The sequence below is a fragment of the Ruegeria sp. E8 genome (assembly GCF_056533985.1).
Genome location: NZ_JBQFOY010000001.1, coordinates 223,269 through 276,917 on the forward strand (window position 1 = coordinate 223,269; position 53,649 = coordinate 276,917).

Consider the following 53,649-nt stretch of genomic DNA (forward strand, 5'->3'; position numbering starts at 1 on the left):
TGCCCGAGGTCATTTGGATGAGGTGAGAGTAATGAGAGTCGTATTTTGTGTGATTGGCGCCTTGATCGCCCTTGGGTTTCCGCAGATCGCGGCGGCGACCCCGTCTGCGAAAGTGGTGTGCCAGAAGATGATTGATGACGGTCGCGGTGGGTCGATGAACCTTACGGATTGCCTGTGCGCGTATCAGGTCGCCGACGTTGTCCTGGATGACGATATCAAGGCTTTGTTGTTCGAAGCGTGGTTTACGGGCGTCGGTAAGGAAAGCGAACTGGCGCATTTGCCCAACCGCCGACGGATCGAAAAGCAATTTCGGAAGATGGAAAGAACAATGAAGAAAAACTGTGGATTAGCGCCGTAAGCGAAAGTGCTCGGATAGGCTATTGGCAAGAATTCGCCGACATAAATATGCTTATGTGTGAACTTGTTCCTAACCCTGCCGGTGAGTCGTGTCCTAATCTGCCTGTATTGCGGAAAGGAGACGACGATGACTGTATCAAAATTCCTTCTGACACTCTCCATGCTCTCGATTGGACTGATGGCGGCCTGTGCCGGGCCGGGGACGTACCCGATTACCGGGGAAGAGGTCTCGGCGAATGACCCCGTACACGACATGAATCCGGCTAATATCTTCCGGGGCGAGTCGCGTTAAAGCGTCCTGCTCATCAGCATATATCTGTCGCGCTGTCTGAACCCGGTACGCAGGTAAAGCTTCTGAGCCGCTTCATTGTGCCGATCGACTTCCAGATGAAGGGCAGTCAGCCCCGCTTCGGACAATGCTTTGGGGAGATCCAGCAAAACTTCGGTCGCGATGCCGCGACCGCGCACGGCAGGGCGGATGTAGATTTCATCGACAAAACCGTCCAGTCCCCCGAATTCGACCGACCAGCCGAAGGTCAGGATGATATAGCCCAGCGGCGCGCGGCCCGGGCCGATCAGATAGACGCAACCGTGGGGGATGCCTTCTAGCAGTGGCAACAGGGCTTCGCGTCTTTGGTCTGCATCCTGCGCGATTCCGGCCTCGGCATGAAAGGCAGAGACCAGTCCCATCAGGCGGTCCAGGTCATCGGGGCGGGCAAGGCGAAGGGCGGCGCTCATAGCCGGGCCAGCCGTTCGGTGAGCAGGGCAAAGAAGCCATCGGCATCCAGATCGCCCATGAAGATCGCGTTGGGCGCGCGGTCGGTGACGCCCCACCAGTCGGCCACGGTCATACCCATGGTCAGTTCCGACTGGGTTTCAATCTCGACATTCACATGACGGCCCGAGAACAGATCGGGCCGGATCAGATAGGCGGTTACACAGGGATCGTGCAGTGGTGCGCCTTCGCTGCCGTATTTGTTCTTGTCGAACCGTTCAAAGAAATCCGTCATCTCGGCCACCGCAATGCCGACCTTGTTGCCAATGGCGCGGAAGGCGTCGTTGCGGGGTTTCGTGACCAGCGCCTTGTGCGTCACGTCCAGAGACATCACAACGATGGGTCGGCCTGATCTGAACACGATATCAGCGGCTTGCGGGTCGACATGGATGTTGAATTCTGCCGTTGGGGTGATGTTGCCTACCTCGAAATAGGCACCGCCCATCAGCACGATTTCCTGCACACGCTCGACAATATCGGGGGCTTTCTGAAAGGCCGTCGCGATGTTGGTCAGCGGGCCCAGAGGGCAGAGCGTCACGGTACCTGGCTCATGCGCGCGCAGGGTGTCGATGATGAAGTCGACGGCGTGGCCTTTGGCCAGCGGCATGGTGGGATCGGGCAGGTCGGGACCGTCGAGGCCAGTTTTGCCATGCACATGTTCCGCAGTGACCAGAGGGCGGTTCAACGGGCGGTCGCACCCGGCATAGACCGGTACCTCGGTATGGCCCGCCAGTTCGCAGACGATACGGGCATTCTTGGCTGTCAGTTCCAGCGGCACGTTCCCGGCGACGGCGGTGATGCCCAGCAGGTCGATCTCTTCGGGGCTGGCCAGCGCCAGCAGGATGGCGACGGCGTCGTCCTGTCCGGGGTCGGTGTCGATGATGATCTTGCGGGGGGGCATGGTCGTCTCCGGGGGTGGTGAAGGTCGGACACTGGCAAGTGTAACCGCGCTTGTCTACCCGTTTTACGTGTCGGCCACTGCGCTGACCGGCGGGAGTTTGCCGTTGGCGCGGTGTTCTTCGGTCTTCACCTCGTCCCACAGCGCGTCCATCTCGGCCAGATCGCTTTGCTGCGGGGTCTTGCCGCGCGTGGCCAGCCGCGCCTCGACCTGTTCGAACCGGCGGGTGAACTTGGCGTTGGTGCGGCGCAGGGCGGCCTCGGGTTCGATACCCAGATGACGGCCCAGATTGACCATGACGAACAAGAGGTCTCCGAATTCATCCTCAAGCGCGTCGGCGTCCATGCTGTCGCGCGCCTCTTCCAGTTCGGCGGCCTCTTCGGTGATCTTGGCCAGCACGTGGCTGGCATCGGGCCAGTCGAACCCAACGCGGGCGGCGCGTTTTTGCAGCTTGTGCGCGCGTAGCAGGGCGGGCAGGTTTGCGGCCACGCCGTCCAGCGCGCCTTTCTGTTCATTGCCCGCGCGTTCGGCGGCTTTGATCGCCTCCCAATCCAAGGTTTGCTGTTCCGCGGACTTGTCGCGGGATTCGTCACCGAACACATGCGGATGACGCACGACCATCTTGTCCGACATGGTGCGTACCACGTCCTGAAAGGTGAAATGCCCGGCTTCTTCAGCCATTTGTGCATGGAAGACGGATTGGAACAGCAGATCGCCCAACTCTCCTTTCAGCTCATCATAGGCTTCACGTTCGATGGCGTCGGCGACCTCATAGGCTTCCTCGATCGTGTAGGGCGCGATGGTGGCGAAATCCTGTTCGATATCCCACGGGCAGCCGGTTTGCGGGTCGCGCAGGCGGCGCATGATTTCCAGCAAACGCTCGATCCCAGCGTCACTGTCGTGAATCAGCGAAGTATCAGCCATTGCGAACCCTTTCGTTCCGGTGTCAGATGCATCCATCCCGCAGTCGTGATCAGGAGTCCACCCCAGATGCCCGTCGTCAACCGAATTGCCGATTTCGCCGCCGATATGGCCCAGTGGCGCCAGCACCTGCACACGATCCCGGAACTGGAGTTCGAATGCTATGAAACCGCCGCCTTCGTGGCCGAGCGTCTGCGCGAGTTCGGAGTGGATGAGCTGCATGAAGGGATCGCCAAGACCGGCATGGTCGCAATCATCAATGGGCAGGGTGAAGGGCCGACCATTGGCCTGCGTGCGGATATGGACGCGTTGCCGATCCCTGAGGAAACGGGTGTCGAGTATGCCTCGAAGAACCCCGGCAAGATGCACGCCTGCGGTCATGACGGGCACACCACGATGCTGTTGGGGGCGGCGCGATACTTGGCCGAAACACGGAATTTCGCGGGCCGAGTGGCGCTGATCTTTCAGCCGGCCGAAGAAGAGGGTGGCGGGGCCAATGTCATGGTGCAGGAAGGCATCCTGGACCAGTTCGGCATTGCCGAGGTCTATGCCCTGCACAATGATCCGGGCAAGCCCGAGGGCGCGTTCTATACGACTCCGGGTCCGATCATGGCCGCAGTCGACACGTTCGAGATTCACGTTCAGGGCATGGGCGGGCACGCGGCGTTGCCGCATCAGACCCGCGATCCGGTGATGGCGGCCTGTGGCATAGCGCAGGCCATTCAGACGATTGTCAGCCGGAACCACTATGCCGTCGATGATCTTGTCGTGTCCGTGACGCAGATCCATGCCGGGACGGTCAACAACGTGGTCCCGGATACTGCCTATCTGAACGGAACCGTGCGCACATTTGATCCGGCCGTCCAGAAAATGGTGATGGAGCGTATGGAACAGATCGTTGCGGGTCAGGCGGCCTCGTACGGGGTCGAGGCTAAGCTGGATTATCAGGTGGGTTATCCCGCCACGATTAACGACGTGCGGAAATGCGCCTTTGCCGCCGAAGTGGCCAGAGAGGTGTCCGGAGAGGACCGTGTGATCGATACGCTGGGGCGCGACATGGGGGCTGAGGATTTTTCCTACATGCTTCAGGCCCGTCCGGGGGCGTATCTGTTCGTGGGGCAGGGCGACACCGCTGGCCTGCATCATCCCAAGTATAACTTTAACGACGAGATCGCGCCGGTGGGGGCATCCTTTTTCGCGAGGATCGTGGAGAGGGCGCTGCCTTTGGCTTGACGTTTGCGTGCGTCGCCACCCAGCGGGAATTTTGGGGAGGAAAGAGACCCGATATGGCATTGGAAGATGCAAAGAACCAGGTGGATGAAGCATTCACCAACCCGGACCTGAAAGGGCTGTCATACGAAAACACGTTCGGTGGCGCGACATCCTTTCTGCGCCGCCTGTACACCAAGGATCTGAAAGGGGTGGATATTGCCGTGACCGGCGTGCCCTTCGATCAGGCCGTGACCAACCGGCCCGGCACGCGTCTTGGTCCACGCGCGATCCGCGAGGCCAGCGCGCTGCAATCGCCCGACGCACCCTATGGCTGGCCATATGATCCGCTGAGCGAACTGGCGATCGTGGATTATGGCGACATGGCCTATGACTATGCCAACATCCCGGCCTTTCCCGACACGCTGACGGATCATATCCGCAACATTCTGGCGGCGGATGTGGCCTCGGTCACGCTGGGCGGGGACCACTATATCAGCTTTCCGATCCTGAAAGCCTATGCCGAGAAATTCGGGCCCATGTCGCTGCTGCAATTCGATGCGCATACCGATACCTGGGCCGATGACGACATGTCCCGCGTTGATCACGGGACCATGTTCTACAAGGCGGTGAAGTCGGGGATCGTGGACCCGAATCGGTCCGTTCAGGTGGGTATCCGCACCACCAACGAGGATACGCTGGGCGTGAACATCATCGATGCGCGCGAGGTGTATGAATCCGGCCCCGCCGCTGTGGCACAGAAGGTCAAGGGCATTCTGGGCGACAGTCCCGTCTATCTGAGCTTTGACATCGACGGTCTGGACCCGGCCTTTGCCCCCGGCACGGGCACGCCGGTCTGGGGCGGGTTGAGCTCGATCCAGGCGCAGATCATCCTGCGCGACATTGCCGGGATCAACATCAAGGGCGGCGACGTGGTCGAGGTCTCTCCGCCCTTCGACACGTCTGGCGCGACGGCGATTGCGGGGGCCCATGTGGCGACGCAGATTATCTGCCTGCTGGGGTGGGACAAGCTGGCAGAGGCGAAGACGTAAATCCACGCAGGCCTCGTGTTAACCAATGGTTAGCCATAATACCGGTATGTGCTGGATCAATAGACTTACAGGGATGGGAACAAACGCGCATGACTGAATTCAATCAACCGGTCAGCGGTAATGATCTGGCGCGATTTTCGGGGCCGAACACGTTCATGCGCCTGCCGCAGGCGGCCTCGCTGGCGGGGCTGGATGTGGCGGTGCTGGGGGTGCCGATGGATATCGGCACCTCGTGGCGGTCGGGCACGCGGTTCGGGCCGAAACAGATTCGCAGTGAAAGCGCGATGATCCGGCCTTACAACATGGCCACGTCAGCGGCCCCGTTTGACAGCCTGCAAATCGCCGATATCGGGGATCTGGCGATCAATACTTTCTCGCTGGCCGACAGTTTGAAGATCATCAGGGAAAGCTATGGTGGGATTCTGGCGCAGAACGTGATCCCCGTGGCGATGGGGGGCGATCATTCGATCACCCTGCCGATCCTGCGGGCCATTGCGGCAAAGCACGGGCCAGTGGCTTTGGTTCATGTGGATGCCCATGCGGATGTGAATGACGAGATGTTCGGCGAGCGTGAGACCCACGGCACCGTTTTTCGCCGCGCCTATGAAGAGGGGCTTATCGTCCCCGACAAGACCTTCCAGATCGGCATTCGCGGTTCGGGTTATGCGGCCGCGGATTTTGCCGAGGCGCGGGATTGGGGGTTCAAGCAGTTTCCGGCGTGGGATTTGTGGCAGCAGAACCTGACCCAGATCGGTTCGCAGATCCGCAAAACGGTCGGGGATCATCCGGTTTACATCACCTATGATATCGACAGCCTGGATCCGGCATTTGCCCCCGGTACCGGTACGCCCGAAATCGCCGGGCTGACCACGCCACAGGCGCTGCAACTGATCCACGCGTTGGGCGGTGTGAATGTGGTGGGGTGCGATCTGGTCGAGGTCTCTCCGCCCTATGATCCGTCGGGGAATACGGCGCTGACGGCGGCGAACCTGATTTACGAGATGCTGTGCATCCTGCCGGGCGTGACGTCGCGGTAAACCGGGCGGCATCGGCTTGCCTCGGCGCCTGATCCGCATAGGGTTTGCCTAACGGGACGGAACGGGATGAAAAAGATGGTTCTTTGGGCGGTGATTGCGGCTGTGCTCGGGTTGGGCGCATTTATCCGGCTGGCCCCGTCAGATCCCGAGCGATGGCATATTGCGCCGGTTGTTGCCGAAAATAAGGACTTGCCGAACGGTGTGGTTCGGAGCGTTGAAACCGGCCCGGATGGGTTGCAGCGCCTTGACCAGATCGCGCGCGCCACACCGCGCACTTCGGTTCTGGCGGGGTCGGTAGATGATGGCATGATCACCTATGTCACCCGAACGAAATGGCTCGGTTTTCCCGACTACACCACCGTTCAGCAGGACGGAGACACCCTGCGCATCCATGGCCGTCTGAGGTTTGGTCGCAGGGATTTCGGGGTGAACAAGGCACGGGTTGATGGGTGGTTGGAGCAGTTTTGACTGTTCAATTGTCGCTCAGGACGCATCACTCGTTTCGAATTGATCAGCTGGTTCACTCTGCAACCCAGACGACAAGCATCCTTCCTGTACTTCGCGCCACATGGGCACGTTCAGGGACATCTGACATTGCGCGGTGAACATGCGGCCGTCGACTTGCAGGCAGATCATCTCACCCAGTTCTATCCGGGAGCCAGATCTGTCGGTGCAATAGCAATCGCGGGTCTTGCCGTCCGGGCCGATATAATCGGCGAAAACCGGAGTGGATGTCAGCAGCAGAGCAAGCAAAACCCGTTTCATGGCGGCAAGCTTAGCATGACGTTGCCCTTGACCAAAGCCCTTGGATGAGAGACACCGCCGGGATGATCCCCGAAGAACGTCTTGAACAGATAACCCAGCGTTTCCAATACCTCGAAGCAGCCATGGCCGATGGCGCGTCGGGTGGTGATATCGCGACGCTGGCCAAGGAATATTCCGACCTCAAACCGGTGGTCGACCAGATCATGGCCTGGCGCCAGTTGGTTTCCGATCTGGCCGAGGCCGAAGCGATGCTGGCTGATCCGGATATGAAGGAACTGGCCGAAGAGGAAATTCCCGACCTTCAGTCGCGCATCCCCGAGGCGGAACATGCGTTGCAACTGGCTCTGTTGCCGAAAGACGCGGCAGATGCGCGCCCGGCGATGCTGGAAATCCGCCCCGGTACCGGTGGGGATGAGGCGGCGTTGTTCGCGGGCGATCTGCTGCGCATGTATCAGCGCTATGCCGAGGCGCGGGGCTGGCAGTTTGAGATCATCGAAGAACAGGCCTCGGATCTGGGTGGGATCAAAGAGGTGGTGGCCCACATCAAAGGCGACAACGTCTTTGCCCGGATGAAGTACGAATCCGGCGTGCACCGGGTGCAGCGCGTGCCCGAGACTGAAAGCGGCGGGCGGATCCATACATCGGCCGCAACCGTGGCGGTTCTGCCCGAGGCCGAGGATGTGGACATCCAGATCGACGCGAATGATATCCGCATCGATACCATGCGCAGTTCGGGCGCGGGGGGACAGCATGTGAACACCACCGACTCGGCGGTGCGGATCACGCACCTTCCGACGGGGTTGGTTGTCACCAGTTCTGAGAAGTCCCAGCACCGCAACCGCGAGATCGCCATGCAGGTGCTGAAGACGCGGCTTTATGATCTGGAGCGGCAGCGGATTGACAGCGAACGCTCGGCAGATCGCGCCAGCCAGGTGGGCTCGGGCGACCGCTCGGAGCGCATTCGCACCTATAACTTCCCGCAAGGTCGGATGACGGATCACCGGATCAACCTGACCCTCTACAAGCTGGATCAGGTGATGCAGGGCGATCTGGACGAGGTCATCGACGCGCTGACCGCAGACGATCAGGCGCGGCTGCTGGCTGAGATGGCGCAATGACCGGCCTACAAACAGCAGCGCAGGCCATGGTGGCCGCAACGGCGCGTTTACGAGCGGCCGGCGTCGAAGACCCGGCGCGGGATGCGCGTTTGTTGCTGGCCCATGCGGCCCGGATCGAGGCCAGCCGAGTCACGCTGATAGCTCCCGAGGAATTGCAGCCCGAGATTGCCGAGCGCTATGACCAGTTGATCTCCTTGCGCGCCATTCGGGTGCCGGTGTCGCATTTGCTGGGCGAGCGCGAGTTCTATGGGCGCAGGTTTCGCGTCAGCCGGGATGTTCTGGATCCGCGCCCGGAAACCGAAACCTTGATCGAAGCGGCGTTGAGCGAACCGTTCGATTATGTTCTGGATTTGGGCGTGGGCTCAGGTTGTATTCTGGTCACGCTGCTTGCGGAACGCAGCAGCGCCTCGGGCACGGGCGGCGATCTGAGCGAGGCTGCCTGTCTTCAGGCCAGCGCCAACGCGGTGTACCACCAGGTGCAAGGGCGGGCCGAGATCGTGCAGTCGAATTGGTTTGAAAACATTGAGGGTCAATTTGACCTCATTGTTTCTAATCCGCCTTACATTTCGATCTCTGAGATGGAGGATCTTTCGCCCGAAGTGCGGGAACATGAGCCGCGCATGGCGCTGACGGATGAAGGGGACGGTTTGGGCGCGTATCGGCGGATTGCGGCCTCGGCCCCGGATTTTCTGTTGCCCGGTGGGCGGATACTGGTGGAAATCGGCCCGACGCAGGCAAATTTGGTGTCTGCCTTGTTTGACGCAGCGGGTCTGGTGGAAATCCGCGTGATCCCCGATCTGGACGGGCGCGACCGGGTTGTCGGCGCAAAAATGCCGGGTTGAAACGGTGATTTGAGGCCAAAAAACGCTGCCTTGAACAAAAAAGCTTGTGAAAACTCCAGATTCCTCTTGTCTGTGCGGTCAGGACATGTTTACTCAGGATTAGTCGGCGAGGTTGACGCTGTTGCAGCGCACCCCTGACGCCAAGCCCAAAAAAGTCGACATCCCGTCACGGCAAACGCCTCAGAGCAGTGCAAAACACGGGTTGAGCGACAGCGCATTGATAAGGCTGACGTAAAGTAAGATGAGATCTTCCAAATCCCGCTCGCGGGCCAAGAACAACCGCAATCGCCCCTCCGGCGGCAACGTCGTAAACCGGGTTTTTGACAGCTCGGGTCCCGAGGGCAAAGTGCGTGGCACGCCACAGCAGATCATTGACAAATATAACCAGTTGGCTCGTGACGCGCAGTTGTCGAATGACCGCGTGGCCGCCGAGAACTTTCAGCAGCATGCGGAACACTACCTGCGTATGCTGAGCGAAGCGCAGCGCGAGATTGAAGCGCGCCGCGAAGAGCAGGAACGCCAGAACCGCGAACGGCAGGCCGAGCGAGATCGTGAACGCGCCGAGCGTCAGGAACGTGAAGCAGCCCGTCAGGCTGATCCGGCCGAGGCCCCGCAGCCCGACGTGATGGACCTGTCGCATCAGTCTTCGGATCCGGACAGCGGTCTGGTCGAGACGCCGGAGAGCAAAGAGGCACCGGTTGTCGAGACGCCGGAAGAGGCCCCGCGCAAGGAAAAGCCTGCGCGCAAGCCACGCGCCCGCAAGCCAAAGCCTGCGCCTGCTGCGGCGGAAGAGGCACCTGCCGACAAAGGTGACGCTCCGGAAGCCGCTGAGTAAGATCAGTATCAGAAATGAAAAAAGCCCCGTGGTTCAGACCCGGGGCTTTTTTCATGCAATCAGGCTTTTTTGACTTCGCGTGCCAGAGCACAGAACGCTTCCAGCGGGACTTGTTCGGCGCGTTCTGTCGGTTGGATACCTGCGGCCAAAAGCCGGTCTTCGATATCCGGAGCCACCCCTTTGAGCGAGGCACGCAGCATCTTGCGACGCTGGTTGAAGGCGGCGGCTACGACACGGGACAAGGTTGCCGCGTCGGCAGGGTACCGGGGCTCGGGCAGGGCGGTCAGGTGGACCACGGCGCTGGAGACCTTGGGCGGCGGGGTGAAGGCACCGGGCGGCAGGGACATGGCGATGCGCGCTTCGGCACGCCATTGGGCAAGAATTGCGAGGCGGCCATAGGCTTTGCTGCCGGGTTGAGCCACGATGCGCTCGGCCACCTCGCGCTGGAACATCAGGGTCAGGCTCTGCCAGAAGGGCGGCCATTCCGGTGGTGTCAGCCAGCGCACAAGAAGCTCGGTGCCCACGTTGTAGGGCAGGTTGGCCGCGATGCGGATGGGGGGCGTCAGGTGGTCGAGCGGGTTGATTTCAAGCGCGTCACCGTTGATGACCTCGAGCCTGCCGGGATAGGCAGCGGCAATGTCGTTCAGGGCCGCGATGCAACGGGTGTCTTTTTCTACCGCCACAACTTTGCGCGCACCTTCGGACAGGAGCCCTCGGGTCAGTCCGCCCGGCCCGGGACCGATTTCCAGCACGTCGCATTCTGTCAGGTCCCCGGCCTGACGGGCGATCTTGGCGGTCAGGTTGAGGTCCAGCAGGAAGTTCTGCCCCAGCGACTTACGCGCCGAGAGCTGATGGGTCGCGATGACCTCACGTAGAGGGGGGAGGGTGTCGATAGCGCTCATGATCCGATTACCGTGGCGCAGGCCGCAGGGGCAGCGCCAGAGATTTTTTGCCTCCGGCGGGGATATTTTCAGCCAGGTGAAGGATCAAGAGCTTTGTGCCATGCGTTGGGCGAGTTTCAGGGCTTCGATCAGGCTGGTGGGGTTGGCGATGCCTTTCCCGGCAATGTCGAGAGCCGTGCCGTGGTCGGGTGAGGTGCGGATGAAGGGCAGGCCGAGGGTGACATTCACGCCGCGGTCGAAATCCAGCGTCTTGATCGGGATCAGAGCCTGGTCGTGATACATGGCGATGGCGGCGTCATAACGGGCGCGTGCGGCGGCATGAAACAGGGTATCCGCCGGGTGGGGGCCTGTGAGGACGACACCTTCGGGATTCAGATCGGCCAGCATTGGGGCGATCCAGTCAAGCTCTTCACTGCCCATCTTGCCGCCTTCTCCGGCGTGGGGGTTGAGGCCCGCAATGGCGATACGGGGGGTGGCGATGCCGAACTGATCGCGCAGGCCGCGCGCGGTGATTTCTATCGTTTCACGCAGAAGATCCGGGGTCAGCGCGGCGGGCACTTGTGACAGGGGGATATGGATTGTGGCAGGGACAACCCGCAACTGGTCGCTGGCCAGCATCATCACCACTCTGTCCTTTCCGGACAAGGCGGCCAGAAATTCCGTATGGCCGGGATAGCTGAACCCGGCCCCGTCGATCAGGGCCTTTTTGTGGATGGGTGCGGTGCAAAGCGCCGCAGCCTCTCCGGATTTCACGAGGTCAACGCCGGTTTCGATGGCATCGATCACCGAAGGTGCGTTGGCCGGGTCCGGTTGACCGGCCACGTTCGGAGCGGGGAAATCGAGTTGCAGGACGGGCAGGGCCTGGTCGCAGACTTCGAGGGTTTGCGCGGGGTTTTCGATTTTCGCAATAGGTGTGTCGGAGGGCAGGTGGCTGGCGTCGCCGACAAAGAAAAACGGACAGACACCGCGCAATTCTGCCCACGCCTTGGCTGCGATTTCCGGTCCGATTCCGGCCGGTTCACCGCAGCTGAGCGCGATTGGGCGGATCATTCCTGAACAATGACAGCGTCAGCCCGCAGCTGTTCTACCAGACTTTCGGCAAAGGCCTGCAAACGTTGTTGCGCCAGCGCATTTGCAACATCCGCCCGCGAGGTGTTTTCACCCAGATCGCGGGTGCGGTTGCACAGCATCAGGAACATCAGCGTCTGACCGTTGTTGCGGGTGAGAGTTGTTGATATCTCGTTCCGATCCAGCTTGGCCAGTTCCACGGCCACATCGCGGGGTACTTCGGATGGGGCTGCTTCGATACGGTCCAGAACTTCGGGGGGTTGATCCTTGGCGATTCCATAGAGGTCGTCGCAGGTGTCGATCTCTTCCCTCAGTTCGGCTGCGCGCGACAGCGTTTCGGCGCTGCGGCCACCTGGCATGTAATAGATGGCATAATCCAGTTTGGAGATATTGGGTGCGCCGCTCGCAACCTCTCGCAGCCCGCGCAGCTGGAACAGGGCAACGGCGTTTGGCAGCGAGATTGGATCGGTAATCTCACCGTTCTGGAGCCCCAGAATAACAGGTTGCAGCGCTGGAGGCAGGTCGGAGATATTCAGCCAGTCCAGCCGACCGCCTTCGCCGCGGGTTGCGGCGGCAGAATACTGGGCTGCGGCGGCGGAAAACGCGTCAACCCCTTGCAATTGCGAGATTTCCTGGGCCAGCAGCTCGGTCTGAGCGACAGTTTGCGGGTTTACCGGGATGATGATCTCGGACATCAAAGCCTGCAGGCCGCCGCCACCGGTTTGCCCAAGGGCGCGATCAATTTCATCTTCGGTCGGACGGGCCTGCGACAGGTAGCGAGAGCTGATATAGTCCCGCCAGGACAGTTGGTCTGCGACAAAATCACGGACAGTTTCCGGGTCCACGCCCTGTTGGCCCAGGAGTTGCAGGAACTGTTCTGTGGACAGTTGCCCGCGCGCAGCAAATTCGTCGATACCCACTTGGACGGCTTCGGGTGTGGCCTGCACGCCCGCATCGCGCATCACCTGCCTGCGCAGTTTTTCATTGATCAGGGCATCCCTGACGTCGGCTTCAGTGCCACCGGGAAGGCCCAGAGCGTTGAGGAATTGCAGGCGCTGTTCCAGCTCGTACCAGGTGACAATGTCCTGATTGACGCGGATCGCGGGTGAGAACAGGCTTTGTGCGCTGACCTGTGGTGTCGCAACTGCGAGGAGTGCGGCGGCGAGTGCCGGCGCTACCGGTTTGAGCCAACCGGAACGGAGAAACCTGGAGAAACCTGTTATCAACTGCATGTTCTCTTATATGTCTTGCCACCGCCTTCAACGGCATACCCTGTTAGGGACACGGTAAACCCGAATTCTGTCGAAGGCTCAATAGTGGATGTTGAAGTAAAGCGTCTGCTTACGGACATGTTAACCTGAACGCATTCATTCTGATAGGTCACACCAAGACCCAATTGGATCGGTTCGGACTGGCCCAGATCATAGCGGGCGTCGGCATTTGTCAGCCAGTTCTGGTCGATCTGGTAACGGCCTATCAGCAGGATCTCGGAGATTTCGTTCACAATGTTTTCGGCCGGGTCCGGTTCCTGCCAGATGTAACTGCCGCCCAAGCTGGCATTTTCGGAGTTCCAGGCTCCGCGCACTTCGGCCTTTACGAAACTGAAATCGCTATCGATCAGACCGCGCCCGCTGAGCGACCAGCCATTGGCTGTGGCAATCTGGCCGGCCAGCAACAAATCCGACGTTGTGCCCTGCAATCCGGATGTAAGCGTGAAGTTCGGATCGGCATCGGCCCGAAAAACCTGCCCCACAGTCGCAAGGGCCCGCCAGCCGCCCGCACCATATCGGGCCCAGTTCACGCCAATGACACCAGTAGCACCGTCTTCGCGTCGGTCGGGGGCGGGAAAACGGGACAGGGCCAGCAGGTTGCCCTGATCGAATTCCTGAAAGGTGCTTTCGTCGTTTGGAACGTTGGTGTCCGAGACATGGGTCCAGCCGAACTGTGCGATCGGTTCCAGAAACTGAACCGCGCCGGAGTCTTCGCGGCGGGTCATCGGGTAACGAAGCGTCAGGGCCGCGCGCGGGGTCGAGCGGGTGACGTTGCTGGGAAAGTTGCTGTCATGTCGAATGTTGAACGTATCGACAGACGCGCCCAATGTTGCATCCGCGCGCAGGCCGGATGCAAAGGTCCAACTGCGCAGCCATTCGGCATCGAATGTCGCCCGCGCAATGTCGCGGCCAACAATGTTGGCGTCCGAGGTGCGTTCATGCGCATGGCCGATAAAGGCCAGCCGAACTTCGCCTCCGACCATGCTTGGGAAAAACCGTTTTCTGTAGTTCAAATCGAAGACGCGCGATGGGATTTCATCCTGATTTTCGCTGTCGCGCAGCGTTTTATAGTGGATGATGCCCGTTTTGAACGCGGTGTCGCGCTTGATCCGTTCCAGTGCGATTTCGCTGCGCAAACGGTCCGGCGCCGGCAGGCCGTAGTCAACCAGATAGGCGTCGTCCGAGGCGGTTTGCAGATTGAATGTCAGCCGGAAGTCGTTCTTCAGGTTGAACCAGCCGTTGGCGAATAGATAGCCTCGATCCTGATTGGGCTGCACATCATCCCGGGTATAGGCACCTTCGACCTGAATACGCCCATTCACGAAAGCTTGGCGGTAGCGGTATCCCAACGTCGTGGTCTTGGCTGACACATAAGGTGTCAGCGTCAGGTCCTTGTGGTCACCCAGCTTGAAGAAATACGGGAGCTGAACTCCTGTGCCCAACTGTGACGTGCTGCGGATCGAGGGCACCAGAAATCCGGTTGCGCGTTCCAATGTGGGATCGGGCAGGCGCAGATAGGGGAAGTAAAACACCGGATAGTCCAGTACCCGCAACTGCGCCCCTTCGAAATACAGTTGCCGTTCCAATTGGTCATGCGTGACTTTGCGCGCCCGGATCTGCCAGAGCGGCGGCTTGCCATTGGCACAGACATGGCAGGACGTGGCCGAGACTTTGCTGAATTGCGTATAGCGGCCCGCGGCCCGTTTTGCCTGAACCGAGGCGATCTGGACCTGTTGGTCGAATACCATCCGAGCGCCGATCAGCAGGCCGTTCTGAATTCCGCTGTCCAATTGCCCCGAATCGGCCAAAAGGGTTGATTGCCCGCCCTGATCGACCCGAATGGGGCCTTCCAATGTCAGTTCACCGGTTTCGCGGTCATAGATGATGCGTTGGGCCGACAGTTTGGTATCGCCCTGAAACGCCTCGACATTGCCTTCGGCCACCAGCTTGCGCTCGGGTGTGATGAAGACCTTGTCGGCCACCAGCAGGGCCGGTTCTTCCTGCGTTTGCGCGCCTTGCTGTGGGGCAGCCGGGGTGGTCTGCGCTGCAAGAGCAATCGGAACGGAAAGAGCAATTGTACTGGTCAGCAGCAGAGGAAGTATGCGCCGCATCAGCCGTCCTCCGCATGAAGCAGAAGGCCAAGAGACAGTAGAATGGCGGCAAAGGGCGGTGCCCAGGCAGCGATATAGATGGGCAATTGTCCGTTTTCCCCAAGGATTTGCGCAAAGTTGCGGACGAAGTAGATGGCAAAACCCAGCAGAACCGCCGTCAGCACAGCAATTCCTGTGCCGCCGAAACGGACGTGGCGCATGGTGAAGGCAGCCCCGATCAGCACCATCGAAACCAGAAAGAGCGGCCGGGCCAGCTGCACCTGCAGCCAGACCTCATATTGCTTGGTCGAAAACCCGGCTTCGCGCAAATCCCTGATCAATTGAGGCAGGTCATAGACCGAGACCGAGTCCTGTTGACCCAACGTATCCATGATCCGCTGCCGGGTCAGCGAGGTCGGCAATTCCAGACGCTCGTGCTCGGCCGAATTGGTTTCAGGGTTCTGCCCGTCCTGCAAGTTCCAGATTTTGGCCTGATAGAGGACCCAGTTTCCGTCCTCCAGTTCGGCCCGGTCGGCGACGATTTGTTGGGTCGGTTTGCCGTTCCGCGCAAAGGTGGTGATCGTCACGTCGTCAAGGCCCAGGGTCTCTCCGTTCGAGGTGCCGCGGGCGTGGATGACAGCCTGACCGTTTTCCGCGGACTGGCGCAGCCACAGGCCCTCGCTGCTGATCGACAGGGCCGAGCTGCCGTTGTTCTTGTAAGAATCAGACAGGCGCTGAAACTCTTCGGACGTGGCCGCTGCGATGGGATTCAACAAAGTTACCGCCAGCGCGCCGATGATCAGCGCCAGGAATGCCGGGGCAACCAATGCGCGGATGCCGGAACGGCCCGTGGCGCGGGTCACCACAAGCTCTGACGTGCGGGCGAGACCGACGAACAGGGCGATGGTGGAGAGGATGACCAGCAAGGGCAGCATTTCGCTGATGGCTGCCGGTGTGTTCAACAGCGTCAGGTGCAGCAATTGACCGAAAGACAGATCAACTTCGTCAAAACGGCGGATCTGTTCGATCAGATCAATGAGAATCATCAGGGTCAGAAAGATGCCGCCAATAACCAGAAAGCTTTGCATGAAGCGGCGGGCAAAATAGCGGTCGAGGATCACGGATGGGCCCCCGTCATGCCTGTGACAACAGGGTTCAGGCCGAGATCGCGCGTGCATGGACTCATGCGCGACGGCGTATGCCTGCCCTCTCGTGTCACTTCTATCTCCCCCGAGCCTGCCGATTATTTTTTCGAGACCTTACTGCAATTGAATGGCGGGGAAAACTGCTATCTGGTCAAGCCGTCCGGTGCGGGCTAGGTCTTGGGGAACAGAATTTGAGGAGTTTACAATGAGCAGTCTGGTACCGATCCGCTTTCAGGAGTTTGACTTGGATGCGATGGCGCAGGCCGAAGGGCGCGTGGCCATAATTATTCCAGCCGACGGCAAGATGAGCCCCGCTGTCCGTCGGGCCAACCGCCTGACCAAAGGTGCCGTGGCGCGGCTTGTCGAAAGTGAGAAATTCGGGAAAGCCAAGACCGGCGATGTGATCTCGCTGGCGTGGCCGGCCGGGATGTCGGCCGAAGCGCTGGATGTTCTGGTTCTGCCGCGCCGTCCCGAGGCTGATGAAGCGCGCAAGGGGGGTGCGGCACTGGCCAAGCTGGCAGGTGGCAAGGACGTGCTTGTGATGGTCGGCAATCAGGTACGGACCGAAGAAATGGCGCTTGGAATTGCGCTGCGCAGCTATGATTTCGACGCGCATAAAACCAAGGAAAGCGAAACGTCTGGCACGGTCACGATCAGCCATGCGAAACCCAACGAGGCCGAAGCGGAGTTCGCACCGCTCTATGCGATTGCCGACGGCGTTCGGATGACCCGCGATCTGACCAACGAGCCTGCGAATGTCCTGACCACGACGGAATTCGCCGATCGTCTGGTTGAGATGCAGGAGTTGGGCCTTGAGGTCGAAGTTCTGGAGGAAGACAAACTGGCCGAGCTGGGCATGCGCACCTTGCTGAGCGTCGGGCAAGGCTCGGACAGCCCGTCCAAGGTGGTCGTGATGCACTGGAGGGGTGGCGACAAGGATGACGCGCCGCTGGCTCTGGTCGGCAAGGGCGTGGTGTTTGACACCGGGGGGATCTCGCTGAAACCGGCGGGCGGCATGGAAGAGATGACCATGGATATGGGCGGTGCAGGCGTTGTCGCAGGCACCATGCGGGCGCTGGCCAAACGCAAGGCCAAGGCCAATGTGGTTGGTCTGGTCGGTTTGGTCGAGAATATGCCGTCGGGCAATGCCACCCGTCCGGGCGATGTGGTCAAGTCGATGAAGGGCGATACGGTCGAAATCATCAACACCGATGCCGAGGGCCGTTTGGTTTTGTGCGACGTGATGTGGTACGCGCAGGAGCGGTTTGAGCCGGTGGGCATGGTCGATCTGGCCACTCTGACAGGGGCGATTATCATCGGGCTTGGTCATGAGAATGCCGGTGTGTTTTCTAACAATGACACGTTCTGCGACGCCTTCCTGAAATCGGCCAAGGCCGAAGACGAAGGCGCGTGGCGGATGCCGTTGGGCGATGCCTATGACAAGATGCTAAAATCGCGCATTGCGGATATGAAGAATGTGGGCGGACGTCCTGCGGGTTCGATCACCGCTGCGCAGTTCCTGCAACGTTTTGTGAAAGAGGAAACGCCGTGGATTCACCTGGATATCGCGGGTGTGGCCTCGGTGTCGTCTGAAACATCCTATGCGCCCAAAGGGGCCACCGGGTGGGGCGTGCGCGCGCTGAGCCGGTTCGTGCAGGACAATTTCGAGTAAGCCGATGGGCGCTGTCTATTTCTACCACCTGACCCGTCAACCGCTGGAGCACACCTTGCCGGTTCTGCTGGACAAGGCGCGGCAGGCCGGGTGGAAGATTGCCGTGCGTGGCACCGATCCTGCACGGATGGACTGGCTGGATGAAAAGCTGTGGCTGGAGCCCGAGGACGGGTTCCTGCCACATGGTCGCGCGGGCGGACCGCATGACGCGGCGCAACCGATTCTGCTGACCACCGGGCCGGAGGCCGCCAACGAACCGGCCTGTGTGATGGCCGTGGACGGCGCGCAGGTCGAGCCGGACGAGGTTGCGGCGCTGGAGCGGGTTTGCATCCTGTTCGATGGCAATGACGCGCAGGCTGTCCAGCACGCGCGGGGGCAGTGGAAGGCCCTGACCGGCGCAGGTTGTGCCGCGCAATACTGGTCTGAAGAATCGGGCCGGTGGGAGAAAAAGGCCGAAGCCTAGAGCTTGGGTACTCACAAGATCTCAGGAGACTGACGGATGGAAATGAAGCCTTTGGGCCGAACGGGCATCATGGTGACGGATCTGTGCCTTGGCACGATGACATTTGGCACGCAGACGTCCGAGACGGATGCTCATACCCAGATCGACATGGCTCTGGCAGCCGGAATCAATTTCGTGGACGCCGCCGAGATGTACCCGGTGAATCCGGTCTCGAAAGAGACCGTGGGTCGGACAGAGGAGATATTGGGGAACTGGAATGCTGCCAACAAGGCGCGTCGGGGGGATTACGTGCTGGCGACCAAGCATTCCGGCGCGGGATTTGCCCATGCCCGCGATGGTGCGCCGATTTCCGCGCGGACGATTCCCGAGGCGATCGAGGGCTCGCTGCGCCGCTTGCAGACCGAGTGCATTGATCTCTACCAATTCCACTGGCCGAACCGAGGCAGTTACATGTTCAGACAGAATTGGGACTACGCACCGTCAGGGCATAATACGGACGAAGTGCTGGACAATATGCAGGAATGCCTTGAAGCGCTACAGGCACAGATCGGCAAGGGCAATATACGCGCCTTTGGTTTGTCGAATGAAAGCGCCTGGGGTACGGCGCAATGGCTGCGGCTCGCCGAGCAGATCGGCGCCCCCCGCGTGGCATCCGTTCAGAACGAGTATTCGCTGCTGTGTCGCCATTTCGACACCGATTTGGGTGAGCTGAGTGTGCATGAAGATGTCGGCCTGATGGCTTTCTCACCGCTCGGTGCCGGTTTTCTGACTGGAAAGTATCAGGATGGGGCGGTTCCGGATGGTTCGCGTATGTCCTTGGTGCCCGAAATGGGGGGCCGCAAGGGACCGCGCGTGTTCGATGCCGTGGCGGCCTATCTTGAGATTGCCGCGCGGCATGGGCTGGACCCGGTGCATATGGCACTGGCCTGGTGCCGAACCCGGCCGTTCATGATGTCGGCCATTTTTGGGGCGACTTCAGCTACGCAGTTGCGGCATATTCTGGCCGGGAAAGATCTGCGCCTGTCCGATGACGTGGTTACCGAGATAAATCAGGCTCATCGCGCGCATCCGATGCCGTTTTAGGGGGCGCTGCCCCCGCCGCCCTTGCGGGCGGCTCCCCCGGGATATTTTTAGCCAGATGAAGGGGGATCCCGTCAGTGATGGGTCGGTTGCGTGCGGTCCTGTCTGAGGTCGCGGGCCGACAAGCCATGGGCGGTGCGGAAGGCGCGGGCGAAGCTGGATTGCGAGGCAAAGCCGGTGGCGATTGCCACATCCATCAGCGGCATGTCGGTATCGGTGACCAGGCGGCGGGCCTCGGCCAGTCTGAGTTGCAGGTAGTGGTCCTGCGGGGTGGTGTTCAGGCGCAGGCGGAATTGCTGTTGCAGGGTGCGGGAACTGGTGCCCAGCGTTTCGGCGATATCCGCCAGCGGCAGGGGATCGTCTAGAGAGGATTCCATCAGCGAATTGGCCTTGGCCGTCAGTGCGGTGTGGCGGTGCGGGGCTCCGGTACGGCTTTGCGGTTTGGCGGGGTCTGGTGCGCCTTCGTACAGGAAAAGGCCGGACACGCGCGCGGCAAAGCCCGCACCGTGGCGGGCGGCGATGATATGCAGCATCATTTCAACCGCCGGGATCGCGCCACCGGACGTCAGGCGGGTGCCCGAGACGGTGAACCGATCCGGGCGCACGTCGACCTCGGGGAAGCGGGCCGCGAAATTGTCGAGGTCTTCCCAATGGGTCGTCGCGGCGTGGCCGTCCAGCAGGCCTGCCTCGGCCAGCAGCCACGGGCCGCCGTCGATCCCGGCCATGGTGGCACCGGTGCCCGCGATGCGGCGCAGACCGGCCAGCAGGCTGGGCGTGGCATGGCGGGCCAGTTGGAACCCGGCCACAACGATCATCAGGTCGCAGCCTTGCAAACGGGCCAACGGGATGCCGGGCACGGTTAACGCGCTGGTCAGCATCGCGGGTTCCGTGGTGGCAGTCACATAGTCCCAAACGAAGGCCGGGCGATCCGCCAGCCGGTTCGCCGCGCGCATCGGATCAACCGCCGAGGCAAAGCTGAGCGTGTTGCAGTCGTCCAGCACCAGCACCGCCGTTTTCAGGGCGCGATGTTCGGGTTGGAGTATGTTTTTTGCGGATTTCATCAAGTTCGATTCGCATTCTGGCAAGTGTTTCCCCAAGGCTGCGTCAGAGTTGCAAGCAACGCAAATCGGAATCCGGGGAGAAGCCTGGGGAAAACTCAGGTCAAAACCGGGTATAACTTGGGGAAAACGCTATGCCTCTGGAAATGAACCGCGACGTCTTCATCACCTGTGCCGTGACTGGCTCGGGTGGAACGCAGGATCGCAGCCCGCATGTACCGCGCTCGCCGCAGCAGATTGCCGACAGCGCGATTGCTGCGGCCAAGGCCGGTGCAGCCGTGGTGCATTGCCACGTACGCGATCCCGAATCTGGTGCGCCCAGCCGCCGTTTGGACCTGTATCGCGAGGTGACGGACCGCATTCGTGACGCAGATGTCGACGTGGTTCTGAACCTGACCGCCGGGATGGGCGGGGACATCGTGTTTGGTGGTGTTGAAAGCCCGTTTCCGGTGAATGAAGCCGGAACCGACATGGTTGGAGCGTCTGAACGTGTCGCTCACATCGTGGAATGCCTGCCTGAAATCTGTACGCTGGACTGCGGCACCATGAACTTTGCCGAGGCCGACTATGTCATGACCAACACACCTGGTGCGCTGCGGGCCATGGGGCAGATGATGACCGACATGGGGGTGAAGCCCGAGATTGAGGCTTTCGACACCGGCCATCTGTGGTTTGCCAAGCAATTGGTGAAAGAGGGGATTCTTGAGCCAAACGCCCTGGTTCAGTTGTGCATGGGCGTTCCGTGGGGCGCGCCGGACGATCTGAACACTTTCATGGCGATGGTCAACAACGTGCCGGATGACTGGACCTTCAGTGCCTTCTCGCTGGGGCGCAACCAGATGGCCTATGTCGCGGCCACGGTGCTGGCGGGCGGCAACGTGCGGGTCGGCCTTGAGGACAACCTGTGGCTGGGCAAGGGCGTACTGGCCGAGAACTGGCAACTGGTTGAACGGGCCGGAACCATCATCGAGAACATGGGCGCTCGGGTCATCGGGCCGCAGGAGGTTCGTGAAAAGCTGGGGCTGACCAAGCGGGCGCCCGTGACGAAGTAATGGATGCCGGGAGGATTGGGGGCCAGCCCCCAAACCCCCGGAGTATTTCGAAAAGATGAAGATTGAGAATTGGGGCAGGTTGCGATGAAAACAGCGGCAATCATTGGTGGTGGTGTCATCGGTGGCGGGTGGGCCGCGCGGTTCTTGTTGAATGGCTGGAACGTGCAGGTGTTCGACCCGGACCCGGAGGCCGAACGTAAGATTGGTGAGGTTCTGGACAATGCGCGGCGGTCGCTGCCGGGGCTGAGCGATGTGCCTTTGCCAGTCGAGGGCGCGTTGAGCTTTCATGATGATTTGGCTGAGGCCGTGCAGGGCGCGACATGGATTCAGGAAAGCGTGCCCGAACGGCTGGAGCTGAAGCGGAAGGTTTATCAAGGTCTGCAGGAGGCATGTGATCCGGGCGCGATCATTGGGTCCTCGACCAGTGGATTCAAACCGTCAGAGCTGCAAGAAGGGGCGTTGCGCCCGGAACAGATCGTAGTGACGCATCCGTTCAACCCGGTCTACCTGCTGCCGCTGATCGAGTTGGTTCCAACCGACAAGAACGCGCCTGAGATGGTCGAGCGGGCCAAGGATTTGCTGTCTTCGGTCGGTTTCTTCCCGCTGCACGTCAAGAAAGAAATCGATGCGCATATCGCCGACCGTTTTCTGGAAGCTGTCTGGCGTGAGGCGCTGTGGCTGGTCAAGGACGGTATCGCAACGACCGAAGAGGTCGACGAGGCGATCCGCATGGGCTTTGGCATCCGCTGGGCGCAGATGGGCCTGTTCGAGACCTATCGCGTTGCCGGAGGCGAGGCGGGGATGCGGCATTTCATGGCGCAGTTCGGCCCTGCTCTGAAATGGCCCTGGACCAAGCTGATGGACGTGCCTGAATTCACCGACGATCTGGTCGATTTGATCGCCGATCAGTCGGATGCGCAATCGGGCATGCATTCGATCCGTGAGCTGGAGCGCATTCGCGACAACAATCTGGTTGGCATGATGCGCGCGCTCAAGGCGCAGAATTACGGCGCGGGGGCTGTGCTGAATCAGCACGATGCCCTGTTGAAGCCGGGGGCTTTGCCGACGCTGGATCGGGCGGATTTGAGCCAGCCGATCCTGACCCTGTCCCGTGCTGTGCCGCTGGATTGGACCGACTACAATGGCCACATGAACGAGGCGAAATACGTCGAGGCTTTTGCCGCCGCCAATGACCGGTTCATGGAGTTTATTGGCTGTGATATGGAGTATATCTCGACAGGTGGCAGCTATTTCACCGCCGAGAACCATATCCGTTACATGAGCGAAGCCCATGCGGGCGCCAAGATCGAAGTGCGCACTCAAATGCTGCTGGGGCAGGGCAAGAAGTTGCATCTGTTCCACAGCATGTATGAAGGCGAGGTTTTGTTGGCGACCGGTGAGAGCTTTATGCTGCATGTCAGTCTGGACAGCCGTCGGCCCAGCCCGCCTTCCTCCGAGATTGAGGCGGCAATGGCGCGGATTGCCGAGGCGCAGGCCGGGTTGCCGTACCCAGAAGGCGCCGGTGCCGCCATTCGGAAACCGTCGTGACCCGGCGTGTATTGGTGACGGCTGGCGCATCTGGTGTCGGCCGGGCCGTGGCCGAGGCCTTTGACGCTGCTGGTTATGATGTCTGGGTCACGGATATCGATCAGTCAGCGCTGGATACGGTGCCTGATCACTGGGCGGCGCATCAGGCGGATGTGAGCAGTGAAACTGACATGCGCGCGGTTTTTCAGGCTATCACGGTGGCGGGTGGGCTGGATGTGCTGTGCGCCAATGCCGGGACTGCCGGTCCGACCGATGCGATCGAAGACATCGATCTGGACGCATGGCGCGCCTGTCTGGCGGTCAATCTGGACGGGGCGTTTCTGGCAGCCAAGCACGCCGCTCCGATGATGAAGTCGGCACAGGCAGGCAGCATCATCCTGACCTCATCAACCGCCGGTCAGTATGGCTATCCCTATCGTGCGCCCTATGCGTCGGCCAAATGGGCGGTCATTGGCTTGATGAAAACGCTGGCGATGGAACTGGGGCCGCTTGGCATTCGCGCCAATGCGATTTGTCCGGGCGCGGTGGAAGGTCCACGCATGGAAGGCGTTTTGGCCCGAGAGGCAGAAGCGAAAGGCATGACCCGCGATGAAGTATACCGGGGTTACGCCTCGGGTACGTCTATGGGACGCTTTGTAGAAGCGCACGACATCGCCAATATGGCCGTCTTCCTTGCCTCAGACGCGGCGCGGCTGGTGTCGGGTCAGGTGATCGCAGTGGACGGGCACACGGTCAATCCCGACCCGAAACTGTAATTCAGCCCTGATTTGGGCCTCGGATCTGGCGGATGGTCTGACGGACCGCCTGCCAGTCCTGCGCCTCTTTCTGGTTTCCGGCAGCTTCGCATTCACGCATTTTCTGCGCGGCCTCCGCCTCGGCCTGGTCTCCGTGAGCAGCGTAGAGGGCGCGTGCGTATTGAGCGGTTTGAATTGCGTCCATTCCTGTGGTCCTCCGTTTGTGGTCGGAATGCCCTATGGTTCGCGCCAAGGGACGATAGCACAGGTTGTGCGCCGCTGCATTACTTGTTGCGGGAAACGGCCTTTCTGAGCTGTCGCAGATGGTTGGGGAAATCGCGGGCGGCCACGTCGGCCTCGCGTATCAGCGTGTCGAAATGGCGCGTAAACGTCTCGATCCGGTCCCGGTCGCGGAAGGCCATATAGTGGCTGCCTGCGTAAAACACGCAAAGCAGTGGCCCGAAAATCGTGACGGGCGCGGAATAAAGTCGTTTCGCGTCAAACAGATAGATTCGCATTCGGGGATAGAGCTGTTCGCACAGTTGCAGCAGGTGGTCGATCTGTTGCAACCGAACGTCAGGGCTGAGGCCGCAATAATACCCTGTGGCGCTGGAAAAGCTTTCGATCTCGAACAGTGGCATGGCGATTTCATAGTCGGACTGGGCGCTGCGCATCCAGGCCAGCCTGTCTTCGGAGGCGCCGATGGCCTGATCCGCGGTGCGCCCCAGATGCGGCGCGTATTCCCATTCTAATACTGCGCGCGTTTTGAGCATGTCGGGCAGGGTGGCCGGAACGTAGCGGATTTTGTATCCGGCGGCTTCCTTGTGCCACTCGAAAATCCGCTCGTCCACAAGGGCGCGGGGGGCTTCGGTAAAGGTCAGTGAACTGGCCAGAAGCTCGGCGGCGCTTTCTGGTCTGTCAGACAGGCTCAGCAGCCAGTCGGCCGAGACACCAAGCGCCGTCGCACATCCTCCCACAACATGTGCATTGGGCAGGCGCGCACCGTGGTCGGTCAGCAGTTGAGATACGGTCGACCGGTCGACGCCGATATGACGCGCGAGCGCGCTTTGGCTGACGTGACGCTCCTCCATCGCGCGGGCAAGGCGTAGACGAAATTGGGCGGCGCGGTCTCGTTTGTCGATATTTTCCTGCATATGATGAAAAATATCACATCTGATTAGTTTTGTTAATCATATTCAGAATTTTCAACACGAGCAATGCAAGGTAGCCCTTTGTAAAAGCAAAAAGAATGGGGTCCGGAATGGAAACGCGGCGAAGATCTGTCGTGAAAGCAATCGTGTGGAATGTCATGGGACTGGCTACCATGACAATGGTGGGCCTGATCGCCACAGGCTCGGCCGCTGTAGGTGGAGCATTGGCGTTGGTGAATACTGCCATCGGCCTGACACTGTACATTGTCTATGAAAGAATTTGGGCGGGGATCTCGTGGGGGCGCAATGGCTGAGCCCTCGACACCCAAGTCGCCCGAATGGGGTACGTTTTTCTTGATCGTTGGTTGTTATGCAGCGTGGCTGGCCGGGCTGTTTTGGCTGGCGGATGTTTCGTTGTGGCTGGCGGTGCTGGCTCTGGGTCTGGTTGCGGCGCTGCATTCATCTTTGACGCATGAGGTTCTGCATGGGCATCCGTTCCGTGCCAAATGGCTGAATGAAGCATTGATGGTGCTGCCGTTGACGCTGGCCATTCCGTACAACCGCTTTCGGGATTTGCATTTGGCGCATCATCAGGATGCCACCCTGACCGATCCTTATGACGACCCGGAATCGAATTATCTGGATCCCAACGTCTGGTCGGCACTGCCGCGTGGTGTGCAATTGGTGTTGGCCCTGAACAACACGCTTCTGGGACGGATGGTGCTGGGTCCGGCAATAGGGCAGGTTCTGTTTATGCGGGATGAGTGGCGAGGAGCGCGGCATGGCGACAGGGCGATCCTGCTGGCCTGGGCCTTGCACCTGCCGGGCGCGGCGGTGGTGCTGTGGGTCGTTGCGCAGTCGGCCATGCCGGTTTGGGCCTATTTGATCTCGGCCTATATCGGGCTGGGGCTGCTGAAAATCCGCACGTTTCTGGAGCATCGCGCCCACGAAAAATCCCGCGCCCGGACAGTGATTATCGAAGATCGCGGGTTGCTGGCGTTTCTGTTTTTAAACAATAATCTGCATGTGGTTCATCATATGAACCCTGCCGCGCCCTGGTATCGACTGCCCGCGCTGTACCGTGCCGGCAAAGACAGGTATCTGGCCTGCAATGAGGCTTATGTGTACCGATCTTACGCTCAGATTTTCCGGCAGTATTTGCTGCGTGCCAAAGACCCGGTGCCGCATCCGCTCTGGCCAAAGCACTGATTTGACGACACAACGGGTGACATGAGTCTCTGGATCCCTGTCACCATCGCCGCCGCCAGTTTTCAGACTGTGCGTTTCATGCTGCAAAAATCCTTGAGCAGCGTGAAACTGTCTGCTGCAGGCGCCACCTTTGCGCGGTTTGCCTATTCCATGCCGCTGGCTGTTGCCGGATTGTTGGTGGCGTTGCAGATCACGGGGGCAAGCCTGCCTCCGTTGGGTGGTATGTTCTGGATGTACGCGGTTATCGGCGGCACAGCGCAAATCCTCGCGACGATCTGCGTTGTGGCGCTGTTCAAACAACGCAATTTTGCAGTTGGCATCACCTTTAAGAAGACCGAAGTGATCCAGACCGCGATTGTCGGCTTTCTGGTTCTGGGCGACAGCGTTTCCGGCGGTGCGCTGGTTGCCATTCTGTTGGGATTGATGGCGGTGCTGTTGCTGTCGAAAACACCTGGCGGGGATGGAGCCTGGTGGCGACATCTGACGAACCGAGCGTCCCAATTGGGTCTGGGATCGGGTGTGTTGTTTGCGTTTTCCGCCGTCAGCTATCGCGGGGCCTCGCTGCAACTGGGCGATATCGACGCGTGGTTCCGGGCGCTGATCACGCTGGCCGCCGTTGTGACGTTCCAGTTTGTCAGCATGGGCCTGTGGCTGTTGTGGCGCGACCGGGCGGAACTGCGCGCGGTCTGGCAGACGCGATCCACCGGGGTCTTTGTTGGCCTGACCAGTCTGGGCGGGTCGTTCTGCTGGTTCTGGGCCTTCACCTTGCAGAACGCGGCTTATGTCAAGGCGTTGGGGCAGGTGGAATTGATCTTCAGCCTGATGGCCTCGATCCTGTTCTTCCGCGAGACGATCACCCGGCGTGAGATCGCCGGGATGATGTTGCTGGGTATCTCGATTTTGGCACTGGTGCTGGCGATTTAGCCCGCGCGACGCTCGTCAAAACTGAGGGCGATGAAGCTGGGCAGGTGATCGCCCATGCCCACAACGACCGGACCGTTGTCTTCTTTGCGACCCCGACCGCGGCCCTTGGGTTCGCGGTCTTTCTTGGTGTCCTTTTTACCCTCGGCGCCGCGGGCCTTTTTCTCAGGCTTCGGCTTTTCGGGTTTGGGTTCTTCCTTGACCGGATTGTCAATGCGCGGGATGTCTTTCTGGATCAGCTTTTCAATCGCATCCAATGCCTTTTCATCACGACCCGAACAGATCGTGACGGCCTTGCCCTCACGCCCGGCGCGACCGGTGCGACCGATGCGGTGGACGTAATCCTCGGCATGGCCGGGGACGTCGAAGTTGAACACATGGCTGACCGATGGAATGTCCAGACCGCGTGCGGCCACATCCGAAGCGACCAGCAGGCGCAGTGAGCCATCGCGGAACCCGTCCAGCGTTTTCATGCGCTGCGACTGGTCCAGATCACCATGGATGGCGGCGGCGTTATAGCCGTATTTTTTCAGCGACTTGGCGCAGATATCCACATCCGTCTTGCGGTTGCAGAAGATGATCGCGTTGGTGCATTTCTCGCCCTCGGCATCAATCAGCGCGCGCAGAACCTTGCGTTTGTTGCTGGCCTCGCGGTCACGGCGACCACCTTTGAACATGACGACGCCCTGTTCGATGGTCTCGGATGCGGTGGCCTGACGGGCAACCTCGATCCGGGCAGGGGCGGACAGGAACGTGTCAGTGATGCGCTCGATCTCGGACGCCATGGTGGCCGAGAAGAAGAGAGTCTGTCGCGTGAACGGCGTAAGCGAGAAGATGCGTTCGATATCGGGGATAAAGCCCATATCCAGCATCCGGTCGGCCTCATCCACCACCATGATCTGAACACCGGTCAGCAGCAGCTTGCCGCGTTCGAAATGGTCCAGCAGGCGGCCCGGGGTGGCGATCAGAACGTCGACGCCGCGGTCGATCAGCGCCTCTTGCTCTTTGAAGCTGACACCGCCGATCAACAGCGCTTTGGTCAGTTTCAGGTGCTTGGAATAGGTGTCGAAATTCTCGGCCACCTGCGCCGCCAATTCCCGCGTCGGGCACAGCACCAGCGAGCGTGGCATCCGCGCACGGGCGCGGCCACGGGCCAGCAACGTGATCATCGGCAGCGTGAAGCTGGCAGTTTTGCCGGTGCCGGTCTGGGCGATGCCCAAGACGTCACGACCTTCCAGCGCGGGGGGAATCGCACCTTCCTGGATCGGAGTTGGTGTTTCGTATCCGGCTTCCTCAATGGCTTTGAGGACCTTCGGGTTCAGGTTCAGTTCGTTAAACTTTGTCATGTAAGTCCGGTTTTTGCGGACACTTGACCTGGCCCGCGCGTCAAAGATGTGCCGGGCCCGGATGGCCATGTGCATAATGCGACATTTCGGCTTGCACGCGGACATAACAAAAACGTTGATCAGCGTCAAATGAAGAGAATTTCACCTTTGGCACACCGTGGATCACCGGGATTTTCGGCAACAATTCAGCAACTTCCGGGGAAGTGTTTCTGTAATTTTTCGTCCAGGTTCAAGGGGCGGTGGCGAAGCAGGTCGTGGCGGTCCAGATTGGCGCGTACCTCAGGGTCCGCGCCGCTCATTTCATTGTAAAACGCGCGCAGTCCTTCCATGCCCTGTTCGGCCTCGATCCAGTTGAGCAATTCATTCTTGCTCAGACCTCCTTTTTCGCGCGGAACATTGGTGGCCATCCCCGCCTGATAAGAGCCGCGATCCATGCGGAATTGGTAGTGGGCGATCCAGTGGTCCCAGTCCGGGGCATGACGGTGGCACAGCTCGACCTGGGGGAGTTCGTATTTGCACGGCAACAGCTTTTTGTTCTGAAACAGATTGTGGATGCGAAAACCCAGGTTTTCCATTCCGGTCCGAACAAACAGCTTGCCCTGCACATGGCTTAGAAAACCGCCCAAGACGAACGCGCCGTAGTTCGGGTAAATCGTTTCGACCAGCCCTTCGCGTTTGGGGCTGCGCGGAATATGCGCCTTGTACAGGTCGTCATCACCGGCCAGCGCCTCTGTCGGGCGAACGCGGGCGGCTGGTTTGTCCGCCGGAACGTCCTGCAACACTTCCGCTATTGGGGACGGAGACCACAGGAATTCGTCCACATCGATATGGGCGAGCCAATCCAGTTTGGTTTTGCGGTAGGCAAACGTGGCATGAACCGTTTGACGGACCTGATGTTTGTCGGGACGTTCACGTTTGCGTTTTTGCCAAAAAGCGTCGTCACAGACGTGAACCTGTACCTTGGGGTGCGTTCTGAGTGCCCGGTACGTGGGCTGATTGGGTTCGTCCATGAAGATATACATGCAGTCCACACCCAGATCGAGGTGATGGGCCACGAACCGAAGGACATCCTTGGTTGGGCCCCGAACCATCGAGACGATGCCCCAGGTGGTCATTTGCGCGGCGCGCGGGTGTCGCGCATGAGTTTGAGACGACGAAAGACACCGCCGGAGTCCTTGTTCAACTGGGTCATCAGATGATCCACCAGCGGAGCAATGGTGGGGTCGTTCATCGCCTTGGTCCAGATCGGGGCGACAAGATTGACGTCCAAGCCGCCTTTTTCAAAGGAGAACCCTTTCATTTGAAAGGGCAGCGGCACATGGTTCCTGTCCTTGAGCTGATACGGCGTTTCCGGGGCGAGTCCCGAGAAAAGCCGCTCGAACTCATAGAGCTTCATCATGCTGAAAAAGACGCGCAACGCATGGCCGACTTCGCGTTGCGTCGGCGTCTGCCCGTGATCGGCAAAGGTCTGGATCGAGGATACCAGCCAGCGCAGGTCCAGAGCAGAAAGAAGATGGCCTGATTGCTCTTCCCAAAGTCGGCAGAACAAGGCAGGAGCCTGTCGCGGAAAGGACCGCTTTCTGAGATTCGAAATCAATTGGGCGTTCAGGAAGGCAAGTTCGGACTTCCCGACAAATTCGCGCGCAATCGCAGCGCTTTTGCGATCCCAGGACGTGCTGCGGCCCGGTGGCAATTCGGTCGCGCTGTCGGGAACGATCCGTTTGGCCAGATCTTCGAGATCGACGTCAATCTCGGGCAGGGTCAGAGTGCCGAACTGAAACGGGCTGCGCCGGTTCTCATAGCTGTCCAGCATGTCGGGCAGACCACCGGGAAAGGTCAGTTCGTCATCATTCATGCGCGCAGGATTGCACAGGCAGACTCGCCTGTGCAATCAGTCAGTTGGATCACGCCATCATCTCTTTGGTCGCGGTCAGGCTCAGCTCGGGGTAGTCGCGGACGACCCGGTCGATGTCCCATTGCAGCCGCGTCAGATAGACGATGTCGCCGTCATGGTCATGGGCGATATGCTGCTTGTTGGCATTGACGAATTTGTCGACCGCAAGCTTGTCGCCGCTGACCCAGCGGGCCGAGGTGAACTGAGACGCCTCAAACCGCACCGGCAGGCCGTATTCCATCTCGATCCGGCTGGCCAGTACTTCGAACTGAAGCGCGCCGACGACGCCCACGATAAAGCCCGATCCGATGGAGGGTTTGAACACCTTGGCCGCGCCTTCCTCGGCGAATTGCATCAGGGCTTTTTCCAGATGCTTGGCCTTCATCGGATCGCCAGCGCGGACGCCTTGCAGCAGCTCTGGCGCAAAGGATGGGATGCCGGTTACGCGCAGCGCTTCACCTTCGGTCAGCGTATCGCCGATGCGCAGTTGCCCGTGATTGGGGATGCCGATGATGTCACCGGCCCAAGCCTCTTCAGCCAGTTCCCGGTCCGAGGCGAGGAACAGTACGGGGTTCGAGATTGCCATGGGCTTTTTCGACCGTACATGGGTCAGCTTCATGCCGCGCTTGAAGTGACCGCTTGCCATACGAACAAACGCCACCCGGTCGCGGTGTTTGGGGTCCATGTTGGCCTGTACCTTGAAGACAAAGCCGGCGACTTTCTTCTCATCCGGGGCAATCTGGCGGGGTTCAGCGGATTGTATCTGTGGCTGCGGGCCGTAAGCGCCGATGCCCTCCATCAGCTCTTTCACTCCGAAGGAATTGATCGCCGAGCCGAACCAGATCGGGGTCATATGCCCCTCAAGCACCGCCTGCGGGTCTAGCGCGGGCAGCAGCTCGCGCGCCATCTCGACCTCTTCCAGCAGTTTCTCAAGCAGATGTTCGGGCACGTGTTCCGCCAGCTTCGGATCGTCCAAACCGTCAATCTGAATGCTTTCGGCCACCTTGTTGCGGTCGGCGCGGTCCATCAGTTCCAGCCGGTCGCGCAGCATGTCATAGCAGCCGATGAAATCGCGCCCCACGCCAATCGGCCAGGCGGCGGGCGTGACGTCGATGGCCAGCATTTCCTGGATTTCGTCGATGATCTCGAACGTATCGCGGCTTTCGCGGTCCATCTTGTTGCAGAAGGTCAGGATCGGCAGATCGCGCAGGCGGCAGACCTCGAACAGTTTCTGCGTCTGGCTTTCCACACCTTTCGCACCGTCGATGACCATAACAGCAGCGTCCACGGCGGTCAGCGTACGATAGGTATCTTCCGAGAAATCACTGTGGCCGGGGGTGTCCACCAGATTGAACCGGAAGTTGTCATAATCGAATGACATGGCCGATGCCGAAACCGAAATGCCGCGATCCTTTTCCATCTGCATGAAGTCCGAACGCGTGCGCCGCGCCTCACCCTTGGCGCGCACCTGACCGGCCATCTGAATCGCGCCGCCATAAAGCAGGAACTTTTCCGTCAGCGTCGTCTTGCCCGCATCCGGGTGCGAGATGATGGCGAATGTCCGGCGCCGGGCGATCTCGGGCGGCAGGGTGGGTTGGTTCGAGGTATCAAGCATAAGCGCGCGTATAGGGGGGGAATCCTGCCGAGGCAAGACAAAGGGGGGTGGTTCGAATCGAGTGGTTATGGCAATAAGAACATATAGTGAACAAAATATGGAGTGGACCAATGGATTTGAAAGAAATCGCCAACGAACTGGTGGCCGGTTGTCGTGAAGGACGCGCCAAGGAAAATCTGGAAAAGCTCTATGCCTCGGATGCTGTTTCGGTCGAGGGGCAGGACTTTCAGGGAATGGGGCGAGAGACCAGAGGGATTGAAGCAATTCGTGGAAAACACGAATGGTGGGAAAGTGCGCATGAAGTCTCGGGCTCGTCGGTGAGCGATCCGTTCCCGCATGGCGATGACCGCTTTGCCGTGATCTTTGACGTTCAGGGTAAGGTCAAGGAAACCGGCGAGGCATTCGATATGCGCGAAGTGGGCGTCTATCACGTCGCTGACGGCAAGATCGTCCGGGAAGAGTTCTTCTACTGATCGACGATCCGTTTCTGGTCTTCCCTGTCTGGCCGGTGCTAGACATGCGGCAATGACTGACAGGGAGGATCCGATGGATCTGGGAATCAAAGGAAAACGCGCTCTGGTCTGCGCCAGCAGCAAGGGTTTGGGATTGGGGTGTGCCGAGGCTCTGGCCGCCGCCGGTGTTGATCTGGTGATGAATGCGCGCGGGGCCGAGGCTTTGGACGCTTCGGCTGACCGTATTCGTGCCGAACACGGCGTTCAAGTTCAGACGGTAACCTGCGATGTGACCTCGTCTGACGGGCAGGATCAGGTGATAGAAGCGGCGCAGGGTGTTGATATCCTTGTGACAAATGCGGGTGGGCCACCTCCGGGATTGTGGTCGGACTGGGACCGGGACGATTTCATCAAAGCGCTTGACGCCAACATGTTGACGCCGATTGCGTTCATGAAGGCTCTGCTGCCGGGGATGACGGACAAGGGATGGGGCCGGGTGGTCAACATCACGTCGCAATCCGTGCGTGCGCCAATTCCGGCTCTGGGTCTGTCCAATGCTGCCCGGACGGGGCTGACCGGCTATGTGGCCGGAACCGCGCGCCAGGTCGCGCCGCATGGCGTGACGATCAACAACCTACTGCCCGGTATTCATGCCACAGACCGCGCGGATTCTCTGGACGGAGGCGTAGCGGCGCAAAAAGGGATTTCGATTGACGAAGCCCGTGCAGAACGCGCGGCAACCATTCCAGCGCGGCGGTATGGGTCGCCGCAGGAATTTGGTGCGGCCTGCGCATTCCTGTGCTCGCAGCATGCCGGGTTCATCGTTGGTCAGAACATCCTGCTGGACGGTGGCGCGACCAATCTGACGATGTAACGATGGCCGAGACCTTTTCGCTCAAGGATCAGTTGTTCAATGCCGAAAAAACCCGCTATCTGGCGGGGTTATTTGCCAAGGCTGATCCATCCTTTGATGCGCCCGCGTTTGAAGCGCAGGTCATGTCCCGTCTGTTGGATCTGGAGCTAAAAGAGCGGATGGCCTGGATCGCCGAGTGCCTGAAAACGGCGGTTCCCGGAGAATTGCCTGCGGTCGCGCCGGTGATCTTGCGTGCCCTGCCGCCTCCGCTGGACCCTGACAAAACGGATGATGATTTCGGTGACTTCATCTTTGCGCCTTTGGGCGATTGGGTGGTGGCCGTGGGACTGGATCACCCTGATCTGGCGCTGGACGTGATCGAAGAACTGACCCAGCGGTTCTCGATGGAATGGGCTATCCGCCCGTTTCTCAACCGCTACCCCGATCAGGTGCTGGCGCGGATGCAGGAGTGGTGCGCGCACGGTAGCTATCACGTGCGCCGTTTGGTCAGCGAAGGCACGCGGCCACGTCTGCCTTGGGGGCAGGCGGTGAGGTTGGAGCTGACCGATCCGTTGCCCTTGCTGGACCGGCTGCACGCCGACAGCACACGCTATGTCACGCGGTCAGTTGCGAACCATCTGAACGACATCACCAAAAAAGACCCCGATCTGGTGCTGGACCGGTTGCAGGGTTGGGCGCGCTCTGCGCAGCAGGACCGGGCCGAACTGGATTGGATGACGGCGCACACGCTGCGCGGTTTGGTCAAGGCGGGGCATCCCGGTGCCATGCGGATGCTGGGATACGACCCGGATGCCGCAATTGACGTTGCCGTTCAGATCAAGGGCGAGGCGCGGATCGACGCAGCGCTGGAGTTCGACGTCAGCCTGAACGGTACCGTCGATCAGCCGATTTTGATCGATTATATCATTCACTTTCAACGGCCTGGAGGCAAAACCTCAGCCAAGGTCCACAAGTTGAAACAGGCAGTTTTGCGCGACGGCGTCCTGACGTTGAACAAAAAGCACAAGCTGAAGGGCAACGCCACGACGTTCAAACTGGTGCCCGGTGCGCACCGGCTGGAAATTCAGGTGAACGGTCAGGTGCGCGCAGGGGTGGATTTCGAGTTGCTGGGTCAGGGTCGCTGAATCCTCACGCTTTCGTCAATTTGCAGGCGTGCGGATTGCGTAAGGCACCGGGTTGCACTAGCTGCTTTGCAGCCACCGGGAAAAAGGAATGCCGCGATGAAGCATGAATCAGTGCAGAATTATTATGGCGAGGTTCTTCAGGGCAGCGCGGACTTGCAGACCAACGCGTGCTGCACGCCCGATGACATGCCGGATCACCTCAAGAAGATTCTGTCGCAAATTCATGATGATGTGCTGGCCCGTTACTATGGTTGCGGGCTGATCGCTCCGCTGGATCTTGAGGGGATGAGCATTCTCGATCTGGGCTGCGGCGCGGGCCGGGATGTCTATGCGCTGTCGGCGATGGTGGGGGAAACTGGGCGCGTGGTCGGTGTGGACATGACGCCCGAACAGTTGGACGTTGCCCGCGCGCATCAGGAGTATCACGCGCAGGCGTTCGGTCACGCGGCCAGCAACGTGGAATTCCATCACGGCTATATCGAAAAGCTGGATGACCTGGACCTAGAACCCGGTTCCTTTGACATCATCGTGTCGAACTGTGTGATCAACCTGGCCACCGACAAAGAGGCCGTTTTGCGCGGCGCGCACCGTCTGTTGAAAGAGGGCGGTGAGATGTATTTCTCGGACGTCTATGCGGATCGCCGGGTGCCTCAGGCGATGGCCGAGGATGAGGTGCTGTATGGTGAATGCCTGTCGGGAGCCCTCTATTGGAACGACTTCCTGTCGATCTCGCGCAAGGCTGGCTTTGGTGATCCGCGCCGGGTGACGCACCGCCCGCTAACCATCGAAAACCCGGTTCTGGAAGAGCGTGTCGCGCTGCTCAAGTTCCTGTCAGCCACGTATCGCCTGTTCAAACTGTCCGAACTGGAACCGGCCTGCGAGGATTACGGTCAGGCGGTGATCTATAAAGGCACGATCCCCAACGCGCCGCATCTGTTCGAACTGGACGACCACCACGCGATCGAGACCGGCAAGGCCTTTCCCGTCTGCGGCAACACCTGGATGATGCTGAAAGACACGCGGTTTGCGCGCCATTTCGATTTCATCGGCGATTTCTCGACCCACTATGGTATTTTCGAAGGCTGCGGCGGGGAAAGCCCGTTTCTGGCAACCGGCGAGGCACCCTCGGGCGGGTGCTGCTGATCTCTTGCGCCTGAGGGGCGGGGTTGCTATCCCGGCCAAAGCCCGATGGAATTGATCGGGAAAGGTAACGGGGTCCATCGGTGACAGGCAACGCAGTTCCTCCGCGTCTGGAAATTCGCAATATGATCCGCACGTTCGAAGGGCGGATTGTGGTGGATGATGTCTCGCTGACCGTTCAGGCGGGGCAGGTGACATGCCTCTTGGGGCCGTCCGGCTGTGGTAAATCCACGACCCTGCGCATGATCGCCGGGGTCGAGATGCAGGATTCGGGCGAGATTTACGTCGACGGCAAGCTGGTCTGCGATACCGTGTTTCGGGTGCCGCCCGAGCGGCGTGAAATCGGGTTGATGTTCCAGGACTTTGCGCTGTTTCCTCATCTGAGCGTGGCCAATAACGTCGCGTTTGGTCTGAAGGGCGGCAAGGATGAGAAACGTGCCCGCGTTGAAGAACTGCTGCGCAAAGTGGACCTGATGCGGTTCATCGACGGGTTTCCGCACCAGTTGTCGGGCGGTGAGCAGCAACGTGTGGCGCTTGCACGCGCTTTGGCACCGCGCCCCCGGATCATGCTGATGGACGAGCCGTTCTCGGGCCTCGACAACCGTCTGCGCGATGGTATCCGGGATGAAACACTGGCGATTCTCAAGGAAGAGGATGCCGCCGTTCTGCTGGTCACGCATGAGCCGGAAGAGGCGATGCGGATGGCCGATGAAATCGCACTGATGCGGCGCGGCAAGATCGTTCAACAGGGTGCGCCGTACAACGTCTATACCCGCCCCGCAGACAAGGCGGCCGTGGCATTTTTCAGTGATGTCAACGTTTTGCGGGCGCAAGTGAATGGGGCTTTGGCCGAAACTCCGTTCGGTCAGTTCCTCGCGCCGGGCATCCCGGACGGAACCGATGTCGAGATCGTTTTCCGACCTCAGCATGTCAAACTGGATTTCGACCGCAACGGCAAAGGCCCTCTGCCGACGCCGACGGATGGCGTTGCAGCGCGCGGTGTGGTCGAGCGGGCGCGCTTTCTGGGCAATGAAAGCCTGGTTGAGTTTCGCATGGATTATGACGGCTCGATCCTCAGGGCGACGGTTCCGAATGTCTTTGTGCCCGGCCCGGGCCGGGTCATGTGGCTGACCATCCGACGCGACAGGTGCTTCGTTTTCCCCGAGACGAAGAGCTAGCCATTCGATTTCCGTCCAAGTGGTGCGTGAAAGCCTCAGATTGCGGGCCTGCTTCGCTTGCCGCAGCGCAGGTCGGGGTCTATCAAGGGCCAAACGCGGGGGTAAATCGGGCACATGCGTATTCTTTTGACCAATGATGACGGGATCAACGCACCGGGCTTGATCACGCTTGAGGCGATTGCCGCCGATTTGGCCGGACCGGACGGTGAGGTCTGGGTGGTTGCACCCGCTTTTGAACAATCCGGGGTCGGGCATTGCATCAGTTACACCCATCCCACGATGATCGCCAAACTGGGCGAGCGGCGCTATGCGGCCGAAGGATCTCCGGCGGATTGTGTGCTGGCGGGGCTGCACGATGTGATGGTGGACTGCCCCCCGGATCTGGTTTTGTCCGGTGTGAATCGGGGCAATAACTCGGCCGAGAACACGCTTTATTCCGGCACTATCGGTGGGGCGATGGAGGCGGCGCTGCAGGGCGTGCCCGCGATTGCTTTGTCGCAGTATTTCGGTCCTCGCAACCTTGGACTGGATGACCCGTTTGAAGCCGCCGCGCGGTTCGGGGCCGATCTGGTCCGGCGCATTCTGGATGCAACCCCGGCAGAACAAGGCGATTACCGTCTGTTTTACAACGTGAATTTCCCACCGGTTCCGGCGGATGACGTGTTGGGCACGCGCGTGGCCGCGCAGGGGTTCCGGCGCGACACACATTTCTCGGTCGAGCCGCACAGCTCGCCCTCGGGGCGGCGGTTCCTGTGGATCAAGGGCGGCTATCAGCACAACCCGACCGCACCGGGAACCGATGCAGCGGTCAATCTGGAAGGCTATATCTCGGTCACGCCGATGCGCGCGGACCTGACCGCGCATGATATGCTGGAGGCCTTGAAGGCGGTCGAATGAGCGGACTGGACCCGGAAACAGTAATGCAGTTCCTGTTTGCCCTTCGCAAACGGGGCGTCACCGATGCGCGCGTTCTGGCGGCGATGGAGCAGGTTGATCGGGGTCGGTTTGTCACCGGTCTGTTTTCGGATCGCGCGTATGAGGATATGCCCCTGCCGATTTCCTGCGGTCAGACGATCAGCCAGCCGTCTGTTGTTGGCCTTATGACGCAGGCTTTGGATGTCCGGCCTCGCGACACCGTGCTCGAGATCGGGACAGGGTCTGGCTATCAGGCGGCGATCCTGTCGAAACTGGCGCGTCGGGTCTATACGGTGGAGCGCCACCGGCGGCTGGTGAGCGAAACTGGCAAGTTGTTTGCCGAGCTTGGGCTTACAAACATCACGGCCATGTTGTCGGATGGGTCGTTCGGCCTGCCGGAACAGGCCCCGTTTGATCGTATCATTGTGACCGCGGCAGCCGAGGACCCTCCGGGACCGCTCTTGGCGCAGCTGAAAATCGGGGGTATTATGGTTTTACCCGTGGGTCAGTCGGATGCGGTGCAGCAGTTGATCAAGGTGACGCGCACCGAGACCGGTCTGGACTATGACGAATTGACGTCAGTCCGTTTCGTGCCTCTGCTTGAGGGGCTTGGCAAGGACGAGGCGTAACAGGCTTAATGAATTGGTCGCCGGAACCCCGGACAACAGGGGCAGGCGTTGAGGACAGAATTATGAGTGCAGTATCCAAATCAGCTATGCGTCGCTGCGCGACCGGAGTGGCCGCTCTGGCTATTCTTGCCGGGTGTGAGGGGCCTCTGGATTACGACTTGCGGGGGCAGGTCGGCGGGTTTTCGACCACCGATGCCGCGCAATCCGCCACCACCAGCCGCCCGACACCTGACAGCAGGGGCGTGATCACCTATCCGAACTATCAGGTGGTCGTGGCCCGCCGAGGCGACACGGTGCGGGACGTGGCCGCACGGGTTGGCCTGCCCGAAGGCGAGTTGTCGCGTTTCAACGGTCTTCAGACCACCGACACGCTGAGAGAGGGCGAAGTTCTGGCCTTGCCGCGTTCGGTCGGAGCGGGCAGCGGTGTAGATATCGCGTCCGTTGCCGGAGCTGCTATTGACCAGGCGCCGGAAACGGGGGGTGTGCGGACGACAACGCTGGAACCCGCCAAACCTGCTCCGGCACCTGTCGCAACCGGGCCGGAACCGGTCCGACACAAGGTCAAGCGGGGCGAGACGGCCTATACGATCTCGCGCCTTTATCAGGTGCCGGTCGAGTCGCTGGCGGAATGGAACGGTCTGGGATCGGACTTCACCGTGCGTGAAGGTCAGTTTCTGCTGATCCCGGTCAAGAACCAGCCCGCACCGCGTCAAAGCGCTGCTGCTGCCGCGCCTGTTGCCGCCACCGAGGTAACGGAACCGGGGCAGGGATCGCCCACGCCGACACCTCCTAGTGCCACACAGCCCTTGCCCGACGAAAAGGTTGCGCCGCTGGTCGAAGCCCCGGACGTAACTGCCGAAGCACCAACCAATGCGCGTTCGACCGCTTTGTCCCTGCCGGTCAGCGGCAACATCATTCGCGGCTATAACAAGGGCAAGAATGAGGGCATCGATATCGCCGCCGCGCCCGGCACGGCCGTGACTGCCGCTGAGGCGGGCACTGTTGCGGCGATTACCGCGGACGCGGATCAGGTGCCGATCATCGTGGTCAAGCACAAGAACGATCTGCTGACGGTCTATGCCAATGTCGATGATATCGCTGTCAAGAAAGGGGATCGCGTGCGTCGTGGGCAAAAACTGGCGCAGCTGCGGGGTGGAGACAACGCCTATGTGCATTTCGAAGTGCGCAAGGGGTTCGAATCCGTTGATCCCGAGCCTTACCTGAAGTGAGGGTGAATGGCCCGTTTCGGGCCATGCCTCCGGCGGGAGTATTTTGGAAAAGATGAAGCGTGTCAGGCGTTTGGGTCGTAGTCGCTCAGGCGTTTACCGGGCTCGTCTGTAAAGAGTTCCGGCAGCGGTGAGACGGATTCGATCAGGTCGATGCGGAAGGCGCGGAAGCCGTTGCGCAGTTCGCACCAGGCTGTGAGTGTCCACACGCGGCCCCAATATTCCATGTGCAGCGGACGGATGGTGCGGTCGGTCAGGACGCCGTCAATCCGTCGGTATGACAGGTGAAGTTTCTGGCGGGATTTGATGGCGGCGCGGATCGGTGCCATGTGGGCCAGCCCACGGGCGGCGTCAGCAAAGGGGTAGACAGCGAATTTCCAGGCGTCGGCGTCGGCCACAACTTGTGTCGGCAGGACGGCGTCGATCTTGTCGGCCAGAGAAATGGCGGCGGCTTTCAGATCCGGATCGGCAGCCTCGGCCACAATCGCCATGCCGAGGTTCAGCGCTTCGAGCTCGGCTGTGGTCAGGTTCAGCGGGGGCAGGGTGATCTGTTCGCGCACCATGTAGCCCACGCCGCGCTCTCCTTCGACAGGAACGCCTGAGGCTACCAGCGTATCCATGTCGCGATAGATGGTGCGGACCGACACCTCGAGCCGGTCGGCGATGTCCTGCGCGCGGTGCAGTTTGCCGTCGCGCAGGATCTGGATAATGTCGAACAGGCGGTCAGTGCGGCGCATGACACGCCGTCCGGACCGCGCCTAGGCGGTCATGTTCCATAATACGTTCTCGTGGCGCATCTGAATGCTATCCGGGTTGATGGCAGCCATCAGGCCAGCGCAGAAGTCCTGCTGCGGGAATTGTGCGGCGGCGTCCTTGGCCGCTTTAATATCCGTCCAGACAACATAATCCGTCCAGCGACCGTCTTCGCCCTGACTGAGCTGCCGATGGGCAAAGCCCGGCGCACTGCGCACAAAGGCCTCGGAAGCCTGACTAAGTTTCACGAACTCTTCTGGCGTGGTGCCATTGGCGAGGGTGAAGGTGACGATTTCAGCGACATGGGTCATTTTGTTCTCCGTTGACCAGGTTTCGATATCGCTTTCTTACTCATACCCAACTGACATAAACCTGTCAGTTGTAAAACGCGACCCCTCAGATTCTGCCGGATCACATCAAATTTTACCCTCAATCCGCACCTGATCTCTTTTGAGACAGCGCATCCGGGCGTAAACACGGACCCAGTTCATATTCCCGGCGTGCAATCGCGCCGATGAAAGAGGAGAAATGACATGCTCAACAATATCGGCCTTCCTGGTCTTCTGCTGATCGCCGTTGTGGTTCTGGTTCTGTTTGGCCGCGGCAAGATCAGCTCGCTGATGGGTGAAGTTGGCAAAGGCATCACTGCGTTCAAAAAGGGCGTGAAGGACGGCACGGAAGAAATCGAACAGGACGCATCCGAGATGGCCAAGGACGTCACGCCTGAAACCGAGAAAGACAAGGCGTAAGCGCAGATGTTTGATCTGGGCTGGACCGAGCTTCTGGTCATCGGCATCGTTGCCCTGATCGTTGTGGGGCCGAAGGACCTGCCGGTGTTGTTCCGCAATGTCGGGCGTTTTATCGGCAAGGCACGCGGCATGGCGCGCGAGTTCAGCAGCGCCATGAACGAGGCTGCCGATCAGGCGGGGGTGAACGAGATCAAGAAAGGTCTCAACGCCGCCGCGAACCCTGTGGGCTCGGCCATGGACGGCGTCAAGCAAGCTGCGCAGGATATGGCGAAAAGCATCGATCCCACCAAGTTCGATCCTGACAGCGAAACCGGCAAACTGGCAGCAGAACGCGCCGAGCAGGCCAAGAAAATTCAGGCCACCACGGCCCGTGCCGCTGCCGAGCGCAAAGCCAAGGAAGCTGCCGACGCGCTGGCCAAGGCTGAAGAGGCCGAAGCCGCGCTGAACACTGAAAGCAAGACATGACCAAGACCGACGAGATCGAAGATACCTCGGCCCCACTGATCGAACACCTGGCCGAGCTGCGCACGCGGCTGATTCACTGCGTCGTGGCGTTTCTGGTCGGGATGATCATCTGCTTTACGGTGGCCAAGCCAATCTTCAATTTTCTTACAACGCCTTTGTGTGAAGCTCTTGCCGTGCGTGGGCAAGATTGCGGTTTGATATTCATCGCTCTGCAAGAAGGTTTTTTTGTTTACATCAAAGTATCGCTGTTGGGTGGGTTCGTATTGGCGTTTCCCTATATCGGGATGCAGATGTGGCGCTTTGTGGCACCGGGTCTATACAAGTCGGAAAAGAATGCGTTTCTGCCGTTCATGCTGGCCTCGCCCTTCATGTTCCTGCTGGGAGCCAGCTTTGCTTTCTACGTCGTTACCCCGCTGGCTTATGACTTCTTCCTAGGCTTCCAGCAGTTTGGAGCAGAGGGTGAGGCAGTGGTTGATGCCGCAACGGCCGCACCACATACAGTGGTGTTCCAAGGCTCGGCGCAGGAATATCTGAACCTGACGATCAAGTTCATCGTGGCCTTTGGGCTTTGCTTCCAGCTGCCGGTTCTTCTGACCCTCATGGGCAAGGCAGGGCTGGTAAGTGCCGAAGGACTGGGTGCTGTGCGCAAATATGCGGTTGTTGGCATTCTGGTTCTGGCGGCCATTGTGACCCCGCCTGACGTGATCACTCAGATCATCCTCTTTGTGGTGGTCTATGGCCTCTACGAGATTTCGATCTTCCTTGTGGCCCGGGTTGAACGGAAACGGGAAGAGCAATTGCGAGCTGATGGCTACTATGACGATGAAGAAGCCGAAGCAGATGCAGACCTGATGCAGGATTTGGAAGACGAAAAGTAATCTGCTGAGAAAACACCAAAGGCGCGCCTCATCAGGGCGCGCCTTTTTCGTTGGCGGGCCTTGTTGCGCCAATCAGAACATGCTTTGAACCCATCCAGACTTGACCGGAGAAGCCGATGGATGACCAAGCCCTGAACCGCATCGCCGCCGCGTTGGAGCGCATGGCGCCGGCCCCTCTGGCCACGCCGGATTTCAACGCAGCTCCTGCCTTTGTCTGGCATGTGGAACCGGACCGTCTGGAACCGGTTGAACAGGTCAATCGCGTCGATCTGGATCTGTTGGTAGGCATCAATCGGTCGCGTGACACGTTGCTGGACAATACGCGCCGGTTCGCGTCCGGCTACAAAGCAAACAACGCCTTGTTGTGGGGCGCGCGCGGGATGGGCAAATCCAGCCTTGTGAAGGCGGTCCATGGTACACTTGGCCCGGATCATCCTGACCTGAAACTTGTGGAACTTCAGCGCGAGGATATGGCCTCGGTCGCCCGCCTCCTGAACCACCTGCGGTCGGCACCCTACCGGTTCATCCTGTTCTGTGACGACCTGTCGTTCAGCCACGATGACCAGCATTACAAATCGCTCAAGGCCGTTCTGGATGGGGGTATCGAGGGTCGCCCCGAAAACGTGGTGTTCTATGCCACCTCGAATCGCCGCCACCTTATGCCGCGGGACATGATCGAAAATGAGCGTTCCAGCGCCATCAACCCCTCCGAGGCGGTCGAAGAAAAAGTCTCGCTGTCCGACCGCTTTGGCTTGTGGCTGGGGTTCCATCCCTGCGATCAGGACGAATACCTTGCCATGATCGACCGCTATTGCGCGGCCTATGGCGTCTCAGTCGATGCAGAGACTTTGCGCGCCGAGGCGATCGAATGGCAGGCTACGCGCGGGTCGCGATCAGGCCGCGTCGCGTGGCAGTTCTTTGTCGATCTGGCCGGGCGCAACGGCGTTCATATCGCCTGATCCCAGCTTCATCTGGCTAAAAATATCCCCGCCGGAGGCATGGCCCGTCAGGGCCATTTCCTAAAGCAGCGCCAGAATCCGTGCCGCTTCGTCTGCTGTGCTGTTCAGCGAATCCCGGTCTTCGCCAGGATGGAACCGCGCGCGTACGGCCGTGGGCATCGGAGCAGGCTCGACAATCGAAACACGCGGGCCGGTGCGTTCGGTTTCGGCAGCCCAGCTGCGGGCCAGCGCCATCTGCGCAGCCTTTGTGGCACCGTAGATGCCATAGAACTTTTCACCAGCTTTAGGATCATCAAAAAACACGGCGTGGCCACTCTCACCCAAAAGGGGCGTGACATAGGGGATCAGAACCGAGGTCGCGTTGGCGTTAGTGTTGATTGCCTTTGTCCATTCCTTGGGATCGACAAAGTGAACCGGCGTCAGCGCCGAAGTGTGGATGGCCGTGTGCAGCCACAGATCAACCTTGCCCCAACGGTCATGGATTCCCCGGCACAGGGTCGCCATGGCGTTCGGATCGGTGATGTCCATGGGGGCCAGTGTGGCCGAACCGCCCTTTGCCTGGATGCGATCGTCCAACTCCTCCAACCCGCCGGTGGTGCGGGCGACGGCGACGATGTGGTATTCGGGTGCCAGCGCTTCGGCCAGGGCGGCGCCCAATCCGCGAGAGGCCCCGGTGATAAGGGCAATTTTGGTCTGATCGGTCATGGCTGCGGTTTGAACCCCTGTGCGCGGGGCGTCAAGTCGCGATTAGCTGCCGGGAATGGTGATACGCTTGGTCTGGCCGCTTTGTCGCAGCATAATGCCATGCTCATCAATCGCGACCACCTTGCCCGAGGCCACTCGGCTGCCGGGTTTGACCTCTTTCACGCGACCCGATGACAGGCGCATCAAGGCACGCATATCGGCTTTGGGCCCAAATACTCCCAGAACCGAAACGGAATTCTTCTTCAGCGCGCCCGGCTGCGTGGCCGCGCTTTTGACTGTGGCGTTTGACATGATCCGTGGTTCGGAACATGGTCCCGAACCCCTTTTTGAGTGAGTGGTCGCCGCCGGATACCAAAACGAACAAGGGAACAAAAGCGTGGCCCAGACACGTGGCTTCACGATCCGGTGGCCTTGAGAAAAGCCTTTGGGATTGCGCAGGGTTCGCCGTTGGGTTGTGGCGAAAACTTACTCATCAGTGAAACGCGCCTAAGAACGGGCAGGGTTGCAGGGCCTGCCCGGTCCACATGTGCTGACACCGTGATTCGCCTTCAGAAGCGGAAACCGCTTGCGTCTACTTGCCGGTCCTCAGCTTAGCCCGAGGCCAGCTTGGCTGCGTTCCAAGAGCCACCCGGAACCTGCATGTCCGCGCGTTTTTGACTTACGCGGCTGCTGTTTTCCAGACTGTCCAGATAATTCTCACTCACGCTGCCGGTGATGTAGTTGCCATCAAAGCAAGAGCAGTCAAAGGCTTCGATTTCGGGATTGCCTTCCTTGGCGGCCCAGATCAGATCATCCAGATGCTGGTAGAACAGCGCATCCGCGCCGAGTTCTTCGCGGATCTCTTCGATCTCTTTCCCGTTTGCGATCAGTTCGGCCTTGGTCGGCATATCGATACCGTAGACATTCGGGTACTTCACGGGCGGTGAGGCGCTGGCAACATAGACTTTCTTGGCGCCGGCGTCGCGGCACATCTGGACAATCTTTTTGATGGTATTGCCGCGCACGATTGAATCGTCGATCAGCAGAACACTGTGGCCGTCAAACTCAAGCGGGACGGCATTCAGCTTGCGGCGGACAGATTTCTGGCGCTCGGCCTGACCCGGCATGATGAAGGTACGTCCGACATAGCGGTTTTTGACCAACCCTTCGCGATAGGGGATGCCGGTGATCTTGGCGGCTTCCAGTGCTACGGGGCGCGCGCTGTCGGGCACCGGAATGATTCGGTCGATTTCCAGCCCGGACTCCTGAATTTGTTTGGCCAGAGTCTGCCCCATGCGCATCTGGGTTTTGTAGACCGAAACACCATCCAGCAAAGAATCGGGGCGGGCCAGGTAGACATACTCGAAGATGCAGGGCGTCAGCTTGCCCTCGACCGCCTGAAACTCGTGCATGTTGCCGTCCAGATCAATCAGGATCGCCTCACCCGGGCGCAGATCGCGCAGCTTTTCAAAGCCGTTGATGCCAAAGGCCACGTCTTCCGAGGCAAAGGCATAATCGTCGCCGTCGCCATCCACCGAGCGTTTGGCGACCGACAGAGGGCGAATGCCAAACGGATCACGGAATGCCAGCATGCCGACGCCTGCCACCAGACAGATCACGGAATAGGCTCCCTGCACCCGTTCCATCGTCATTTTCACGCCGGCAAACAGATTGCGAATGGGTTCGCCATTGCCGTTCACCTTGATCGCGTCGGCAACCTTGTCGGCCAGCACGTTCAGCAGGATTTCGGAATCCGACGTGGTGCGCAGATGGCGGCTGTATTTTCCAGTGACCTTCTCGCGCTGTTCAGCCGTGTTGGTAATGTTGCCGTTGTGAACCAGATAGATGCCATAGGGCGCATTCACAAAGAACGGCTGCGCCTCAGCTGCGCTAAGCGATCCGGCGGTGGGATAACGAACGTGACCCATTCCGACATGGCCCAGAAGGGTTTCGGCATCTTGGGCGTTGAACACATCCTTGACCAGACCGTTGGCCTTTTTTTCGCGGAAGAACTCGCCGTTATAGGTTACGATCCCCGAGGCATCCTGGCCCCGGTGCTGCAACATCAGCAGACCGTCATAGATCTCGGCAAACACATCATGTGTCCGGCTTGCGATTCCCAAAATCCCACACATTTACGGGGCTCCAACTTCTATGACGATTTGATCTGAGGATTGACCGCTTTTCGGTATCGGATCGTCTTTAAGGCGTGCGCAGGTGTTTTGGTAGCAGGTGAACATGACGCCAATAGGGCGAACATCACTACGGCCAGCGCGCATTCGTACAGAAAGAACAAGATCGGTGGCTCCGATTCCGTGGCGGGTTGGCTTCCACATAATGCCTATTGGCGTGGCTGTCATCAAAGGATCACAATCACTTTTTGCCGCAGGTCAAAATTGTGAGGGGCTGCGTGGTCTTTCGAAGGTGATGACATGGGCAGTCATTTATGCTGTCATGCTAGTGAATATGTGCAGGTAAGGATCGGTACAGCGCCCAGAGGACCTGAATGTGGCAGGATAGGCCCAAAAAGAACAAACCAGAACGGATCAAGCAGCGGTGTCATCGGTGCCGGGGAATGGGGCGCGCGCCCTGTCAGATTTGTAATGGCGCAGGCGAAGTGGTCAAAAGCCGTGACATTCACGGCAAACCGATCTCCAGCCGGTGCGATGGGTGTTTCGGCCTGAAAACCATTCGCTGCACGGTTTGCGGCGGAGAAGGGTTCGTCTGATCCTTGCGCAACAAAAAAGCCCGGGCAGTGCCGGGCTTTCGTTTCCCACATGGTGAGCGGTTTTTAACCTTCGACCGGGGCCGTGGTCGCAGGCTGTTCGCTTCCTGCCGTGCAGCTTGCCACCAGTTCTTCATATTGCGCTGTGACCCAACCCAAAGCGGCTTCGGGGTTCTGCTCTTCGATCTGGCTGCTGAACTGTTCGAACACCTTGGCCGAGCGGCTTTCATCAACGATGGTGTACGACTGCCCGGTCATCACGGTGTCGTAAACAAAGAAGGCGATTGCAACCAAAAGGATGCCGCGCGCGATGCCGAAGAACAGCCCAAGCGCCTGATCCAGACCACCCAGGGCCGAACGTTGCACAAGGGATGAAAACAGCGGTGTGAAGATGCTGACCACGATCAGAGCAATGGCAAAGACTGCGGCAAAACCGGTGATGACCGAAAGCTCGCAACTGTCGCGCAGGAAATCTCCGACAACCGGGATTTCCTTGACCAGCGGTACGGCTTGCGGCGCAAAGATGAACGCAAGGATCGCTGCCGCGACCCAGCCCGCGATGGCCAGAACCTCGCGCATGAAACCACGTGAGTAGGCCAGCAGGCCCGACACCACGATGATCAGGGCGACGACCCCGTCAATTATTGTAAAACCTTCCATGGCCCTCGCCTGTTCGTTTTCTGCCCCTCAAGGCGCGACTTTAACCTGCTCCGAAGGTTTCGCCAACAAACCCAACCAAATCAGAGGGTCGGGTGAGTGTCAGACCTGCCACAGTACCGGTTTTGCCGCCTGCCGGAGCAATTGCCGCTGTGAAACCAAGTTTTTGCGCTTCTTTCAACCTGTTTTCTGTCTGCGGGGCGGGTCTAAGTGCCCCGGATAGCGAGATTTCTCCGAAAACGACGGTATCGGCGGGCAAGGCCGTGTCTTCGCGTGCGCTGAGGAGCGCAGCGGCAACCGCGAGGTCTGCGGCGGGTTCGCCGACTTTCAGCCCTCCGGCAACGTTCAGATAGACATCGAGGCCCGCAAAGGGGATGCCACAGCGCGCTTCGAGCACGGCGAGGATCATCGCGAGCCGACCGCTATCCCATCCAACAACCGTTCTGCGCGGCTGCGAATGCGGGGAGGGGGCGACGAGGGCTTGCAGTTCCACCAGGACAGGCCGCGTGCCTTCGATCCCGGCAAATACAGCGGAACCGGGGCTGGGTTTGCCGCGTTCCGACAGGAACAGGGCCGAAGGGTTGGTGACTTGCGCCAGTCCCTTGCCAGTCATCTCGAACACACCGATTTCGTCAGCGGGGCCGAAACGGTTCTTAACCGCGCGCAGAATCCGGAACTGGTGGCCGCGTTCGCCTTCGAAGTAAAGCACCGTGTCGACCATGTGTTCGACCACGCGGGGGCCTGCGATCTGGCCTTCCTTGGTGACGTGGCCAACCATGATGATCGAGACACCGTGCCGTTTTGCAAAGGTGGTCAATTCATGCGCAGCGGCGCGGACCTGCGACACCGATCCCGGTGCGCTATCCACATTGTCGGCCCACATGGTCTGGATCGAGTCGATGATCGCCAGACCAGGCTTTTCCGCCTCAAGCGTCGTGAGGATGTCGCGCAGGTTGGTCTCGGCGGCGAGCTGCACCGGAGCGTCCTCGAGCCCCAGACGACGTGCGCGCATCCGGACCTGAGCGCTGGCCTCTTCGCCCGAGACATAGATGGTTTTGACGCCGGCACGGGCGAAACGGGCGGCGGCCTGCAGCAGCAGCGTGGATTTACCGATACCCGGATCCCCGCCCACCAGAAGTGCAGAGGCCGGGACCAAGCCACCTCCCAACACGCGGTCGAATTCTTCGACCCCGCAGAGGGTTCGGGGCGGCGGGGTTTCCTCGGTCGACAAATCCGTGAGTGCGATGGACTGGCCGCGTTTGCCGCCGAGGGATTTCTTGGTTGGGCCAGCCGAAAGGGGCACGTCCTGAACTATGGTGTTCCATTCGCCGCAACCGTCGCAGCGCCCGGACCACCGTGTATGTGTCGCGCCGCAGGCGGAGCAGGAGAAAGAAGTCGTCTTTGCCATGACGCACTTCGTGCCCGAGCTTGGGCGGTTCTTCAAGCCCTTGCGGGCTTTCCTCACCGCCGGTGGCACGCTGCAGGCTCAGGCCCGGATGGGCCATCGTTCGCAGCGGGCGCTGACGCGCCTATTCCGCCGCCCGAGGGGGGGACATGGCAACGACACTGGACGCCTTGGAAGTTTTGTCGCTGCGCGGTGCGTGCAATTGGGTCGACAGTTCGGGCAAAAGCTCGAACAATTCGTCCCGCAGGCGTGCCAGTTGCGACTTGGCGATGGTCTCTTCCATTTCCACATCGCGCGTCCATTGGCGCAATTCGTTCTGGATGACCTGAGCCTCTTCCAGCCGTTGCTGGAACAGCTCGATCTCTTCCTGCCGTTGTTGCAGGAACATCCGCGCGCGGTCGACCCTCGCATCGCCATAGGTCTGGGCCAGTTCTTGGCTGATCTGGCTCATCTGCGCGGCCAGTTCGAGAATCTCAGGCTCGAGCGATTGCAAGTCGGGGTGCTGACGCAGAAACCCTATGCGTTCTTTAACCGCGTCGAATTCGGAAGACATCATGAACAGCCCGCCGCGATCGGCGGCATGGGCCATCTGATACGCTTCGGCGATGTCATACATATTGAGGGCGAATTTGCGATGGTTGTTTTCCAAGGCCATCATCCGGGCATTGGCAGGCAGGTAAAACGCCAGCATGAGAATCAGCACGGTCAGGCCGATCTGGATGTACATCCCGGCATCTGTCACCGGTCCACTGCCGAACCCGGCCTGCATCGACAGCCAGGGAAACACGCCCAAAGCGGATAAAAGAGTGGCTGAAACGGCCAGTAAGGCGGCCATGCAGATCAGTAAAAAAGTCAGTCTTAAAAAGGCATTCTGAAATTGCAATGTAATGTTGTGGAGGGCGGCCATGATCGTCGTACTCCTTCTTCAAACCGGTACACACCGGGCCGAAGCGGAGGAAAATCAAACAACTTAGGGCGATCCGCTGCGGACCCGAAAACTACAACTCTTAACTGCTCGAAATATAAAGATGATACTTAGCTTTGTGTTTTCAATCAATTAGGTCTGAGGTTTTCGTGAAGTGGATGTCATCTCTGTAATATGGCCAAGCACGATGGAGGCCAGAATGCAGGCCGTGAACAGGTAGAGACCCCATGCGGTTTCGATGGTGGCGTAAGAGATGCCTTTGGCCAGCGTGATGTAAAGCGCGATCAGGAAAATGTCGGCCATGGCCAGTTTGCCAAGGATGTTGAGCGCGGGTTGGACGCGAGCGTCCAGCAGGTTCCATTGGATCAGCGCGGTGCCGATGGTTTTGATGTAGGGCGCGAAGAGGGCGAAGATGGTGACGACCAGCGCGAGGAAAACGTCGGATTTCCAGAGGGATTGGAGGCCGGTGATGACACTGATTTCGCTGAGACCGAAGATCGGGAGGAACCCCGCGCGCATCAGCGGGGCGAACCACGCGATGGGGTAGAGGATCAGGAGGGAGAGGGTGGCGAGGCGGAGAGTCACGGTTAAAACCACTCCAAACAATGAACCGAAACGTTGACCAAACTTAGAGACTAGGTGGCTCCGCATGTGGAAGGACTTTCACGCAAAACCATGCAATGAGGGGACCCATCAATACAAATGTTATACTTAGCTTTCTGGCGAGCCAATTCAGCCCTATTTTCTGGCGTTGGAAAAGAATGAGCGCTATGACTGCCATGTAAACGATCAAGTTTTCTAGAAACCACATAGCTATAGCGAAAAATCTGGCTTGGGGCCACGTCGACAACAATTCGTACAACAAAGCGGATGATCCGATTTGGTAGAACAAGACTAATACTATGTCCAACACAGCTAGTAAGATAACAATCGAAAGTACTCTGAAACGAGAATAGCTGCGGATCGCAACATAAACCGCAAAAACCCAGCACAAAGGCCAACCATAAAAGGCAATGTGTTTTGCGATGTATTCGATCACCGCACCGCCTCAATCGGCCCCTCCGCGCTCCCGCTGATGAACTGCTCGACATAAGGATCACCTGAGGCGTCCATCTGCCCGACGGGACCGGTCCATTGGATGACACCTCCGTGCAGCATTGCGACGTTGTCGGCAATCGCACGGACCGAACTCATGTCGTGGGTGATGGTCATCGCGGTGGCGCCCATCTCGGTCACAATCTCGCGGATCAGGTCGTTGATGACGCCGGACATGATCGGGTCGAGGCCGGTGGTGGGTTCGTCGAAAAAGATGATCTCGGGCTCGGCGGCGATGGCGCGGGCGAGGCCGACGCGTTTTTGCATCCCGCCTGACAGCTCGGCTGGAAAACGGTCGGCGACGTTGGACTTCAGACCGACGCGGCGCAGCTTGTCGATGGCAATCTCACGCGCCTCCTCGGCCGGGCGCTTCAACGATCCACGCAACAGGCGGAAGGCGACGTTCTGCCAGACGGTCAGCGAGTCAAACAGGGCAGCGCCCTGAAACAGCATCCCGAACCGGGCCAGAAACGCATCGCGGTCGCCCTTGCTGGCGTCTTTGCCGTTCACATAGATCATACCGCTATCGGGTTTGATCAGGCCCAGAATGCATTTCAGAGCGACCGATTTGCCGGTGCCCGAACCGCCGATGATGACCATCGAGGTGCCCTTGGGGATCTCAAGGTTCATGCCTTGCAGCACGTGGTTGTCACCAAAGGCTTTTTGTACGTTCTCCATCCGGATCATAGCGAGAAGAATACCCCTGTGAGAACGAAGTTTGCAGCCAGGATCAGCACGGCGGCGGCCTCGACTGAGCCCTTGGTGGCGCGGCCCACGCCCTGTGCACCGCGGCCCGAATTCATGCCGTAGTAACAGCCCATGATGGCCGCGATCAAACCAAAGGCCGCGCCTTTGACCAGCGATGAGACGATGTCGCGGGTTTCAAGGAAATCGACCGTGTTTTTCAGATAGGCCGCCGGGTTGAAGCCCAGGTTTTGGGTGGCGACGGTGTAGCCCCCGGCAATGCCGATGACGTCACCCACGGCGACCAGAGCGGGCACGGTGATCAGTGCCGCCAGTACGCGCGGGGCGGTCAGGTATTTCATCGGGTGGGTCGACAGCGTGACCAGCGCGTCGATCTGTTCGGTCACTTTCATCGTGGCGATCTCGGCCGCGATGGAGGATGTCACACGGGCGGCGATCATCAAGCCGACCAGAACCGGGCCAAGTTCGCGGACCATGCCGATTGCGACGATCTGGGGCACTACGGCTTCGGCGTTGAAGCGCGCGCCGCCGGCATAGATTTGCAGCGCCAGTGCGCCGCCGGTGAAGATCGCGGTCAGGCCGACCACGGGCAGGGACAGCCAGCCGATGTTCAGCAGGGCCATACCAAATTCGCGCGGATAGAAGGGCGGGCGCAGAATATGCGAGATGGCATCAAGTGCGAACAGTGCCACCCGGCCAAAGGCCGCCAGCAGGTTCAGCACGGCGCGGCCCAGCCCCCTGAGCGCGGTGATTGGGTTCATTCCACGTAGCCCCGCGAATAGCGATTGCCCATTGATGTCAGAATTTCATAGCCAATTGTACCGGCAGCTTCTGCCAGATCGTCGACGGTCTGATGACCGTTGAGAATGCGCAGCCGCTCCGGGTCATTCGGCAGGTCGGTGACGTCCACCGTGATCAGGTCCATCGAGATGCGGCCGACCACCGGGCAGGGCTGATTGCCAGCAAAGGCGTCGATGCCGCCACCGATGGCGCGATGCAGGCCATCTGCATAGCCCGCCGCAACGGTAGCGATCCGAGACGGCCGCCGGGCCACCCAGCTGTTGCCGTAACCGACAGATTCACCGACGGCCACAGCGCGCACCTGAATGACGGGCAGATCGACGGTGACAACCGGTTTTGCCCCGGCAAAGGGCATGCCGCCATAAAGCCCGATGCCTGGACGGCAGAAATCGAAATGGAACTCGGGGCCCAGAAATGTACCGCCCGTCGCGGCCAGCGACCGAGGCGCGGTGACACCTTCGGTCATCTCGCGGAAGGTTTTTAGCTGCTGCTGGTTCATCGGGTGGTCCGGTTCGTCGGAGCAGGCCAGATGAGACATGACGACGACCGGCTTCAGAGCCTCGGCCTGCGGGCGCAGTTCGGCCCAGTCGGCGGGCTCGAGACCCAGACGGTTCATGCCGCTGTCCAGCTGGATACCAAATGCGTGGTCGGGCAGAGCCTCGGTATGGCGCTTGAACTGCTCAGCCGAGTTGACAAGCGGTGTCAGATCATGGGCCCGCAGAAGGTCTGTGTCGCCTTCCATATGCCCTGAAAAAACGCAGATCATCGGACCGGGGCCAACCGCTTCGCGCACGGCAGCGCCTTCTTCGGCGGCGGCCACAAAGAATTTGCGAACGCCTTCCTCGGCCAGCGCGTTGCTGACAGGCCCGGCCCCAAGCCCATAGGCATCGGCCTTGACCACGGCGCCGGTTTCGACCCCGGTTTTCGCGTCGAGCGCCCGCCAATTGCTGGCGAGCGCCTGAAGATTGATCGTCAAACGTGCAGTACTCATGGCACTGTTCATGCCATTGCGCCGTCCAAGGTCAAGAGGGAATGGTGCATTTACCTAGCGGATTATGCCGGTGTTTCGCCACCTGTGGCGGAAAACACCAAAGAATAAGGAGGATTCGGCAACTTGCCGCTGTCGCTGGTCGTTTTGGGGATTGTCTTCACAACGATGTTAAAGCGATCTTGAGAACCGGATCGTTCCGCACTGACGCCAAGAAGGGCGGACCATCAGAAATTGAGGAAGTCATGGATTTTTCGACCGGATTGACGCCAGACCCGTCAAACATCGTCACTC

60 protein-coding genes (1 of these 60 cut by a window edge) are annotated in these 53,649 nt (G+C 59.8%); 32 read left to right on the forward strand and 28 right to left on the reverse strand.

Annotated features, from left to right (window positions below):
* Nucleotides 1-31 precede the first annotated feature (31 nt).
* The gene (locus tag ACR0LF_RS01145) at nt 32-358 is read left to right on the forward strand and encodes a hypothetical protein (RefSeq protein ID WP_480573720.1); all 327 of its coding nucleotides are present in this window, start codon (nt 32-34) and stop codon (nt 356-358) included.
* Between the two features lie 126 nt (nt 359-484).
* On the forward strand, nt 485-649 hold the full coding sequence (locus tag ACR0LF_RS01150; protein ID WP_480573723.1) for a hypothetical protein: 165 nt from the start codon (nt 485-487) through the stop codon (nt 647-649).
* Here the strand turns inward: ACR0LF_RS01150 and ACR0LF_RS01155 are convergent.
* The 3 genes from ACR0LF_RS01155 to mazG form a co-directional block, all read right to left on the reverse strand.
* Nucleotides 646-1,095, reverse strand: a complete 450-nt coding sequence (locus ACR0LF_RS01155; RefSeq protein WP_480573726.1) for a GNAT family N-acetyltransferase — start codon at nt 1,093-1,095, stop codon at nt 646-648. The two genes, ACR0LF_RS01150 and ACR0LF_RS01155, sit on opposite strands and share 4 nt — an antisense overlap.
* On the reverse strand, nt 1,092-2,033 hold the full coding sequence (locus tag ACR0LF_RS01160) for a nucleoside hydrolase (protein ID WP_480573729.1): 942 nt from the start codon (nt 2,031-2,033) through the stop codon (nt 1,092-1,094). The genes ACR0LF_RS01155 and ACR0LF_RS01160 overlap by 4 nt, the downstream gene beginning before the upstream one ends.
* Before the next feature lie 63 nt (nt 2,034-2,096).
* Complete coding sequence (gene mazG / locus ACR0LF_RS01165) at nt 2,097-2,954, reverse strand: nucleoside triphosphate pyrophosphohydrolase (protein ID WP_480573732.1); 858 nt, start codon at nt 2,952-2,954, stop codon at nt 2,097-2,099.
* A 66-nt stretch (nt 2,955-3,020) separates the two neighbouring features.
* Between mazG and ACR0LF_RS01170 the strand changes: the two genes are divergently transcribed.
* The 4 genes from ACR0LF_RS01170 to ACR0LF_RS01185 all read left to right on the forward strand — a co-directional run bounded on the left by ACR0LF_RS01170 (nt 3,021) and on the right by ACR0LF_RS01185 (nt 6,717).
* On the forward strand, nt 3,021-4,184 hold the full coding sequence (locus ACR0LF_RS01170; RefSeq protein WP_480573735.1) for a M20 aminoacylase family protein: 1,164 nt from the start codon (nt 3,021-3,023) through the stop codon (nt 4,182-4,184).
* 53 nt (nt 4,185-4,237) lie between these two features.
* Entirely contained in the window at nt 4,238-5,212 is a 975-nt protein-coding gene (speB, locus tag ACR0LF_RS01175) for an agmatinase (RefSeq protein WP_480573738.1), read from the forward strand.
* 89 nt (nt 5,213-5,301) lie between these two features.
* Nucleotides 5,302-6,249 carry an agmatinase gene (speB, locus tag ACR0LF_RS01180; protein WP_480573741.1) on the forward strand — a complete coding sequence of 316 codons (948 nt, stop codon included), beginning with the start codon at nt 5,302-5,304 and terminating at the stop codon, nt 6,247-6,249.
* Nucleotides 6,250-6,315: 66 nt separating this feature from the next.
* A complete protein-coding gene (locus ACR0LF_RS01185) occupies nt 6,316-6,717 on the forward strand; it encodes a DUF1499 domain-containing protein (protein ID WP_480573744.1) in 402 nt (133 codons plus the stop codon).
* Nucleotides 6,718-6,732: 15 nt separating this feature from the next.
* On the opposite strand, the gene ACR0LF_RS01190 is transcribed toward ACR0LF_RS01185, so the two are convergent.
* Nucleotides 6,733-7,014, reverse strand: coding sequence for a hypothetical protein (locus ACR0LF_RS01190; protein ID WP_480573747.1), 282 nt, complete (start codon nt 7,012-7,014; stop codon nt 6,733-6,735).
* Nucleotides 7,015-7,076: 62 nt separating this feature from the next.
* On the opposite strand from ACR0LF_RS01190, the gene prfA reads away from it, so the two are divergent.
* The 3 genes from prfA (at nt 7,077) to ACR0LF_RS01205 (ending at nt 9,809) form a co-directional block, all read left to right on the forward strand.
* Entirely contained in the window at nt 7,077-8,132 is a 1,056-nt protein-coding gene (gene prfA, locus ACR0LF_RS01195) for a peptide chain release factor 1 (protein WP_480576139.1), read from the forward strand.
* Nucleotides 8,129-8,974, forward strand: a complete 846-nt coding sequence (prmC, locus tag ACR0LF_RS01200) for a peptide chain release factor N(5)-glutamine methyltransferase (protein ID WP_480573750.1) — start codon at nt 8,129-8,131, stop codon at nt 8,972-8,974. The genes prfA and prmC overlap by 4 nt, the downstream gene beginning before the upstream one ends.
* Before the next feature lie 241 nt (nt 8,975-9,215).
* Nucleotides 9,216-9,809, forward strand: a complete 594-nt coding sequence (locus ACR0LF_RS01205; protein ID WP_480573753.1) for a DUF4167 domain-containing protein — start codon at nt 9,216-9,218, stop codon at nt 9,807-9,809.
* Nucleotides 9,810-9,868: 59 nt separating this feature from the next.
* Here ACR0LF_RS01205 and rsmA read toward each other — a convergent pair whose 3' ends face one another.
* From rsmA to lptG, 5 genes are all read right to left on the reverse strand, one after another.
* Nucleotides 9,869-10,711 carry a 16S rRNA (adenine(1518)-N(6)/adenine(1519)-N(6))-dimethyltransferase RsmA gene (gene rsmA / locus ACR0LF_RS01210; protein ID WP_480573756.1) on the reverse strand — a complete coding sequence of 281 codons (843 nt, stop codon included), beginning with the start codon at nt 10,709-10,711 and terminating at the stop codon, nt 9,869-9,871.
* 84 nt (nt 10,712-10,795) lie between these two features.
* Nucleotides 10,796-11,761, reverse strand: coding sequence for a 4-hydroxythreonine-4-phosphate dehydrogenase PdxA (gene pdxA / locus ACR0LF_RS01215; protein ID WP_480573759.1), 966 nt, complete (start codon nt 11,759-11,761; stop codon nt 10,796-10,798).
* Nucleotides 11,758-13,011: a peptidylprolyl isomerase gene (locus ACR0LF_RS01220; protein ID WP_480573762.1), complete on the reverse strand. Its 1,254-nt coding sequence runs from the start codon at nt 13,009-13,011 to the stop codon at nt 11,758-11,760. Before ACR0LF_RS01220 ends, pdxA begins: the two co-directional genes overlap by 4 nt.
* A complete protein-coding gene (locus ACR0LF_RS01225) occupies nt 13,002-15,161 on the reverse strand; it encodes an LPS-assembly protein LptD (protein WP_480573764.1) in 2,160 nt (719 codons plus the stop codon). Before ACR0LF_RS01225 ends, ACR0LF_RS01220 begins: the two co-directional genes overlap by 10 nt.
* A complete protein-coding gene (gene lptG / locus ACR0LF_RS01230; protein ID WP_480573767.1) occupies nt 15,161-16,261 on the reverse strand; it encodes an LPS export ABC transporter permease LptG in 1,101 nt (366 codons plus the stop codon). Before lptG ends, ACR0LF_RS01225 begins: the two co-directional genes overlap by 1 nt.
* A gap of 229 nt (nt 16,262-16,490) precedes the next feature.
* Between lptG and ACR0LF_RS01235 the strand changes: the two genes are divergently transcribed.
* The 3 genes from ACR0LF_RS01235 to ACR0LF_RS01245 are packed head-to-tail and all read left to right on the forward strand — an operon-like array spanning nt 16,491 to nt 19,503.
* Entirely contained in the window at nt 16,491-17,957 is a 1,467-nt protein-coding gene (locus ACR0LF_RS01235) for a leucyl aminopeptidase (protein ID WP_480573770.1), read from the forward strand.
* Nucleotides 17,958-17,961: 4 nt separating this feature from the next.
* A complete protein-coding gene (locus tag ACR0LF_RS01240; RefSeq protein WP_480573773.1) occupies nt 17,962-18,420 on the forward strand; it encodes a DNA polymerase III subunit chi in 459 nt (152 codons plus the stop codon).
* Nucleotides 18,421-18,456: 36 nt separating this feature from the next.
* Nucleotides 18,457-19,503 (forward strand): aldo/keto reductase, encoded by a 1,047-nt coding sequence (locus ACR0LF_RS01245; RefSeq protein WP_480573776.1) that lies wholly within the window; start codon nt 18,457-18,459, stop codon nt 19,501-19,503.
* Between the two features lie 71 nt (nt 19,504-19,574).
* Here the strand turns inward: ACR0LF_RS01245 and ACR0LF_RS01250 are convergent, their stop codons facing one another.
* Complete coding sequence (locus tag ACR0LF_RS01250; protein WP_480573779.1) at nt 19,575-20,561, reverse strand: GlxA family transcriptional regulator; 987 nt, start codon at nt 20,559-20,561, stop codon at nt 19,575-19,577.
* A 131-nt stretch (nt 20,562-20,692) separates the two neighbouring features.
* Between ACR0LF_RS01250 and bcoG the strand changes: the two genes are divergently transcribed.
* The 3 genes from bcoG (at nt 20,693) to ACR0LF_RS01265 (ending at nt 23,913) form a co-directional block, all read left to right on the forward strand.
* On the forward strand, nt 20,693-21,610 hold the full coding sequence (gene bcoG / locus ACR0LF_RS01255; RefSeq protein WP_480573782.1) for a 3-dehydrocarnitine:acetyl-CoA trimethylamine transferase BcoG: 918 nt from the start codon (nt 20,693-20,695) through the stop codon (nt 21,608-21,610).
* A gap of 84 nt (nt 21,611-21,694) precedes the next feature.
* Entirely contained in the window at nt 21,695-23,158 is a 1,464-nt protein-coding gene (locus ACR0LF_RS01260; RefSeq protein WP_480573785.1) for a carnitine 3-dehydrogenase, read from the forward strand.
* Nucleotides 23,155-23,913, forward strand: a complete 759-nt coding sequence (locus tag ACR0LF_RS01265) for an SDR family oxidoreductase (protein ID WP_480573788.1) — start codon at nt 23,155-23,157, stop codon at nt 23,911-23,913. Before ACR0LF_RS01260 ends, ACR0LF_RS01265 begins: the two co-directional genes overlap by 4 nt.
* A 1-nt stretch (nt 23,914) precedes the next feature.
* Here ACR0LF_RS01265 and ACR0LF_RS01270 read toward each other — a convergent pair whose 3' ends face one another.
* Entirely contained in the window at nt 23,915-24,097 is a 183-nt protein-coding gene (locus ACR0LF_RS01270; protein ID WP_480573791.1) for a hypothetical protein, read from the reverse strand.
* A 79-nt stretch (nt 24,098-24,176) separates the two neighbouring features.
* Entirely contained in the window at nt 24,177-25,046 is an 870-nt protein-coding gene (locus ACR0LF_RS01275) for a helix-turn-helix domain-containing protein (protein WP_480573794.1), read from the reverse strand.
* A 107-nt stretch (nt 25,047-25,153) separates the two neighbouring features.
* Here ACR0LF_RS01275 and ACR0LF_RS01280 point away from each other — a divergent pair, with 107 nt between their 5' ends.
* From ACR0LF_RS01280 to ACR0LF_RS01290, 3 genes are read left to right on the forward strand one after another with little or no spacing between them, the layout of a single operon-like run.
* Entirely contained in the window at nt 25,154-25,357 is a 204-nt protein-coding gene (locus tag ACR0LF_RS01280) for a DUF2061 domain-containing protein (protein ID WP_480573796.1), read from the forward strand.
* A complete protein-coding gene (locus ACR0LF_RS01285) occupies nt 25,350-26,252 on the forward strand; it encodes a fatty acid desaturase (protein WP_480573798.1) in 903 nt (300 codons plus the stop codon). The genes ACR0LF_RS01280 and ACR0LF_RS01285 overlap by 8 nt, the downstream gene beginning before the upstream one ends.
* Before the next feature lie 21 nt (nt 26,253-26,273).
* Entirely contained in the window at nt 26,274-27,176 is a 903-nt protein-coding gene (locus tag ACR0LF_RS01290; RefSeq protein WP_480573801.1) for an EamA family transporter, read from the forward strand.
* Here the strand turns inward: ACR0LF_RS01290 and ACR0LF_RS01295 are convergent.
* The 4 genes from ACR0LF_RS01295 to ACR0LF_RS01310 form a co-directional block, all read right to left on the reverse strand.
* Nucleotides 27,173-28,519: a DEAD/DEAH box helicase gene (locus tag ACR0LF_RS01295; RefSeq protein ID WP_480573804.1), complete on the reverse strand. Its 1,347-nt coding sequence runs from the start codon at nt 28,517-28,519 to the stop codon at nt 27,173-27,175. The two genes, ACR0LF_RS01290 and ACR0LF_RS01295, sit on opposite strands and share 4 nt — an antisense overlap.
* Before the next feature lie 185 nt (nt 28,520-28,704).
* Nucleotides 28,705-29,634 carry a glycosyltransferase family 2 protein gene (locus ACR0LF_RS01300; RefSeq protein WP_480573807.1) on the reverse strand — a complete coding sequence of 310 codons (930 nt, stop codon included), beginning with the start codon at nt 29,632-29,634 and terminating at the stop codon, nt 28,705-28,707.
* Nucleotides 29,631-30,374, reverse strand: coding sequence for a hypothetical protein (locus ACR0LF_RS01305; RefSeq protein WP_480573810.1), 744 nt, complete (start codon nt 30,372-30,374; stop codon nt 29,631-29,633). Before ACR0LF_RS01305 ends, ACR0LF_RS01300 begins: the two co-directional genes overlap by 4 nt.
* 49 nt (nt 30,375-30,423) lie before the next feature.
* The gene (locus ACR0LF_RS01310) at nt 30,424-32,028 is read right to left on the reverse strand and encodes a peptide chain release factor 3 (RefSeq protein WP_480573813.1); all 1,605 of its coding nucleotides are present in this window, start codon (nt 32,026-32,028) and stop codon (nt 30,424-30,426) included.
* A 110-nt stretch (nt 32,029-32,138) separates the two neighbouring features.
* Here ACR0LF_RS01310 and ACR0LF_RS01315 point away from each other — a divergent pair, with 110 nt between their 5' ends.
* The 8 genes from ACR0LF_RS01315 to ACR0LF_RS01350 all read left to right on the forward strand — a co-directional run bounded on the left by ACR0LF_RS01315 (nt 32,139) and on the right by ACR0LF_RS01350 (nt 39,569).
* Nucleotides 32,139-32,501: a SnoaL-like domain-containing protein gene (locus ACR0LF_RS01315; RefSeq protein WP_480573816.1), complete on the forward strand. Its 363-nt coding sequence runs from the start codon at nt 32,139-32,141 to the stop codon at nt 32,499-32,501.
* Between the two features lie 73 nt (nt 32,502-32,574).
* Nucleotides 32,575-33,354, forward strand: a complete 780-nt coding sequence (locus ACR0LF_RS01320; protein ID WP_480576142.1) for an SDR family oxidoreductase — start codon at nt 32,575-32,577, stop codon at nt 33,352-33,354.
* Nucleotides 33,355-33,356: 2 nt separating this feature from the next.
* Entirely contained in the window at nt 33,357-34,478 is a 1,122-nt protein-coding gene (locus ACR0LF_RS01325; protein WP_480573819.1) for a hypothetical protein, read from the forward strand.
* A 96-nt stretch (nt 34,479-34,574) separates the two neighbouring features.
* Entirely contained in the window at nt 34,575-35,621 is a 1,047-nt protein-coding gene (locus ACR0LF_RS01330) for a methyltransferase domain-containing protein (protein ID WP_480573822.1), read from the forward strand.
* Between the two features lie 122 nt (nt 35,622-35,743).
* The gene (locus ACR0LF_RS01335; protein ID WP_480576145.1) at nt 35,744-36,796 is read left to right on the forward strand and encodes an ABC transporter ATP-binding protein; all 1,053 of its coding nucleotides are present in this window, start codon (nt 35,744-35,746) and stop codon (nt 36,794-36,796) included.
* A 114-nt stretch (nt 36,797-36,910) separates the two neighbouring features.
* Complete coding sequence (gene surE, locus ACR0LF_RS01340) at nt 36,911-37,693, forward strand: 5'/3'-nucleotidase SurE (RefSeq protein ID WP_480573825.1); 783 nt, start codon at nt 36,911-36,913, stop codon at nt 37,691-37,693.
* Complete coding sequence (locus ACR0LF_RS01345) at nt 37,690-38,340, forward strand: protein-L-isoaspartate(D-aspartate) O-methyltransferase (RefSeq protein WP_480573828.1); 651 nt, start codon at nt 37,690-37,692, stop codon at nt 38,338-38,340. The genes surE and ACR0LF_RS01345 overlap by 4 nt, the downstream gene beginning before the upstream one ends.
* A 62-nt stretch (nt 38,341-38,402) precedes the next feature.
* Nucleotides 38,403-39,569, forward strand: a complete 1,167-nt coding sequence (locus tag ACR0LF_RS01350) for a peptidoglycan DD-metalloendopeptidase family protein (RefSeq protein ID WP_480573831.1) — start codon at nt 38,403-38,405, stop codon at nt 39,567-39,569.
* 62 nt (nt 39,570-39,631) lie between these two features.
* On the opposite strand, the gene ACR0LF_RS01355 is transcribed toward ACR0LF_RS01350, so the two are convergent.
* Together ACR0LF_RS01355 and ACR0LF_RS01360 are read right to left on the reverse strand one after the other, a co-directional pair.
* The gene (locus ACR0LF_RS01355; protein WP_480573834.1) at nt 39,632-40,303 is read right to left on the reverse strand and encodes a helix-turn-helix transcriptional regulator; all 672 of its coding nucleotides are present in this window, start codon (nt 40,301-40,303) and stop codon (nt 39,632-39,634) included.
* A gap of 21 nt (nt 40,304-40,324) precedes the next feature.
* Nucleotides 40,325-40,630: a hypothetical protein gene (locus ACR0LF_RS01360; protein ID WP_480573837.1), complete on the reverse strand. Its 306-nt coding sequence runs from the start codon at nt 40,628-40,630 to the stop codon at nt 40,325-40,327.
* A gap of 222 nt (nt 40,631-40,852) precedes the next feature.
* Between ACR0LF_RS01360 and ACR0LF_RS01365 the strand changes: the two genes are divergently transcribed.
* The 4 genes from ACR0LF_RS01365 to ACR0LF_RS01380 all read left to right on the forward strand — a co-directional run bounded on the left by ACR0LF_RS01365 (nt 40,853) and on the right by ACR0LF_RS01380 (nt 43,370).
* Entirely contained in the window at nt 40,853-41,068 is a 216-nt protein-coding gene (locus ACR0LF_RS01365) for a twin-arginine translocase TatA/TatE family subunit (RefSeq protein WP_480573840.1), read from the forward strand.
* A gap of 6 nt (nt 41,069-41,074) precedes the next feature.
* Nucleotides 41,075-41,533 carry a Sec-independent protein translocase protein TatB gene (gene tatB, locus ACR0LF_RS01370; RefSeq protein WP_480573843.1) on the forward strand — a complete coding sequence of 153 codons (459 nt, stop codon included), beginning with the start codon at nt 41,075-41,077 and terminating at the stop codon, nt 41,531-41,533.
* Nucleotides 41,530-42,411 carry a twin-arginine translocase subunit TatC gene (tatC, locus tag ACR0LF_RS01375; protein WP_480573846.1) on the forward strand — a complete coding sequence of 294 codons (882 nt, stop codon included), beginning with the start codon at nt 41,530-41,532 and terminating at the stop codon, nt 42,409-42,411. Before tatB ends, tatC begins: the two co-directional genes overlap by 4 nt.
* Before the next feature lie 116 nt (nt 42,412-42,527).
* Nucleotides 42,528-43,370, forward strand: coding sequence for an ATP-binding protein (locus ACR0LF_RS01380; RefSeq protein ID WP_480573849.1), 843 nt, complete (start codon nt 42,528-42,530; stop codon nt 43,368-43,370).
* Nucleotides 43,371-43,430: 60 nt separating this feature from the next.
* Here ACR0LF_RS01380 and ACR0LF_RS01385 read toward each other — a convergent pair whose 3' ends face one another.
* The 3 genes from ACR0LF_RS01385 to purF all read right to left on the reverse strand — a co-directional run bounded on the left by ACR0LF_RS01385 (nt 43,431) and on the right by purF (nt 46,189).
* Nucleotides 43,431-44,075 carry an SDR family NAD(P)-dependent oxidoreductase gene (locus ACR0LF_RS01385; protein WP_480573852.1) on the reverse strand — a complete coding sequence of 215 codons (645 nt, stop codon included), beginning with the start codon at nt 44,073-44,075 and terminating at the stop codon, nt 43,431-43,433.
* A gap of 42 nt (nt 44,076-44,117) precedes the next feature.
* A complete protein-coding gene (locus ACR0LF_RS01390; protein ID WP_480573855.1) occupies nt 44,118-44,366 on the reverse strand; it encodes a hypothetical protein in 249 nt (82 codons plus the stop codon).
* A gap of 299 nt (nt 44,367-44,665) precedes the next feature.
* Nucleotides 44,666-46,189, reverse strand: coding sequence for an amidophosphoribosyltransferase (gene purF / locus ACR0LF_RS01395; protein ID WP_480573859.1), 1,524 nt, complete (start codon nt 46,187-46,189; stop codon nt 44,666-44,668).
* Nucleotides 46,190-46,629: 440 nt separating this feature from the next.
* Between purF and ACR0LF_RS01400 the strand changes: the two genes are divergently transcribed.
* Nucleotides 46,630-46,782: a hypothetical protein gene (locus ACR0LF_RS01400; protein ID WP_480573862.1), complete on the forward strand. Its 153-nt coding sequence runs from the start codon at nt 46,630-46,632 to the stop codon at nt 46,780-46,782.
* A 63-nt stretch (nt 46,783-46,845) separates the two neighbouring features.
* On the opposite strand, the gene ACR0LF_RS01405 is transcribed toward ACR0LF_RS01400, so the two are convergent.
* The 7 genes from ACR0LF_RS01405 to alr all read right to left on the reverse strand — a co-directional run bounded on the left by ACR0LF_RS01405 (nt 46,846) and on the right by alr (nt 53,358).
* Nucleotides 46,846-47,439, reverse strand: coding sequence for a CvpA family protein (locus ACR0LF_RS01405; protein WP_480573865.1), 594 nt, complete (start codon nt 47,437-47,439; stop codon nt 46,846-46,848).
* Nucleotides 47,440-47,479: 40 nt separating this feature from the next.
* Complete coding sequence (radA, locus tag ACR0LF_RS01410) at nt 47,480-48,844, reverse strand: DNA repair protein RadA (protein ID WP_480573868.1); 1,365 nt, start codon at nt 48,842-48,844, stop codon at nt 47,480-47,482.
* Nucleotides 48,845-48,965: 121 nt separating this feature from the next.
* A complete protein-coding gene (locus ACR0LF_RS01415) occupies nt 48,966-49,748 on the reverse strand; it encodes a DNA repair protein (RefSeq protein ID WP_480627475.1) in 783 nt (260 codons plus the stop codon).
* A 150-nt stretch (nt 49,749-49,898) separates the two neighbouring features.
* Nucleotides 49,899-50,351: a paraquat-inducible protein A gene (locus ACR0LF_RS01420; RefSeq protein WP_480573874.1), complete on the reverse strand. Its 453-nt coding sequence runs from the start codon at nt 50,349-50,351 to the stop codon at nt 49,899-49,901.
* A gap of 450 nt (nt 50,352-50,801) precedes the next feature.
* The gene (locus ACR0LF_RS01425; protein WP_480573877.1) at nt 50,802-51,548 is read right to left on the reverse strand and encodes an ABC transporter ATP-binding protein; all 747 of its coding nucleotides are present in this window, start codon (nt 51,546-51,548) and stop codon (nt 50,802-50,804) included.
* Nucleotides 51,545-52,327, reverse strand: coding sequence for an MlaE family ABC transporter permease (locus tag ACR0LF_RS01430; protein ID WP_480573880.1), 783 nt, complete (start codon nt 52,325-52,327; stop codon nt 51,545-51,547). Before ACR0LF_RS01430 ends, ACR0LF_RS01425 begins: the two co-directional genes overlap by 4 nt.
* A complete protein-coding gene (gene alr / locus ACR0LF_RS01435; protein ID WP_480573883.1) occupies nt 52,324-53,358 on the reverse strand; it encodes an alanine racemase in 1,035 nt (344 codons plus the stop codon). The genes ACR0LF_RS01430 and alr overlap by 4 nt, the downstream gene beginning before the upstream one ends.
* A gap of 242 nt (nt 53,359-53,600) precedes the next feature.
* Here alr and ACR0LF_RS01440 point away from each other — a divergent pair, with 242 nt between their 5' ends.
* Nucleotides 53,601-53,649 carry the 5' end (the start) of a GNAT family N-acetyltransferase gene (locus ACR0LF_RS01440; RefSeq protein WP_480573886.1) on the forward strand. The gene runs 491 nt beyond the window's last position, so the window shows 49 of its 540 coding nt (coding positions 1-49); it begins with the start codon at nt 53,601-53,603; its stop codon lies off the right edge, out of view.

What these genes read in the sequence shown, in the direction of transcription:
- ACR0LF_RS01145 (WP_480573720.1), top strand. Translation starts at nt 32, where the DNA reads ATGAGAGTCGTATTTTGTGTGATTGGCGCCTTGATCGCCCTTGGGTTT.
- ACR0LF_RS01150 (WP_480573723.1), top strand. Translation starts at nt 485, where the DNA reads ATGACTGTATCAAAATTCCTTCTGACACTCTCCATGCTCTCGATTGGA.
- ACR0LF_RS01155 (WP_480573726.1), bottom strand. Translation starts at nt 1,095, where the DNA reads ATGAGCGCCGCCCTTCGCCTTGCCCGCCCCGATGACCTGGACCGCCTG.
- ACR0LF_RS01160 (WP_480573729.1), bottom strand. Translation starts at nt 2,033, where the DNA reads ATGCCCCCCCGCAAGATCATCATCGACACCGACCCCGGACAGGACGAC.
- mazG (WP_480573732.1), bottom strand. Translation starts at nt 2,954, where the DNA reads ATGGCTGATACTTCGCTGATTCACGACAGTGACGCTGGGATCGAGCGT.
- ACR0LF_RS01170 (WP_480573735.1), top strand. Translation starts at nt 3,021, where the DNA reads ATGCCCGTCGTCAACCGAATTGCCGATTTCGCCGCCGATATGGCCCAG.
- speB (WP_480573738.1), top strand. Translation starts at nt 4,238, where the DNA reads ATGGCATTGGAAGATGCAAAGAACCAGGTGGATGAAGCATTCACCAAC.
- speB (WP_480573741.1), top strand. Translation starts at nt 5,302, where the DNA reads ATGACTGAATTCAATCAACCGGTCAGCGGTAATGATCTGGCGCGATTT.
- ACR0LF_RS01185 (WP_480573744.1), top strand. Translation starts at nt 6,316, where the DNA reads ATGAAAAAGATGGTTCTTTGGGCGGTGATTGCGGCTGTGCTCGGGTTG.
- ACR0LF_RS01190 (WP_480573747.1), bottom strand. Translation starts at nt 7,014, where the DNA reads ATGAAACGGGTTTTGCTTGCTCTGCTGCTGACATCCACTCCGGTTTTC.
- prfA (WP_480576139.1), top strand. Translation starts at nt 7,077, where the DNA reads ATGATCCCCGAAGAACGTCTTGAACAGATAACCCAGCGTTTCCAATAC.
- prmC (WP_480573750.1), top strand. Translation starts at nt 8,129, where the DNA reads ATGACCGGCCTACAAACAGCAGCGCAGGCCATGGTGGCCGCAACGGCG.
- ACR0LF_RS01205 (WP_480573753.1), top strand. Translation starts at nt 9,216, where the DNA reads ATGAGATCTTCCAAATCCCGCTCGCGGGCCAAGAACAACCGCAATCGC.
- rsmA (WP_480573756.1), bottom strand. Translation starts at nt 10,711, where the DNA reads ATGAGCGCTATCGACACCCTCCCCCCTCTACGTGAGGTCATCGCGACC.
- pdxA (WP_480573759.1), bottom strand. Translation starts at nt 11,761, where the DNA reads ATGATCCGCCCAATCGCGCTCAGCTGCGGTGAACCGGCCGGAATCGGA.
- ACR0LF_RS01220 (WP_480573762.1), bottom strand. Translation starts at nt 13,011, where the DNA reads ATGCAGTTGATAACAGGTTTCTCCAGGTTTCTCCGTTCCGGTTGGCTC.
- ACR0LF_RS01225 (WP_480573764.1), bottom strand. Translation starts at nt 15,161, where the DNA reads ATGCGGCGCATACTTCCTCTGCTGCTGACCAGTACAATTGCTCTTTCC.
- ACR0LF_RS01235 (WP_480573770.1), top strand. Translation starts at nt 16,491, where the DNA reads ATGAGCAGTCTGGTACCGATCCGCTTTCAGGAGTTTGACTTGGATGCG.
- ACR0LF_RS01240 (WP_480573773.1), top strand. Translation starts at nt 17,962, where the DNA reads ATGGGCGCTGTCTATTTCTACCACCTGACCCGTCAACCGCTGGAGCAC.
- ACR0LF_RS01245 (WP_480573776.1), top strand. Translation starts at nt 18,457, where the DNA reads ATGGAAATGAAGCCTTTGGGCCGAACGGGCATCATGGTGACGGATCTG.
- ACR0LF_RS01250 (WP_480573779.1), bottom strand. Translation starts at nt 20,561, where the DNA reads ATGAAATCCGCAAAAAACATACTCCAACCCGAACATCGCGCCCTGAAA.
- bcoG (WP_480573782.1), top strand. Translation starts at nt 20,693, where the DNA reads ATGCCTCTGGAAATGAACCGCGACGTCTTCATCACCTGTGCCGTGACT.
- ACR0LF_RS01260 (WP_480573785.1), top strand. Translation starts at nt 21,695, where the DNA reads ATGAAAACAGCGGCAATCATTGGTGGTGGTGTCATCGGTGGCGGGTGG.
- ACR0LF_RS01270 (WP_480573791.1), bottom strand. Translation starts at nt 24,097, where the DNA reads ATGGACGCAATTCAAACCGCTCAATACGCACGCGCCCTCTACGCTGCT.
- ACR0LF_RS01275 (WP_480573794.1), bottom strand. Translation starts at nt 25,046, where the DNA reads ATGCAGGAAAATATCGACAAACGAGACCGCGCCGCCCAATTTCGTCTA.
- ACR0LF_RS01280 (WP_480573796.1), top strand. Translation starts at nt 25,154, where the DNA reads ATGGAAACGCGGCGAAGATCTGTCGTGAAAGCAATCGTGTGGAATGTC.
- ACR0LF_RS01285 (WP_480573798.1), top strand. Translation starts at nt 25,350, where the DNA reads ATGGCTGAGCCCTCGACACCCAAGTCGCCCGAATGGGGTACGTTTTTC.
- ACR0LF_RS01290 (WP_480573801.1), top strand. Translation starts at nt 26,274, where the DNA reads ATGAGTCTCTGGATCCCTGTCACCATCGCCGCCGCCAGTTTTCAGACT.
- ACR0LF_RS01295 (WP_480573804.1), bottom strand. Translation starts at nt 28,519, where the DNA reads ATGACAAAGTTTAACGAACTGAACCTGAACCCGAAGGTCCTCAAAGCC.
- ACR0LF_RS01300 (WP_480573807.1), bottom strand. Translation starts at nt 29,634, where the DNA reads ATGACCACCTGGGGCATCGTCTCGATGGTTCGGGGCCCAACCAAGGAT.
- ACR0LF_RS01305 (WP_480573810.1), bottom strand. Translation starts at nt 30,374, where the DNA reads ATGAATGATGACGAACTGACCTTTCCCGGTGGTCTGCCCGACATGCTG.
- ACR0LF_RS01310 (WP_480573813.1), bottom strand. Translation starts at nt 32,028, where the DNA reads ATGCTTGATACCTCGAACCAACCCACCCTGCCGCCCGAGATCGCCCGG.
- ACR0LF_RS01315 (WP_480573816.1), top strand. Translation starts at nt 32,139, where the DNA reads ATGGATTTGAAAGAAATCGCCAACGAACTGGTGGCCGGTTGTCGTGAA.
- ACR0LF_RS01320 (WP_480576142.1), top strand. Translation starts at nt 32,575, where the DNA reads ATGGATCTGGGAATCAAAGGAAAACGCGCTCTGGTCTGCGCCAGCAGC.
- ACR0LF_RS01325 (WP_480573819.1), top strand. Translation starts at nt 33,357, where the DNA reads ATGGCCGAGACCTTTTCGCTCAAGGATCAGTTGTTCAATGCCGAAAAA.
- ACR0LF_RS01330 (WP_480573822.1), top strand. Translation starts at nt 34,575, where the DNA reads ATGAAGCATGAATCAGTGCAGAATTATTATGGCGAGGTTCTTCAGGGC.
- ACR0LF_RS01335 (WP_480576145.1), top strand. Translation starts at nt 35,744, where the DNA reads ATGATCCGCACGTTCGAAGGGCGGATTGTGGTGGATGATGTCTCGCTG.
- surE (WP_480573825.1), top strand. Translation starts at nt 36,911, where the DNA reads ATGCGTATTCTTTTGACCAATGATGACGGGATCAACGCACCGGGCTTG.
- ACR0LF_RS01345 (WP_480573828.1), top strand. Translation starts at nt 37,690, where the DNA reads ATGAGCGGACTGGACCCGGAAACAGTAATGCAGTTCCTGTTTGCCCTT.
- ACR0LF_RS01350 (WP_480573831.1), top strand. Translation starts at nt 38,403, where the DNA reads ATGAGTGCAGTATCCAAATCAGCTATGCGTCGCTGCGCGACCGGAGTG.
- ACR0LF_RS01355 (WP_480573834.1), bottom strand. Translation starts at nt 40,303, where the DNA reads ATGCGCCGCACTGACCGCCTGTTCGACATTATCCAGATCCTGCGCGAC.
- ACR0LF_RS01360 (WP_480573837.1), bottom strand. Translation starts at nt 40,630, where the DNA reads ATGACCCATGTCGCTGAAATCGTCACCTTCACCCTCGCCAATGGCACC.
- ACR0LF_RS01365 (WP_480573840.1), top strand. Translation starts at nt 40,853, where the DNA reads ATGCTCAACAATATCGGCCTTCCTGGTCTTCTGCTGATCGCCGTTGTG.
- tatB (WP_480573843.1), top strand. Translation starts at nt 41,075, where the DNA reads ATGTTTGATCTGGGCTGGACCGAGCTTCTGGTCATCGGCATCGTTGCC.
- tatC (WP_480573846.1), top strand. Translation starts at nt 41,530, where the DNA reads ATGACCAAGACCGACGAGATCGAAGATACCTCGGCCCCACTGATCGAA.
- ACR0LF_RS01380 (WP_480573849.1), top strand. Translation starts at nt 42,528, where the DNA reads ATGGATGACCAAGCCCTGAACCGCATCGCCGCCGCGTTGGAGCGCATG.
- ACR0LF_RS01385 (WP_480573852.1), bottom strand. Translation starts at nt 44,075, where the DNA reads ATGACCGATCAGACCAAAATTGCCCTTATCACCGGGGCCTCTCGCGGA.
- ACR0LF_RS01390 (WP_480573855.1), bottom strand. Translation starts at nt 44,366, where the DNA reads ATGTCAAACGCCACAGTCAAAAGCGCGGCCACGCAGCCGGGCGCGCTG.
- purF (WP_480573859.1), bottom strand. Translation starts at nt 46,189, where the DNA reads ATGTGTGGGATTTTGGGAATCGCAAGCCGGACACATGATGTGTTTGCC.
- ACR0LF_RS01400 (WP_480573862.1), top strand. Translation starts at nt 46,630, where the DNA reads ATGGGGCGCGCGCCCTGTCAGATTTGTAATGGCGCAGGCGAAGTGGTC.
- ACR0LF_RS01405 (WP_480573865.1), bottom strand. Translation starts at nt 47,439, where the DNA reads ATGGAAGGTTTTACAATAATTGACGGGGTCGTCGCCCTGATCATCGTG.
- radA (WP_480573868.1), bottom strand. Translation starts at nt 48,844, where the DNA reads ATGGCAAAGACGACTTCTTTCTCCTGCTCCGCCTGCGGCGCGACACAT.
- ACR0LF_RS01415 (WP_480627475.1), bottom strand. Translation starts at nt 49,748, where the DNA reads ATGGCCGCCCTCCACAACATTACATTGCAATTTCAGAATGCCTTTTTA.
- ACR0LF_RS01425 (WP_480573877.1), bottom strand. Translation starts at nt 51,548, where the DNA reads ATGATCCGGATGGAGAACGTACAAAAAGCCTTTGGTGACAACCACGTG.
- ACR0LF_RS01430 (WP_480573880.1), bottom strand. Translation starts at nt 52,327, where the DNA reads ATGAACCCAATCACCGCGCTCAGGGGGCTGGGCCGCGCCGTGCTGAAC.
- alr (WP_480573883.1), bottom strand. Translation starts at nt 53,358, where the DNA reads ATGAGTACTGCACGTTTGACGATCAATCTTCAGGCGCTCGCCAGCAAT.